General features: G+C 58.4%; 55 protein-coding genes (1 of these 55 cut by a window edge). 33 read left to right on the forward strand and 22 right to left on the reverse strand.

Going from position 1 to position 56,395, the window contains the following annotated elements:
* Positions 1-117 precede the first annotated feature (117 nt).
* Positions 118-576, forward strand: a complete 459-nt coding sequence (locus NTD86_RS09325) for an REP-associated tyrosine transposase (RefSeq protein WP_262201917.1) — start codon at positions 118-120, stop codon at positions 574-576.
* A 103-nt stretch (positions 577-679) separates the two neighbouring features.
* On the opposite strand, the gene NTD86_RS09330 is transcribed toward NTD86_RS09325, so the two are convergent.
* The 8 genes from NTD86_RS09330 to NTD86_RS09365 form a co-directional block, all read right to left on the reverse strand.
* Complete coding sequence (locus NTD86_RS09330; RefSeq protein ID WP_003444581.1) at positions 680-895, reverse strand: molybdopterin-binding protein; 216 nt, start codon at positions 893-895, stop codon at positions 680-682.
* Between the two features lie 33 nt (positions 896-928).
* A complete protein-coding gene (gene ssuB / locus NTD86_RS09335; protein WP_262201918.1) occupies positions 929-1,735 on the reverse strand; it encodes an aliphatic sulfonates ABC transporter ATP-binding protein in 807 nt (268 codons plus the stop codon).
* Positions 1,732-2,538 (reverse strand): aliphatic sulfonate ABC transporter permease SsuC, encoded by an 807-nt coding sequence (ssuC, locus tag NTD86_RS09340; RefSeq protein ID WP_262201919.1) that lies wholly within the window; start codon positions 2,536-2,538, stop codon positions 1,732-1,734. Before ssuC ends, ssuB begins: the two co-directional genes overlap by 4 nt.
* 7 nt (positions 2,539-2,545) lie before the next feature.
* On the reverse strand, positions 2,546-3,694 hold the full coding sequence (ssuD, locus tag NTD86_RS09345; RefSeq protein ID WP_262201920.1) for an FMNH2-dependent alkanesulfonate monooxygenase: 1,149 nt from the start codon (positions 3,692-3,694) through the stop codon (positions 2,546-2,548).
* A gap of 31 nt (positions 3,695-3,725) precedes the next feature.
* A complete protein-coding gene (locus tag NTD86_RS09350) occupies positions 3,726-4,691 on the reverse strand; it encodes a sulfonate ABC transporter substrate-binding protein (protein ID WP_262201921.1) in 966 nt (321 codons plus the stop codon).
* A 105-nt stretch (positions 4,692-4,796) separates the two neighbouring features.
* The gene (ssuE, locus tag NTD86_RS09355) at positions 4,797-5,390 is read right to left on the reverse strand and encodes an NADPH-dependent FMN reductase (RefSeq protein ID WP_262201922.1); all 594 of its coding nucleotides are present in this window, start codon (positions 5,388-5,390) and stop codon (positions 4,797-4,799) included.
* A gap of 228 nt (positions 5,391-5,618) precedes the next feature.
* Positions 5,619-6,257, reverse strand: a complete 639-nt coding sequence (locus NTD86_RS09360; RefSeq protein WP_262201923.1) for a peroxiredoxin — start codon at positions 6,255-6,257, stop codon at positions 5,619-5,621.
* Positions 6,258-6,567: 310 nt separating this feature from the next.
* A complete protein-coding gene (locus NTD86_RS09365) occupies positions 6,568-7,917 on the reverse strand; it encodes an OprD family porin (protein WP_262201924.1) in 1,350 nt (449 codons plus the stop codon).
* A gap of 497 nt (positions 7,918-8,414) precedes the next feature.
* Here NTD86_RS09365 and tauA point away from each other — a divergent pair, with 497 nt between their 5' ends.
* The 4 genes from tauA to tauD are packed head-to-tail and all read left to right on the forward strand — an operon-like array spanning position 8,415 to position 11,936.
* Positions 8,415-9,395, forward strand: a complete 981-nt coding sequence (gene tauA / locus NTD86_RS09370) for a taurine ABC transporter substrate-binding protein (protein WP_262201925.1) — start codon at positions 8,415-8,417, stop codon at positions 9,393-9,395.
* 27 nt (positions 9,396-9,422) lie between these two features.
* Positions 9,423-10,217, forward strand: a complete 795-nt coding sequence (gene tauB, locus NTD86_RS09375; protein ID WP_262201926.1) for a taurine ABC transporter ATP-binding subunit — start codon at positions 9,423-9,425, stop codon at positions 10,215-10,217.
* Positions 10,214-11,047, forward strand: a complete 834-nt coding sequence (gene tauC / locus NTD86_RS09380) for a taurine ABC transporter permease TauC (protein ID WP_262201927.1) — start codon at positions 10,214-10,216, stop codon at positions 11,045-11,047. Before tauB ends, tauC begins: the two co-directional genes overlap by 4 nt.
* Positions 11,048-11,102: 55 nt before the next feature.
* Positions 11,103-11,936 carry a taurine dioxygenase gene (gene tauD, locus NTD86_RS09385; RefSeq protein ID WP_262201929.1) on the forward strand — a complete coding sequence of 278 codons (834 nt, stop codon included), beginning with the start codon at positions 11,103-11,105 and terminating at the stop codon, positions 11,934-11,936.
* A gap of 44 nt (positions 11,937-11,980) precedes the next feature.
* On the opposite strand, the gene NTD86_RS09390 is transcribed toward tauD, so the two are convergent.
* From NTD86_RS09390 to NTD86_RS09400, 3 genes are all read right to left on the reverse strand, one after another.
* Positions 11,981-14,884: an RHS repeat-associated core domain-containing protein gene (locus NTD86_RS09390; protein ID WP_262201930.1), complete on the reverse strand. Its 2,904-nt coding sequence runs from the start codon at positions 14,882-14,884 to the stop codon at positions 11,981-11,983.
* A 114-nt stretch (positions 14,885-14,998) separates the two neighbouring features.
* Positions 14,999-15,664 (reverse strand): TetR/AcrR family transcriptional regulator, encoded by a 666-nt coding sequence (locus tag NTD86_RS09395; protein ID WP_262201931.1) that lies wholly within the window; start codon positions 15,662-15,664, stop codon positions 14,999-15,001.
* Between the two features lie 114 nt (positions 15,665-15,778).
* Positions 15,779-17,155: a glutamine synthetase family protein gene (locus NTD86_RS09400; protein WP_262201932.1), complete on the reverse strand. Its 1,377-nt coding sequence runs from the start codon at positions 17,153-17,155 to the stop codon at positions 15,779-15,781.
* A gap of 278 nt (positions 17,156-17,433) precedes the next feature.
* On the opposite strand from NTD86_RS09400, the gene NTD86_RS09405 reads away from it, so the two are divergent.
* From NTD86_RS09405 to NTD86_RS09440, 8 genes are all read left to right on the forward strand, one after another.
* On the forward strand, positions 17,434-18,210 hold the full coding sequence (locus NTD86_RS09405) for a gamma-glutamyl-gamma-aminobutyrate hydrolase family protein (RefSeq protein WP_262201933.1): 777 nt from the start codon (positions 17,434-17,436) through the stop codon (positions 18,208-18,210).
* A gap of 37 nt (positions 18,211-18,247) precedes the next feature.
* Positions 18,248-19,606, forward strand: a complete 1,359-nt coding sequence (locus NTD86_RS09410; RefSeq protein WP_262201934.1) for a glutamine synthetase family protein — start codon at positions 18,248-18,250, stop codon at positions 19,604-19,606.
* Positions 19,607-19,664: 58 nt separating this feature from the next.
* Positions 19,665-21,029 (forward strand): aspartate aminotransferase family protein, encoded by a 1,365-nt coding sequence (locus tag NTD86_RS09415; protein ID WP_262201935.1) that lies wholly within the window; start codon positions 19,665-19,667, stop codon positions 21,027-21,029.
* Positions 21,030-21,213: 184 nt separating this feature from the next.
* Entirely contained in the window at positions 21,214-22,326 is a 1,113-nt protein-coding gene (locus NTD86_RS09420) for a polyamine ABC transporter substrate-binding protein (RefSeq protein ID WP_262201936.1), read from the forward strand.
* A 238-nt stretch (positions 22,327-22,564) separates the two neighbouring features.
* Entirely contained in the window at positions 22,565-23,659 is a 1,095-nt protein-coding gene (locus tag NTD86_RS09425; protein ID WP_315974735.1) for a polyamine ABC transporter substrate-binding protein, read from the forward strand.
* A 69-nt stretch (positions 23,660-23,728) separates the two neighbouring features.
* Complete coding sequence (locus NTD86_RS09430; protein ID WP_262201937.1) at positions 23,729-24,871, forward strand: ABC transporter ATP-binding protein; 1,143 nt, start codon at positions 23,729-23,731, stop codon at positions 24,869-24,871.
* Positions 24,868-25,788 carry an ABC transporter permease subunit gene (locus tag NTD86_RS09435; protein ID WP_262201938.1) on the forward strand — a complete coding sequence of 307 codons (921 nt, stop codon included), beginning with the start codon at positions 24,868-24,870 and terminating at the stop codon, positions 25,786-25,788. Before NTD86_RS09430 ends, NTD86_RS09435 begins: the two co-directional genes overlap by 4 nt.
* On the forward strand, positions 25,785-26,675 hold the full coding sequence (locus NTD86_RS09440; RefSeq protein ID WP_262201940.1) for an ABC transporter permease subunit: 891 nt from the start codon (positions 25,785-25,787) through the stop codon (positions 26,673-26,675). The genes NTD86_RS09435 and NTD86_RS09440 overlap by 4 nt, the downstream gene beginning before the upstream one ends.
* Before the next feature lie 80 nt (positions 26,676-26,755).
* Here NTD86_RS09440 and NTD86_RS09445 read toward each other — a convergent pair whose 3' ends face one another.
* Positions 26,756-27,133, reverse strand: a complete 378-nt coding sequence (locus NTD86_RS09445; protein WP_262201941.1) for a hypothetical protein — start codon at positions 27,131-27,133, stop codon at positions 26,756-26,758.
* A gap of 151 nt (positions 27,134-27,284) precedes the next feature.
* On the opposite strand from NTD86_RS09445, the gene phoB reads away from it, so the two are divergent.
* The 6 genes from phoB to epsC all read left to right on the forward strand — a co-directional run bounded on the left by phoB (position 27,285) and on the right by epsC (position 35,259).
* Positions 27,285-27,977, forward strand: coding sequence for a phosphate regulon transcriptional regulator PhoB (phoB, locus tag NTD86_RS09450; protein ID WP_048371134.1), 693 nt, complete (start codon positions 27,285-27,287; stop codon positions 27,975-27,977).
* Positions 27,978-28,074: 97 nt separating this feature from the next.
* Positions 28,075-29,397 carry a phosphate regulon sensor histidine kinase PhoR gene (phoR, locus tag NTD86_RS09455; RefSeq protein WP_262201942.1) on the forward strand — a complete coding sequence of 441 codons (1,323 nt, stop codon included), beginning with the start codon at positions 28,075-28,077 and terminating at the stop codon, positions 29,395-29,397.
* A gap of 124 nt (positions 29,398-29,521) precedes the next feature.
* Positions 29,522-30,862 (forward strand): hemolysin family protein, encoded by a 1,341-nt coding sequence (locus NTD86_RS09460; protein ID WP_262201943.1) that lies wholly within the window; start codon positions 29,522-29,524, stop codon positions 30,860-30,862.
* Between the two features lie 231 nt (positions 30,863-31,093).
* On the forward strand, positions 31,094-32,752 hold the full coding sequence (locus tag NTD86_RS09465; protein ID WP_262201944.1) for a Na/Pi cotransporter family protein: 1,659 nt from the start codon (positions 31,094-31,096) through the stop codon (positions 32,750-32,752).
* A gap of 109 nt (positions 32,753-32,861) precedes the next feature.
* On the forward strand, positions 32,862-34,244 hold the full coding sequence (locus tag NTD86_RS09470) for a M16 family metallopeptidase (RefSeq protein WP_262201945.1): 1,383 nt from the start codon (positions 32,862-32,864) through the stop codon (positions 34,242-34,244).
* 88 nt (positions 34,245-34,332) lie between these two features.
* Entirely contained in the window at positions 34,333-35,259 is a 927-nt protein-coding gene (gene epsC, locus NTD86_RS09475; RefSeq protein ID WP_262201946.1) for a serine O-acetyltransferase EpsC, read from the forward strand.
* 367 nt (positions 35,260-35,626) lie between these two features.
* Here epsC and trpA read toward each other — a convergent pair whose 3' ends face one another.
* Both trpA and trpB read right to left on the reverse strand, forming a co-directional pair.
* Positions 35,627-36,439 (reverse strand): tryptophan synthase subunit alpha, encoded by an 813-nt coding sequence (gene trpA / locus NTD86_RS09480; protein WP_262201947.1) that lies wholly within the window; start codon positions 36,437-36,439, stop codon positions 35,627-35,629.
* Complete coding sequence (trpB, locus tag NTD86_RS09485; RefSeq protein WP_262201948.1) at positions 36,439-37,674, reverse strand: tryptophan synthase subunit beta; 1,236 nt, start codon at positions 37,672-37,674, stop codon at positions 36,439-36,441. The genes trpA and trpB overlap by 1 nt, the downstream gene beginning before the upstream one ends.
* Positions 37,675-37,787: 113 nt before the next feature.
* Here trpB and NTD86_RS09490 point away from each other — a divergent pair, with 113 nt between their 5' ends.
* The gene (locus NTD86_RS09490) at positions 37,788-38,678 is read left to right on the forward strand and encodes a LysR family transcriptional regulator (RefSeq protein WP_262201949.1); all 891 of its coding nucleotides are present in this window, start codon (positions 37,788-37,790) and stop codon (positions 38,676-38,678) included.
* Here NTD86_RS09490 and NTD86_RS09495 read toward each other — a convergent pair.
* Positions 38,675-38,998: a YqjD family protein gene (locus NTD86_RS09495; protein ID WP_262201950.1), complete on the reverse strand. Its 324-nt coding sequence runs from the start codon at positions 38,996-38,998 to the stop codon at positions 38,675-38,677. The two genes, NTD86_RS09490 and NTD86_RS09495, sit on opposite strands and share 4 nt — an antisense overlap.
* A 155-nt stretch (positions 38,999-39,153) precedes the next feature.
* Here NTD86_RS09495 and NTD86_RS09500 point away from each other — a divergent pair, with 155 nt between their 5' ends.
* Together NTD86_RS09500 and NTD86_RS09505 are read left to right on the forward strand one after the other, a co-directional pair.
* Positions 39,154-39,369: a dodecin gene (locus tag NTD86_RS09500; protein WP_262201952.1), complete on the forward strand. Its 216-nt coding sequence runs from the start codon at positions 39,154-39,156 to the stop codon at positions 39,367-39,369.
* 119 nt (positions 39,370-39,488) lie between these two features.
* Positions 39,489-39,716 carry a DUF1161 domain-containing protein gene (locus NTD86_RS09505; RefSeq protein ID WP_262201953.1) on the forward strand — a complete coding sequence of 76 codons (228 nt, stop codon included), beginning with the start codon at positions 39,489-39,491 and terminating at the stop codon, positions 39,714-39,716.
* Between the two features lie 92 nt (positions 39,717-39,808).
* Here NTD86_RS09505 and NTD86_RS09510 read toward each other — a convergent pair whose 3' ends face one another.
* Positions 39,809-40,813 carry an LLM class flavin-dependent oxidoreductase gene (locus tag NTD86_RS09510; protein WP_262201955.1) on the reverse strand — a complete coding sequence of 335 codons (1,005 nt, stop codon included), beginning with the start codon at positions 40,811-40,813 and terminating at the stop codon, positions 39,809-39,811.
* Positions 40,814-41,028: 215 nt separating this feature from the next.
* On the opposite strand from NTD86_RS09510, the gene NTD86_RS09515 reads away from it, so the two are divergent.
* Together NTD86_RS09515 and NTD86_RS09520 are read left to right on the forward strand one after the other, a co-directional pair.
* Positions 41,029-41,460 (forward strand): OsmC family protein, encoded by a 432-nt coding sequence (locus NTD86_RS09515; protein WP_262201956.1) that lies wholly within the window; start codon positions 41,029-41,031, stop codon positions 41,458-41,460.
* Positions 41,461-41,603: 143 nt separating this feature from the next.
* On the forward strand, positions 41,604-41,837 hold the full coding sequence (locus NTD86_RS09520; RefSeq protein ID WP_262201957.1) for a DUF1161 domain-containing protein: 234 nt from the start codon (positions 41,604-41,606) through the stop codon (positions 41,835-41,837).
* A gap of 3 nt (positions 41,838-41,840) precedes the next feature.
* Here the strand turns inward: NTD86_RS09520 and NTD86_RS09525 are convergent, their stop codons facing one another.
* On the reverse strand, positions 41,841-42,257 hold the full coding sequence (locus NTD86_RS09525) for a hypothetical protein (protein WP_262202019.1): 417 nt from the start codon (positions 42,255-42,257) through the stop codon (positions 41,841-41,843).
* A gap of 141 nt (positions 42,258-42,398) precedes the next feature.
* Between NTD86_RS09525 and NTD86_RS09530 the strand changes: the two genes are divergently transcribed.
* A complete protein-coding gene (locus NTD86_RS09530) occupies positions 42,399-43,460 on the forward strand; it encodes an aminopeptidase (protein ID WP_262201958.1) in 1,062 nt (353 codons plus the stop codon).
* Here the strand turns inward: NTD86_RS09530 and NTD86_RS09535 are convergent.
* Positions 43,444-44,082, reverse strand: coding sequence for a dual specificity protein phosphatase family protein (locus NTD86_RS09535; RefSeq protein WP_262201959.1), 639 nt, complete (start codon positions 44,080-44,082; stop codon positions 43,444-43,446). The two genes, NTD86_RS09530 and NTD86_RS09535, sit on opposite strands and share 17 nt — an antisense overlap.
* 104 nt (positions 44,083-44,186) lie before the next feature.
* Complete coding sequence (locus tag NTD86_RS09540; protein WP_262201960.1) at positions 44,187-44,672, reverse strand: transporter substrate-binding domain-containing protein; 486 nt, start codon at positions 44,670-44,672, stop codon at positions 44,187-44,189.
* 138 nt (positions 44,673-44,810) lie between these two features.
* Here NTD86_RS09540 and NTD86_RS09545 point away from each other — a divergent pair, with 138 nt between their 5' ends.
* A complete protein-coding gene (locus NTD86_RS09545) occupies positions 44,811-45,236 on the forward strand; it encodes a DUF4399 domain-containing protein (RefSeq protein WP_262201961.1) in 426 nt (141 codons plus the stop codon).
* Positions 45,237-45,339: 103 nt separating this feature from the next.
* Here NTD86_RS09545 and serA read toward each other — a convergent pair whose 3' ends face one another.
* The gene (gene serA / locus NTD86_RS09550; protein ID WP_262201962.1) at positions 45,340-46,569 is read right to left on the reverse strand and encodes a phosphoglycerate dehydrogenase; all 1,230 of its coding nucleotides are present in this window, start codon (positions 46,567-46,569) and stop codon (positions 45,340-45,342) included.
* 206 nt (positions 46,570-46,775) lie between these two features.
* Here serA and NTD86_RS09555 point away from each other — a divergent pair, with 206 nt between their 5' ends.
* From NTD86_RS09555 to NTD86_RS09585, 7 genes are all read left to right on the forward strand, one after another.
* On the forward strand, positions 46,776-48,170 hold the full coding sequence (locus tag NTD86_RS09555; RefSeq protein WP_262202020.1) for an FAD-binding oxidoreductase: 1,395 nt from the start codon (positions 46,776-46,778) through the stop codon (positions 48,168-48,170).
* Between the two features lie 111 nt (positions 48,171-48,281).
* Positions 48,282-48,947, forward strand: a complete 666-nt coding sequence (locus NTD86_RS09560) for a fumarylacetoacetate hydrolase family protein (RefSeq protein WP_262201963.1) — start codon at positions 48,282-48,284, stop codon at positions 48,945-48,947.
* A gap of 177 nt (positions 48,948-49,124) precedes the next feature.
* A complete protein-coding gene (locus NTD86_RS09565; protein ID WP_262201964.1) occupies positions 49,125-50,168 on the forward strand; it encodes a DUF2914 domain-containing protein in 1,044 nt (347 codons plus the stop codon).
* Between the two features lie 79 nt (positions 50,169-50,247).
* A complete protein-coding gene (locus NTD86_RS09570) occupies positions 50,248-51,378 on the forward strand; it encodes an ABC transporter permease (protein WP_262202022.1) in 1,131 nt (376 codons plus the stop codon).
* Positions 51,375-52,178 carry an ABC transporter ATP-binding protein gene (locus tag NTD86_RS09575; protein WP_410016968.1) on the forward strand — a complete coding sequence of 268 codons (804 nt, stop codon included), beginning with the start codon at positions 51,375-51,377 and terminating at the stop codon, positions 52,176-52,178. Before NTD86_RS09570 ends, NTD86_RS09575 begins: the two co-directional genes overlap by 4 nt.
* A gap of 1 nt (position 52,179) precedes the next feature.
* Positions 52,180-53,118, forward strand: coding sequence for an MlaD family protein (locus NTD86_RS09580; protein ID WP_262201965.1), 939 nt, complete (start codon positions 52,180-52,182; stop codon positions 53,116-53,118).
* Positions 53,115-53,747, forward strand: coding sequence for an ABC-type transport auxiliary lipoprotein family protein (locus tag NTD86_RS09585; RefSeq protein ID WP_262201966.1), 633 nt, complete (start codon positions 53,115-53,117; stop codon positions 53,745-53,747). The genes NTD86_RS09580 and NTD86_RS09585 overlap by 4 nt, the downstream gene beginning before the upstream one ends.
* Positions 53,748-53,825: 78 nt before the next feature.
* Here NTD86_RS09585 and NTD86_RS09590 read toward each other — a convergent pair whose 3' ends face one another.
* Positions 53,826-55,226 carry an aminoacyl-tRNA deacylase and HDOD domain-containing protein gene (locus NTD86_RS09590; protein ID WP_262201967.1) on the reverse strand — a complete coding sequence of 467 codons (1,401 nt, stop codon included), beginning with the start codon at positions 55,224-55,226 and terminating at the stop codon, positions 53,826-53,828.
* A gap of 81 nt (positions 55,227-55,307) precedes the next feature.
* On the reverse strand, positions 55,308-56,395 hold the 3' portion of the coding sequence (gene recG / locus NTD86_RS09595; RefSeq protein ID WP_262201968.1) for an ATP-dependent DNA helicase RecG. It continues 988 nt past the right edge of the window; 1,088 of the gene's 2,076 nt are visible here — the last part of the coding sequence; the start codon falls outside the window, past its right edge — the gene reads right to left on this strand; its stop codon occupies positions 55,308-55,310.

The raw sequence follows: 56,395 nt of genomic DNA on the forward strand, positions 1-56,395 counted from the left end.
CCCCCCCCCACCCCCGCTCCTACACAAGGGAGACATATTCAGAACCACTGGCGGGGTCCGGTATTGCCGAGACGGCACTAACCTTTTTCTTTTGATGCATATTCACAAGGAAAGGGAATGGCGGATTCGGCTCATGGATGTCGGTTACGAAAAGGAAGATATTCCGAAAGTGGCCGTATTTATCTGGTCACTGCAGTGGTGAAGAATCGTGAGCCGTTCTTCAGTGATTTTCTTGTTGCCCGCTTACTGGTCAATGAACTAAAGCGAACCCATCAAGAGCGTTACGTCACATCACTGGCATGGGTCGTGATGCCGGATCACTTTCATTGGCTGATTGAGCTCAAACACGCCAGTCTTTCAACGGTGATGCAACGGACAAAATCACGTGCGGCCATGAGCATTGGCGTTGCACAAGGAAGCACGCTCAAGCTTTGGCAAAAGGGCTATCACGACCGAGCAATCCGTTATGACGAAGATGTAGTTCATGCTGCCCGTTACATCGTTGCCAACCCACTGCGGGCAGGCTTGGTCAAGCGATTGGGTGACTACCCTCACTGGGATGCCACCTGGCTATAAACACACCACCACACTGTAGGAGCGAGCTTGCCTCGCGATCTTTTCACCCAATAAAAAACCCCGAAGGGCTCGCGCCTTTCGGGGTTGTGGGTCTTGGCATGAGTTACAACTTGGCGATGGACACTTCGGTGGATTTCACGAATGCGATCACTTCGCTGCCTACCACCAGTTCCAGCTCTTTGACCGAGCGGGTGGTGATCACGGAGGTGACGATGCCGGACGCGGTTTGTACGTCGATTTCGGACAGGACGTCGCCCAGTACGATTTCTTTGATGTGGCCTTTGAATTGGTTACGAACGTTGATGGCTTTGATAGTCATGGTGTCGATTCCTGTCTTGAGGGAAAAGTAGGTTTAAAGTGCCCAACGCAGTTGCGTGGGCAGCGGTGCAACAGGGTCTGGCTCAGGAGGCGAACCAGGTAAAGCTAGCACTCGGTGAAGCACTTCGGTTTCCAGTGCCGCCAGTCGGTGTGAACCCCTCACGCGAGGGCGCGGCAGTTCGACGGTGAGGTCCAGCCCCACTTCGCCGTCTTCGATCAGGATCACCCGATCGGCAATCGCCACCGATTCGCTGACGTCATGGGTCACCAGCAATACGGTAAATCCATGCTGACGCCACAGGCGTTCGATCAGTTGTTGCATCTCGATGCGGGTCAGCGCATCCAGGGCACCCAACGGCTCATCCAGCAATAGCAAACGCGGTTGGTGGATCAAGGCACGCGCCAGGGCCACACGCTGCTTTTGCCCACCCGACAAGGCCGCTGGCCAGTCATTGGCACGCTCGGCCAGACCCACTTCTTCCAGCGCTTTGAGGGCTTTTGGCCGCCAGTCGCCCTTGAGGCCCAGGCCCACGTTGTCGATGACTTTTTTCCAGGGCAACAAACGCGCTTCCTGGAACATCAGCCGGGTGTCTTCACGTACGTCTTGCAGCGGTGCGCTACCGGCCAGCAGCTCGCCACCCGTGGGCAGATCCAGCCCGGCCAACAGGCGCATCAGGGTGCTTTTGCCACATCCGCTGCGGCCCACAACGGCGACAAACTGGCCCGCCGGGATATGCAGATTGATGTCGCGCAGCACCAGACGATCACCAAAGGCTTTTTGCAGGCCCTTGATTACCAGCGGAATGCCCTGACGCAAATGCGGAGGTTGTTGAGCCGTCATGCCGCACCGCCTTTAGCCACTTGATAAGCCGGATGCCAGCGCAACCAGACACGTTCCAGACCCCGGGCGGCGCTGTCTGCCAGCTTGCCGAGGATCGCGTACATCACAATGGCCAGCACCACCACGTCGGTTTGCAGAAACTCCCGGGCGTTCATTGCCAGGTAGCCAATGCCTGAGCTGGCAGAGATGGTTTCAGCCACGATCAGCGTCAACCACATAAAGCCCAGGGCAAAGCGCACGCCCACCAGAATCGAAGGCAACGCACCCGGCAGGATCACTTGCCAGAACAGGGCGAACCCGGACAAACCGTAGCTGCGCGCCATTTCCACCAATGCCGGATCGACGTTGCGGATACCGTGGTACGTGTTGAGGTAGATCGGGAACAACGTCCCCAGTGCCACCAGGAAAATCTTGGCCGATTCGTCGATGCCGAACCACAGGATCACCAGCGGGATCAGCGCCAGATGCGGCACGTTGCGGATCATTTGCACCGAGCTGTCGAGCAGGCGTTCGCCCCACTTCGACAGCCCAGTGATAAAGCCCAGCGCCAGGCCGATGCTGCCGCCGATGGCAAAGCCCACACCGGCACGCCAGCCGCTGATAGCCAAGTGTTTCCAGATCTCCCCACTGCGCACCAGTTCTACGCCCGCTTCGATCACGGCCAGCGGTGAGGGCAGGATCCGCGTCGACAGCCAGCCTGCCGACACCGACAACTGCCACACCGCCAGCAGCAACACCGGCAATGCCCAAGGGGCAAACGTGTGAGCGATTTTATGAAGGCCTGTAGCCTTTGCCGTACTCATGCCCGCCTCAGCTCTGCGACGCGGCTTTAGGGAGAATGTCGTTGGCTACCATTTCACCGAACGGGCTGACATAGCCTGCGCTTTTCGGCAGTTCCGGGCGCTCGACATCCAGGTGCGGGAACAACAGTTCTGCCACGCGGTACGACTCTTCCAAGTGTGGATAACCCGAGAAGATAAAGGTGTCGATGCCCAGGTCGGCGTATTCCTTGACCCGCGCTGCAACCGTCGGGCCGTCACCGACCAGCGCCGTGCCCGCGCCGCCGCGAACCAGGCCCACGCCTGCCCACAGGTTAGGGCTGACTTCGAGGTTGTCGCGGCTGCCACCGTGCAGGGCGGCCATGCGTTGCTGGCCCACCGAGTCAAAGCGCGACAGCGATGCCTGGGCACGGGCGATGGTGTCGTCGTCCAGGTGCGAGATCAGTTTGTCGGCGGCTTTCCATGCTTCTTCGTTGGTTTCACGCACGATCACGTGCAGGCGAATACCGAAGCGCACGGTACGGCCGAGTTTGGCGGCCTTGTCGCGCACTTGGCGGATTTTTTCCGCAACGGCGGCCGGTGGCTCGCCCCAGGTCAGGATCATTTCAACCTGTTCGGCGGCCAGGTCTTGCGCCGCTTCAGACGAGCCACCGAAGTACAACGGCGGACGCGGTTGCTGGATGGGCGGATAGAGCAACTTGGCGCCTTTGACCTTGATGTGCTCGCCATCGTAATCAACGGTTTCGCCTTCCAGCACACGGCGCCAGATACGGGTGAATTCCACCGAGGCCTGGTAGCGCTCTTCATGGCTCAGGAACAGGCCGTCACCGGCCAGTTCGTCCGGGTCACCACCGGTCACCAGGTTGAACAGTGCGCGGCCGCCAGACAGGCGGTCCAGGGTCGCCGCCTGGCGGGCCGCCACGGTCGGCGACACGATGCCAGGGCGCAGAGCCACCAGGAATTTCAGGCGCTGAGTCACCGGGATCAGCGAGGCTGCCACCAGCCAGGAGTCTTCGCAGGAACGCCCCGTGGGAATCAACACCCCACCAAAGCCCAGGCGGTCAGCGGCTTGCGCCACTTGTTGCAGGTAACCGTAATCAACCGCGCGAGCGCCTTCGGAGGTGCCAAGGTAATGGCCGTCACCGTGGGTAGGCAGGAACCAGAAAATGTTGAGGCTCATGGAGTGGTCTCCTAAGTGGGTACAGCAAGCGTTAAGGGGCTTTGGCCGCGGTGGCGGGTGGCGTCCAGATCACATCTTTAATCGTCAGCGGCTTTGGAATGAGCTTGAGCTGGTAGAAGCTGTCGGCAATCTTCTGCTGGGCATTGACCACGTCCGTGTTCAGGAACTGGGCGCCGTAGCCTTGGCGTTTCACCGAAGTCTCGGTGATGTCTGCCGGCAAGCCGAGCAACGGAGCGACCTGCTGGGTCACTTCTTCCGGGTGAGCCTTGGCCCACTCACCGACGTTGCGCACTTCATCGACCAAGGTTTCGATCACTTTGGGGTGCTTTTCAGCAAACGGCTTGGTGGCCAGGTAGAACTGGTGGTTGTCCGCAATACCGGTCGCATCGCGCAGCGTACGGGCGTGCAACTGTTGTTCGGCAGCAGCCTGGTAAGGGTCCCAGATCACCCAGGCATCGACACTGCCACGCTCGAAGGCCGCACGGGCATCGGCAGGTGGCAGGAAAACCGTCTGGATATCGGAGTACTTCAAGCCGGCATCTTCAAGGGCACGCACCAGCAGGTAGTGCACGTTGGAGCCTTTGTTGAGGGCGACTTTTTTGCCTTTGAGGTCTTTGACCGAGGTAATGGTCGAGTCTTTGGGCACCAGAATCGCTTCGCTGGTCGGCGCTGGCGGCTCGTAGGCGACGTAGAGCAGATCTGCACCGGCGGCCTGAGCAAATACCGGTGGGGTTTCGCCGGTCACACCGAAGTCAATCGAGCCAACGTTCAGGCCTTCCAGCAGTTGCGGGCCGCCGGGGAACTCAGTCCATTGCACGTCCACGCCCTGCTCGGCCAGACGCTTTTCCAGCGTGCCTTTGGCTTTGAGCAGCACCAGGGTGCCGTACTTCTGATAGCCAATACGCACCGTATCGGCCTGGGCTTGCAGGGCAACACCTAAAGACACGGCTGCGGCCAGCAGGGTGGCCAAACCACGACGCAAAATCACAGGGCGCATGACGCTCTCCTTTATGTTCTTGTTCTGTAGGAGCGAGCTTGCCTCGCGATCTTTTAAAAGATCCAAAGATCGCGAGGCGGCTCGCGCCTGCAGCGTGTTTTAAATTCAGATGCTCCAGCGAGCCGTGCGCAGGCGCTCGTTGAGGATGTTGGGGTCCAGCGGTTTCGGGCGGCGGGCCAGGGCGCAGTAGAAGTGCTCCAGTGACTCGTTCAAGCGTTGCTCCAGAACCGGTACCAGCTGCGCCTGGGCGCTGCCTTCGCCGTAGGCGATCTGGCTGTCTTCGGCAAAGATGCCGTGCAGCATTTCCTGGGCCTTGAGTGCTGACAGCACGGGCTTGAGCGCGTAGTCCACCGCCAGCATGTGGGCGATGCTGCCACCGGTGGCAATCGGCAGAACCACCTTATGGCTCAGGGCGCGTTCGGGAAGCAGGTCGAGCATGGTTTTAAGCGCGCCACTAAAAGAGGCCTTGTACACCGGGGTCGCAATCACCAGGCCGTCTGCCTGCTCGATTTGCTGCAGCAGGTCGATGATCTTTGGGCTGTCGAAGCGTGCGTGCAGCAAGTCTTCAGCCGGGAAATCACGCACCTGATAGCTCACCACTTCAACGCCTTTCTGGTTGAGCCAGTGTTTGGCGCGGTCGAGCAACACCCCGGATCGGGAGCGTTGGCTTGGGCTACCTCCGATTGTCACAACCAGCATTTAGAGATTTCCTTGAATGAAATTTTTCAATTTGCCGTCAGCGTTTTCGCTTAGATGGAACTGACATTAACAGGTGTTTTTTATATCCATAAATCATATTTGTTCATTTGTTTATTCCTTAAATGAATATGGTTTTCGAGACAAAAAAAAGGCCGTCGAAACGGCCAAAACCCTGTGACATTGAAGAGGAACACCTGTAGCCACGTAAGCGGCTACAGGTTGCAAACGTTACTTGTTTGGCTGAGGTGTCAGGCGCAGGTAGGGCTTGACCGCGCGATAACCTTTAGGGAAGCGTTTTTTGATTTCGTCTTCGTCCTTGAGCGACGGCACGATCACCACTTCGTCGCCGTCCTGCCAGTTGGCGGGCGTGGCCACTTTGTAGTTGTCGGTCAGTTGCAGCGAATCAACCACCCGCAGGATTTCGTTGAAGTTACGTCCCGTGCTGGCCGGGTAGGTAATGGTCAGGCGAATCTTTTTGTTCGGGTCAATCACGAACAGCGAACGCACGGTCAGGGTGTCGTTGGCGTTGGGGTGGATCAGATCGTAGAGGTCGCTGACCTTGCGATCGGCGTCTGCCAGGATCGGGAAGTTAACGACTGTGTTTTGTGTTTCGTTGATGTCGCCGATCCACTTGTGGTGCGAGTCCACGGGGTCGACCGACAGTGCGATGGCTTTGACGCCGCGCTTGGCAAATTCGTCCTTGAGCTTGGCTGTGAAGCCCAGTTCGGTCGTGCACACGGGAGTGAAGTCTGCCGGATGCGAAAACAGAATGCCCCAGCTGTCGCCCAGCCAGTCATGGAACTTGATGGTGCCAGCGCTGGAATCCTGTTCGAAATCGGGGGCGATATCGCCGAGTCTTAGGCTCATGGTGCAGCTCCTTTTTATCGTGAATGGCGGGGCGTGATGGAGCTACTTTGCCTACGTCAGAAGCGAATTAAAAAGAATAAATATCGATTTGATTAGAACCAGAAAGAATAATAAAAACTGTTTCATTGGACGCCACCAGGCACCAGGTCCACTCTGGATTCAGGTTTAGGCAAGGGGAGCGGCAAGGAGCCGCGACTACTTAATGTGTTACGAATCAGCCGTCTGGCACTTCGGTAAACACCCTGCCCGGCATTGCGCCGGGCAGGACTTTTCTTACTTTTACGTCTTACTTTTTTTCGCTAAATACAGCTTACAGCAACGGGATCGAGTAGCTGACGATCACACGGTTTTCGTCCTGGTTGCGCTGGCCAGCAATGGTGTTGCGCCACATGGCGTTTTTCCACATGAAGCCCAGGTTTTTCAGAGCGCCTTCCTGAACAACGTAGGCAACAGTGATGTCACGCTCCCACTCGGTGGCGCCATCGTTGGTTTGTACTTTGCTGGCGTTGTAGGTGTCGATGTTGTTACCGCGCAGGTACACAGCACCGGCGGTCAGGCCAGGTACGCCAACTTTGGCGAAGTCATAGGAGTAGCGCGCTTGCCAGGTACGTTCGCCGGCACGGCCGAACTTCTGGATTTGCGAGTCAGTGATGGTGTAGTTGGACGAGCCATCACCCTGGTTCAGCCAAGGGAAGTCGCTGCTGCCGTTGCTGACCTGGTAACCGCCACCAAAGGTGTGACCTTCAACCGAGTACAGGAACAAGGCGCTGTACAGGTTGTTGTCGACTTTGCCTTTGCCGCCAGCCAGGCTCTGGTAGTTACCGCTGCTGTAGTAAGCAGGGTCGTAGCCGTTTCGGCCGTCGTCTTTGCTGTTGAAGTAGCGCAGGTCAGATTTCAACACGCCCGGGCCGATCGCCCAGTTGTGGACCAGGCCCAGGAAGTTCTGTTTGTAGAACTTGTCCAGGTTGCCGTAGTAGTACTGAACCAACAGATCCTTGTTGATCTTGTAGTCGCCACCGGCGTAGACGAACTTGTTGCTGTTGGCTGTACGAGCGTTCGCGCCGCCAATCGACATTTGTTCGTTGTTGCTGGAGTTACGGCCTTTAACGTGCTCGATCTGACCGGCGATCAGGGTCAGGTCCTTGATCTCGTTGGAGGTGACCTGGCCACCTTCAAAGGTCTGTGGCAGCAGACGACCATCGTTATAGGAGATGACCGGCAGTTTCGGCATCAGGGTGCCGTAACGCAGTTCGGTCTGGGAGAACTTGGCTTTGGCAGTCACGCCCAGGCTTGAGAAGTCATTGACTGCTCTGCCGTTGGACTTGCTCGGGAACACAGTGCCGCCGTACGACGTGGAGCTGGCGCCGTTGGTGCCACCGCCCGAATCCAGACGTACGCCCAGCAGAGCAATGGCGTCCAGACCAAAGCCAACAGTCCCCGCGGTAAAGCCCGAGGTGTAATCCACTTGGAAGCCTTGGCCCCACTCTTCCTGCTTGCTCTGTGCACCTGCAGCTTTGGTGCCTGCGTCACGGTTGTCAGTGTTGATGTAAAAGTTACGCAGCTTCAGCGTCGCTTTGCTGTCTTCGATGAACCCTTCAGCGCTCGCTTGTTGCGCCAGCAAGCCGAGGGCTACAGCCACGGCAACGGTGGACTTCTTCATGGTGCTGCTCCTTTGAATTCTAATTTTTGTAGTTCTTTAGCCCGAAATCTGACGTCTCGGTGCTACAGATGCGCGATTAGCGCCAGACAGTGACTGCCAAGTCAATCGTAACTTTTCGTGTTTACGACCTTTGTCTAGTCATCTGCGTTTTTTACCTAGATTAAAGACTTTTTCATAAACCAAAAAAGAATTATTTCAAAATTCTTCATAACCTATTGGTATATGAAAGGAAACTTCTTACGTTCTAGCGGGCGGATGCTATCGACCTTTAGTCGCATTTATAAATAGATTTTTATGAAATTTTTAAGAACGGTTTATGTAGCGGCACAGAAACGATTTTCCGTGACCGCAAAATCCCACTAAAGCTCGTGCGCGCGCACGTATAGAAGGATCAATAACTTTATAAGCTAATGCCTAAAAGTTATTTATTTACTCATTCTTAGATCATTTAACCTCGCACCCAGCCAATAAACGGCCGTCAGCCGAGGAATTCCCCGATGAAACTGAAGACCCCTCTCCGCCTTTTGGCAGCACTCTCTCTGGCCGGTGCCAGTTTCTTTGCCCAAGCCGCGAACGATGTGACCGTGGCCTACCAAACCACCGTTGACCCGGCCAAAGTGGCCCAGGCCGACGGCGCTTATGAAAAAGCCACAGACGCCAAAATCAACTGGCGCAAGTTTGATAACGGTGCCGACATCATTGCTGCCATCGCCTCGGGCGACGTGCAGATCGGCTACCTGGGTTCGAGCCCGCTGACCGCTGCGGTCACCCGCGGCGTGCCGGTCGAAACCTTCTTGATCGCTACCCAGATCGGCGGGGCTGAAGCCCTGGTCGCCCGCAATGGCTCGGGCATCAACACCCCACAAGACCTGGTAGGCAAAAAAGTCGCCTTGCCGTTTGTCTCGACCGGCCACTACAGCCTGCTGGCCGCGTTGAAACACTGGAACATCGACCCGTCGAAAGTGACCATCCTGAACCTCGCGCCACCCGCCATTATCGCGGCCTGGAAGCGCGGTGACATCGACGCGACCTACGTGTGGGACCCAGCACTGGGTGTGGCCAAAGACAGCGGCAAAGTGCTGATCACCTCGGGCGAACTGGGCAAGCTGGGCGCTCCGACCTTTGATGCCTGGATTGTGCGCAAGGACTACGCGGCCAAGCACCCGGAAATCGTCAAGGAATTCGCCAAAGTCACTCTGGATGCCTACGCCGACTACAACAAAGACCCTAAAGCCTGGGTTGCCAACCCAAGCAACGTCGCCAAGGTTGAGAAGCTCTCCGGCGCCAAGGCTGCTGACATTCCTGGCCTGCTGGAAGGCAACGTCTACCCGGTGACTGCCGAGCAAAAACAACTGCTGGGGGCTCCGACCACCAAGGCTCTGACTGACACCGCCGCCTTCCTGAAAGAACAGGGCAAAGTCGACGCCGTTCTGCCGGACTACGCACCGTCAGTCACCGACAGTTTTGTCACTCAATAACGTACGCCACCTGAGGAATCGACCGTCATGGCCTTGTTATCACTGGAGCGCATCAGCGCACAGTACCCAGGCGCAGCTGAGCCGGTGCTGTCGGATATTTCCGTCAATCTCGGACCTCAGCAACTGTTGGTCGCACTTGGTCCTTCGGGCAGCGGGAAAACCTCGCTGCTCAACCTGATTGCCGGTTTTGTTGAACCCAGCGGCGGACGCATCACCCTGGATGGCGCCCCGGTCAAAGGCCCTAGCGCCGAACGTGGCGTGGTGTTCCAAGACGACGTATTGCTGCCCTGGCAAGACGTGCTGGCCAACGTCGGTTTCGGCCTTGAGCTGGCCGGCATTGAGCGCAGCAAGCGTGAAGCACGGGCCCGCGAAATGCTGGCACTGGTGGATCTGTCGGGTTTTGAAAAGCGCCGCGTCTGGGAGCTTTCGGGCGGTCAACGGCAACGCGTGGGCCTGGCCCGCGCCTTGGCGGCCGACCCGCGGGTGTTGCTGATGGATGAACCCTTCGGCGCCCTGGATGCATTCACCCGTGAACAGATGCAAGAGCTGTTGCTGCAAGTGTGCAAACGTACGGACAAACCGGTGTTCCTGATTACTCACGACATCGAAGAAGCCGTGTTTCTGGCCACCGACCTGATTCTGTTGGCCCCCAATCCAGGCCGTATCGTTGAGCGCCTGACCCTGGATTTCGGTCGGCGGTACAACGCTGGCGAGTCGGCGCGCTCGATCAAATCCGACCCTCGCTTTATTGAAACCCGTGAGCACGTGCTTGAACGTGTATTTTCACAACGCGGAGCCGCCCAGCGGCAGGAGCGCGCATGAGCAGTTATGAAGCAGCCGCAGCCCCTGTTGCTGCACCCCACGCACCGCGCCCGGTCAAGCGCAGTTTGAGTACACGCTGGATCAGCGTCATTACCCTGATCGTATTGCTGGCCGCCTGGTGGGGCGTAACCGCTGCGGGCTTGATCGAGCCGCTGTTTTTGCCGCCACCGTCTGCCGTGCTGGAGAAAGGCTGGTTGTTGGCGACCAAAGGCTACATGGACTCCACGCTGTGGCAGCACTTGAGCGCCAGCCTGAGCCGCATTGGCCTGGGTCTGGGTTTTGCGATTCTGACAGCGGTGCCGGTCGGCATTGCCATCGGTCATAACCGCATTGCACGTGGCATTTTCGACCCGCTGATCGAGTTCTACCGCCCGATCCCGCCACTGGCTTACTTGCCGCTGATCGTGATCTGGTGCGGCATCGGCGAACTGTCGAAAGTCCTGCTGATTTACTTGGCCATTTTTGCCCCGATTGCGATTGCAACCGCAACCGGCGTACGGACCGTCGACCCGGCCAAGATCCGTGCGGCACAGTCGCTTGGGGCGAGCCGCTGGCAACTGATTCGCCACGTCATTCTGCCCAGCGCCCTGCCCGATATCCTGACCGGTATCCGTATTGGCCTCGGAGTGGGCTGGTCGACGTTGGTGGCCGCAGAACTGATCGCTGCCACCAGCGGCCTGGGTTTCATGGTGCAGTCTGCCGCCCAGTTTTTAGTCACGGACGTGGTGGTGCTGGGCATTCTGGTCATTGCCATCATCGCCTTTGCCATGGAAATGGGCCTGCGCGCCCTGCAACGCAAACTGGTGCCGTGGCACGGCCAGGTTCACTAATTACACCGAATATCACACGACGCCGACCCATCGGCGCGCTGCTAGCGAGACGACCATGAGCCTGACCGTTACCCCAATTAGCTCTGCCCTGGGTGCCCAGATTGAAGGCATTGACCTGACTCAACCACTGAGTGTGGAACAGCGCGATGCCATCGAGCAGGCACTGCTTGAGCACCAGGTGATTTTCTTCAAGAACCAGGTCATCACCCCTGAACAACAGGCGCGTTTTGCCGCCAACTTTGGTGACCTGCACATCCACCCGATTTACCCCAACGTGCCCGAGCAGCCTGAAGTGCTGATCCTGGACACCGCCGTGACTGACGTGCGTGACAACGCGGTGTGGCACACCGACGTGACCTTCCTGCCGACCCCGGCGCTGGGCGCGGTGTTGAGTGCCAAGCAGTTGCCGGCCTTTGGGGGCGATACTTTGTGGGCCAGCGGCATCGCGGCATTTGAGGGCTTGTCCAAACCTCTGCAAGTGCTGCTCGACGGCCTGACCGCCACTCACGATTTCACCAAATCGTTCCCGCTGGAGCGTTTTGGCTCAACGCCCGAAGACCTCGCGCGCTGGGAGCAGACCCGCAAAAACAACCCGCCGCTGTCGCACCCGGTGGTGCGTACTCACCCGGTCAGCGGGCGTAAAGCGCTGTTCGTCAACGAAGGCTTTACCACCAAGATCAATGAGCTGTCAGAGCTGGAAAGCGAGGCAATCCTGAAACTGCTGTTTGCCCACGCAACTCGCCCTGAGTACACCATCCGCTGGCGCTGGCAGGAAAACGACGTGGCCTTCTGGGACAACCGCGTGACCCAGCATTACGCCGTGGACGACTACCGCCCGAACCGCCGCGTAATGCACCGCGCGACCATTTTGGGTGATGCACCGTTCTGACCTGAAATGCCTGGCCCGCACGCACTGCCGTGCGGGCACATCTGTCAGCGGCCTCTGCGCCCGCCAGGGTCGGTCATGAAAGGCAACGCACTTCGCCTTTGCGCCGTCACCGGCACTTCACGCAAGGTGAAATGCGTAGCACTGGGCGCATAAGCCCTCACCAACAGGTTTGACAGCCCCGGGTTCTCTACCTTGAACGCCGTCTGAAGCGGGTAAATACGCTCGGCTTCATTCACAGGCGAAGCGAGTTCCAGTGCACTGCTGCCGATGACCGTCAACATGACCGGGTTGAACGTGCCGTGCCGAGTATCGTAGTCGCCGCTGGCAAAACGCTTGGCGACACTGGGCATGTCACTGACCGACAGAAACTGCTCTGTACGCAGCACATCCCCCTGTCTGGCATGGGCTGCCAATGCCTTCAAGCCCACATCGGTGACACGATGCCCGCGATAACCGGTGGATTGGCCACTGGGGTAAGACCGGACGTGACTATCCAGCAGACTTACTGCTTCTGACCGGCTGACGCTCAACGCCGCATCGAGGCCAGCTCGCTGGGGTTCAGATAGATGGTCGTCCTGGTGTTGCATTGAGGTGAACGTATCGACGACGTTGGCGCCCGTCCAATCGCCTGGCTCAGGATTGAAGAACGGGTTGGTCATTGCCCGAGCGGTCTCATTAAAGTAGTTGGCCGACGCAATATAGGCGTCGGTCAAACCGCGGAATATATCGGCCGGATAGGGCGCGTCAATGCTCACCGACTCGTTGTAATCGTGCATCTCGCCGTAGCTGTATCCTGCAGCGCGCACGGCCCGGATGGTGTCATCCATTGGCGTGTCCAGAGCCTGTCCAAAGTGGTACTGATGGTCAAAGTAATGCAGGGGGGAGGGATAGATATGCGGGTGGTTCTCTCGCAAAAACGTGTCGAGGGCCTGGATACGCAGGGGCCGGGTATCGGGATTGCCGCCATTGAAGCCCCACAGATCTTTAAACGTTATGGGGTTGTTGCCTACCATCGCGTACAGGTTCATGCCGCCCACATCACCGCCAGGGTCCGGGCTTACCCAACGCTGAAGCCACGGTGCGTAATATCTGAACCCAAAGTAGTACAGCCCGCTCGCGTCCAGCTCCTTACCTGAGTAACGGGTAATCTTGTACTTGCCCTGCAAGGCACTTTTTGCGGCCCACCAGGCCGTACCGCCATAGGGGTAGTAACTTTCCTGACTGATCAACTCGGCCTTGCCATTGAGTTCCAGCATGCTGCTGCCCAGATGGTCCGACAGGCTGAAACGAATGTCGTTATCGGGCATGCCGTGCGGGCGCCCCTGCTCCCACTGCAAGACCTTGATATCGCTATTGCCCACGGGCGTCTTGATGACATTGAGCTGCTCACCGGTGGCGGTATCGCGGCGAATTTCCAGGCCGGGTAAGTACAGCACCTCGTAAGTATGGGTCTGCCCATGGCTGCGGGTGGTCCGCACTTTTCGCGTGCGCTGCCCCATGCCGTCATACCCGTACATTTCATCGTCATTAAGGCCGTTCTCCCGAGTCACCAGCGCGACGGCTGACACTTCATTGCTCACACCCCATTGCAATGCCTGCCCTCGAACCCGCTCCAACTGATTGCCGTTTAAATCGAAATCACGGCCCAAGCCAGGTTGTACAGGGGCTGCGTCGGAGTCGCGCACCACGGCATGGTTACTGTTGCTGGCTATCAGCATCGTGCGGGTGTACCCATGCCCTGCGCTTACCTGGTGTTTTAACTGCGCCAGATTGCCGCCCTCATCGTGGGTATAGGTTTGGGTGTAGGTGCGCCACACACTGCTGTCTGTGGCGCCGAACAGAACGAGCCCTGGCAGCGCCGAGGTCGGCATGTTGGCCGCGTTTTCCCGCCCCGTGGCACTGATGAGTTGGTACAGCGAGTCGTAGCGATAGAGGCTGACAGGGTTCACTTGCGTGTTACTGGACCACTGTATGGGCTGGGCCTCATCGCCGACCCGCGTCACATTGCCCACTCGGTCGTAGTCGTAGTTCAAGTCCTGCAACGGTGTATTGCTCTGACCCAGGCGATACGTGGCCAAGCGCTTCAAGCGGCCATCGAAAGGGGAATACTGCATCGTGGTCATGACATTGTTGCCTGCCCGCTCAGACTCCAGTTGCCCCCGCGCGTTGAATACTCGCTGGTCAACCAGCACCTGCTCTGTATCGCCCTTGAGCGTCAGAGAGCTTTGATGCAATTGGCCATCGACGGCGTACTGATTGCGTTGCAAGTTGCCCTTAGCGTCTGTTTGCTCGATGAGGTCGGCGAACGCATTGTAGTGCCAGCGGGTGGAGTAGCGCGGCGAGTCCCCCTTGAGCACGGGCTCGGTCAGTGAGGTGTAAAACATTCGCTGCTCGCTCATCAGCTGCCCCAGCAACGAATACTGCTCATACAGCAGCACCCCTGAAGGGTCTTCGTGGCGAATGAGTCGCCCACAGCAGTTGGCCAGCCCGGCGGGCGCATCGTTGCCCGCATAGGTCAACCGTTCGACATGACGAGCCGACGCCTCATGCGCCGCCTGTTTGAAAACATCCGTCGGCCTGAGAAGCGCGTCGAAATAATAGCGTTGCTGCGCGCCACGAGAGTCCCAACGCGTCATCACTTGCCCGCCCGCCCCCCTGAGTAGCCAACGCCTGCCCGCATCGACACTCTGCGTGCTTAAGGTCCGGCCGGTCAGGGTGTAATGGGTACGTTGGTTGGGGGATGCTTGCGCCTGATCGAGATGCAAGGCATAGAGCCGCGGGTCCCATTGCTCTTGCAAAAAACCCGTCGCCCCAAAGAGGCTGTGCCAAGTGCGAGTCTGCGCCTGGGTAGCGGAAGACGTACGGTGATAAGCCACACTGCGGACCTCCAGACCTCGCGGATCCATTGCCACAAGCGTAGGCGTGTGCTGGTGTAAAAAGCTGGGCATGACAATATCCTTGAAGAAAAGATAGCCATGCGAACGTACAAAACCGGCTGGGTAAGCGGGTGGTAAATAATGCTGTGGTTTTGGGTGTGCGAATGAATGGAGAAGCCCTTTACCCTAGCCTTCTCGCTGAGGGTGAGGGCATTGTCGTTTTGGCAAAAACGGCGGCAGGTACAACCCCAGATATGCATCCACGACGCGCAAGCCTTCTTCAGCCATGCGCGGGGTGATGCTGTCGTGCAGCTGGATCGACCGCGCGTATACGCGGTCACCCAATTCCATCGCCAAGGCAAACACGTCCACGTCCTGCGGCAGGACCGGCAATTCAAAATGCCGGGCAAACAACGCGTGCAGCAGTTGCCCCAATTCAAGGTCGTGCTGACGATCAGCCTGCGTCACTTCGGTGAGACCGTGCTGAGCCAGGATGAGCTGCCGGGCCGCCGCATCTTCGCTGTAGAGGGTCATCATGCGCTGCTCAACAACCCGTGACAGGTCACGCCAGGTCAGCAAGGCGTCATGATCGATGGGCGCTTGCAGGCAGGCACGAAAAGCACCGTGCACATCCTCGGTGAGTGCTTGCAGCAAGGCGGGCACGCTGGCGAAGAAGTGATACACCGAAGAAGGCGGGATATCGGCACGCTCGGCCACGCTGTAGATCGACAGGCTGGCCACGCCTTGTGTCGCCAGCAAGGTGCGGGCGGCGGCAAGGATCGAGTCGATTCGGCCCTGGCTGCGTGCGCGAGGTTTGCGAGGGGTGGCACGTGGGGTGGCGAGGCGCGTCATGGGTGTCTCCTGCGGGGCTGCAGGCATTGTACGAGCCGGGTCTGCAGATTGCACAGGCATAAAAAAACGCCACGGGCGGTAAAGCCCGCGGCGTTTTCTGAGTACCGCAATCGCTTATACGGTATGCAGGTACCAGTTGTACTCGAGGTCGGAGATGGAGTGTTCAAACTCCTCCAGCTCGCTCTCTTTACAGGCCACAAAAATATCGATGTATTTTGGATCGATGTATTTGGCCATGACCTCGCTGTCGTCCAACTCACGCAGTGCATCACGCAGGTTGTTCGGCAGGCTTTGTTCGTTTTGCTCGTAGCTGTTGCCTTCTACCGGAGCATTTGGCTCGATTTTGTTGGTCAGACCGTGGTGTACACCGGCCAGCACAGACGCCATCAGCAAATACGGGTTGGCATCGGCACCGGCTACGCGGTGTTCGATACGCACGGCATCGGACGAACCCGTCGGAACGCGCAGGGCGACCGTACGGTTGTCCAGACCCCAGCACGGCGAGTTCGGCACGTAGAACTGAGCACCGAAACGACGGTAGGAGTTGACGTTAGGGCATAGGAACGCCATCTGCGCCGGTAGGGTCTCGAGCACACCGCCGATCGCGTGACGCAATGCGGCGTTCTGCTCGGGATCCTCGCTGGCAAAAATATTTTTGCCATCTTTGTCCAGAATCGAAATATGGACGTGCAGCCCGTTGCCCGCCTGGCCTGGGTAAGGCTTGGCCATGAAGGTGGTGTCCATCTCATGGTCGTAGGCGATGTTCTTGATCAGACGCTTGAGCAGTACCGCGTAGTCGCAGGCCTTGATGGGGTCGGCAACGTGGTGCAGGTTCACTTCGAACTGCGCCGGGGCACTTTCCTTGACGATGGCGTCGGCGGGAATGCCTTGCTCTTTGGCACCTTCCAGAATGTCCTGGAGGCAGTCGACGTATTCGTCGAGGTCGTCGATCAGGTAAACCTGAGTCGAATGCGGACGCTTGCCGGAAATCGGTGAGCGTGGTGGTTGTGGACGGCCGTTTACGTTCTCCTGGTCGATCAGGTAGAACTCCAGTTCAAACGCCGCACAAACGGTCAAACCCAGCTCGTCAAACTTTGTAACAACTTGGCGCAACACTTCGCGCGGATCGGCGAAGAAAGGCTCGCCTTCAAGTTCGTGCATGGTCATCAGCAGTTGCGCGGTTGGGCGCTTTTGCCAAGGTTCATTGCACAGGGTGTCAGGGATTGGATAACAGATTCGGTCTGCGTCACCGATGTCCAGACCCAGACCGGTGCTTTCCACCGTTGAGCCATTGATGTCCAGGGCAAATAAGGAGGCAGGCAGGTTAATGCCCTTCTCGTAAACCTTGTGGAGGCTGGTGCGTTCGATGCGCTTACCGCGCACCACACCATTCATATCCGCAATTAGAAGGTCTACGTACAGAACCTCAGGATGATCCTTAAGGAACGCGTTCGCTTCGTTAAGCTGAACGGCACGCGGGGGTACCGACATGATGCAACACCTTTGTTGTTAAAAATATCAATCATTGAGCGCTACGGGTTTCAGTCAACCCGAACGGCATACCGAAGTCAAGCAACCTCTTTTTTGCCCCAAAAAAGCGCTCGAAGGGCATTTTTGACGCATTTTAGGGCGATTTTCGCCCTTATATCGCGCCACTACCCGCTGGCTTGAGCGGGCCGTGTTGTATTTTTTACGGGGGTGTTGTGTAAAAAAATGAACGAGGCTAAGCTCGATTCAAACCCATAACAGCAATAATACCGGGGTGTTACATGTCACGCCTGCCAATAATCGGCGTCACAGCCTGCACCAAACAGATCGGTTTGCACCCTTATCACATCACTGGCGATAAGTACGTGCGAGCAGTCGCGGTCGCAGCCAAAGGCTTGCCTCTGATCCTGCCGTCACTGGCCGAATTGATCAAACCGTCCGATATTCTGGACGGCCTCGACGGTCTGTTATTTACCGGTTCCCCCTCCAATATCGAGCCCCATTTGTATCACGGCCCTGCCAGCGCGCCCGGCACGCTGCATGACCCTGAACGTGATCGCACCACCCTCCCGCTGATCCGCGCCGCACTGGCCGCAGGGGTTCCGGTGCTCGGCATTTGCCGGGGTTTTCAAGAGCTAAATGTAGCCTTGGGCGGCTCACTTCACCAGAAATTGCACGAAGTCGAAGGTTTTATCGAGCACCGTGAGGACCCCAGCGCACCGCTCGAGGTGCAATACGGGCCCAGCCATGCCATGCACGTTCAACCGGGCGGTGTGCTGGCAGGTTTGGGGCTGCCGAGCGACTTCGACGTCAACTCGATTCACACCCAGGGCATTGACCAATTGGCCCCAGGGTTGCGCATTGAAGCCACCGCTCCCGACGGGCTGGTAGAAGCGGTATCAGTAAAAGACGGCAAGGCTTTTGCTTTAGCAGTTCAATGGCACCCTGAATGGCAGGTAAGCTCTAATCCGATTTACCTCGCAATCTTCAAGGCATTCGGAGATGCCTGCAGACGGCGCGCGCACCAACGCGACGCCGGCGCGTCAGTAAACGCCTGACTTATTTCAAGTCAGGAAACTCAGCCCAGAGGCATTTATGAGTAACAACCTCGACCAGCTCACCGATTGGTTGAAAGACCACAAGATCACAGAAGTCGAATGCATGATCGCCGACCTTACCGGCATTGCCCGCGGTAAGATCTCGCCGACCAACAAATTCATTGCCGAAAAAGGCATGCGCCTGCCCGAGAGCGTATTGCTGCAGACCGTTACGGGCGACTACGTCGAAGACGACATCTATTACGAACTCCTCGATCCGGCCGACATCGACATGGTCTGCCGTCCCGATCAGAACGCCGTATATGTTGTGCCTTGGGCCATTGAGCCAACCGCTCAAGTGATTCACGACACTTACGACAAGCAGGGCAACCCGATTGAGTTGTCACCGCGCAACGTGCTTAAAAAGGTCCTCAAACTCTATGCCGACCACGGCTGGCAGCCGATCGTGGCGCCTGAAATGGAGTTTTACCTGACCAAGCGCAGCGAAGACCCGGACTACCCGTTGCAGCCGCCGGTAGGCCGCTCCGGTCGCCCGGAAACCGGCCGTCAGTCCTTCTCTATTGAAGCGGCCAACGAATTCGACCCGCTGTTCGAGGACGTGTACGACTGGTGCGAACTGCAAGAACTGGATCTGGACACCCTGATCCACGAAGACGGCACCGCACAGATGGAAATCAACTTCCGTCATGGCGATGCCCTGTCGCTGGCCGACCAGATCCTGATTTTCAAACGCACCATGCGTGAAGCCGCGCTCAAGCACAACGTGGCCGCCACTTTTATGGCCAAGCCCATGACCGGCGAGCCGGGCAGCGCGATGCATTTGCACCAGAGCATCATCGATATCGCCACCGGCAAGAACATCTTCTCGAACGACGACGGCACCATGAGCCAGTTGTTCCTCAACCACATCGGCGGCCTGCAGAAGTTCATCCCTGAATTGCTGCCACTGTTTGCACCGAATGTGAACTCCTTCCGCCGCTTCCTGCCTGATACCTCAGCGCCGGTAAACGTTGAATGGGGCGAAGAGAACCGCACCGTCGGCCTGCGTGTACCGGATGCCGGCCCGCAAAACCGCCGCGTCGAAAACCGCTTGCCGGGCGCCGATGCCAACCCGTACCTGGCCATTGCTGCCAGCTTGCTGTGTGGCTACATCGGCATGGTCGAAGGCATCAACCCAAGCGCGCCTGTAGTCGGGCGCGGCTATGAACGCCGCAACCTGCGCTTGCCGTTGACCATCGAAGACGCCCTGGAGCGGATGGAAAACAGCAAGACTGTCGAGAAGTACCTCGGCAGCAAGTTCATCACCGGTTACGTCGCCGTTAAACGCGCCGAACATGAGAACTTCAAGCGCGTCATCAGTTCGTGGGAGCGGGAATTCCTGCTGTTCGCCGTCTGACACGCCGGGGGTCGCATCTGGAAGGTGCGGCCTCCCAACTGAATAAAAGGAGAGCTGTATGACAAGCAAGAACCCGCAAACGCAAGCCTGGCAACAACTGAGCAACGATCACCACCTGGCCCCTTTCAGTGACTTCAAGCAATTGAAAGAAGTCGGCCCGCGCATCATCACTCACGCCAAGGGCGTGTACCTCTGGGACAGTGAAGGTCACAAGATTCTCGACGGCATGGCCGGCCTGTGGTGTGTTGCCATTGGCTATGGCCGTGACGAGCTGGCCGATGCCGCCAGCAAGCAAATGCGCGAACTGCCTTACTACAACCTGTTCTTCATGACCGCTCACCCGCCGGTACTTGAGCTGTCAAAAGTCATCGCCGAGATCGCGCCAGAAGGCATGAACCACGTGTTCTTCACAGGCTCCGGCTCCGAAGGCAACGACACCATGCTGCGCATGGTTCGCCACTACTGGGCGATCAAAGGCCAGCCGAACAAGAAAACCATCATCAGCCGTAAAAACGGCTACCACGGTTCGACCGTGGCCGGCGCCAGCCTGGGCGGCATGACCTACATGCACGAACAAGGCGACTTGCCGATCCCGGGCATTGCCCACATCCCGCAACCTTACTGGTTCGGTGAAGGCGGCGACATGTCCCCGGAAGAGTTCGGTATCTGGGCAGCCAACCAACTGGAAGAAAAAATCCTTGAGCTGGGCGTCGACAACGTCGGTGCCTTTATTGCCGAGCCTATTCAGGGTGCAGGCGGCGTGATTGTGCCGCCAGAAACCTACTGGCCGCGCATCAAGGAAATCCTCGCCAAATACGACATTCTGTTCGTGGCCGACGAAGTGATCTGCGGCTTTGGTCGCACCGCCGAGTGGTTCGGCAGTGATTTCTACGACCTCAAGCCCGACATGATGACCATCGCCAAGGGCCTGACCTCAGGCTACATCCCGATGGGCGGTCTGATCGTGCGCGACGAAGTGGTCGCTGTGCTCAACGAAGGCGGCGATTTCAACCACGGCTTCACCTACTCCGGTCACCCGGTGGCGGCCGCCGTTGCGCTGGAAAACATCCGCATCCTGCGCGAAGAAAAAATCATCGAGAAGGCTAACGCCGAAACGGCACCGTATTTGCAAAAGCGTTTACGCGAACTCAACGATCACCCGTTGGTGGGCGAAGTGCGCGGTGTTGGCCTGTTGGGCGCCATTGAACTGGTGCAGGACAAAGCCACTCGCAAACGTTATGAGGGCCGGGGTGTCGGCATGATCTGCCGCCAGTTCTGCTTTGATAACGGCCTGATCATGCGCGCCGTTGGCGACACCATGATCATCGCGCCACCGCTGGTTATCAGCAAAGATGAAATCGATGAATTGGTGGCCAAGGCCCGCAAGTGCCTGGATCTAACCTTGGAAGCATTGCAGGGTTAACTGCTAGGCTCTCGGCGCAAGAAAAACGCGGCGCTTGTGTAGGCAATTACGCTTAGAGCCTTAAGAATCAAGGCTCTTCCCTTGAAAGCCTGCCCTGGAACTTGCCAGACTAGCCGCCGGCTTTGGTTGCCCTGTCATCAGGTCGCTGAATCGGTGGTTTAAAAGAACAATTGGAGCATTACAGATGAAGGCATCAGGTTTTAAAAAAGCTGGCAAGACCCTTCTCGCCCTTTCCTTGATGGGTGTGATGGCCGGGGCAGCACAAGCAGCAGACAAAGTGCTGCACGTTTACAACTGGTCCGATTACATCGCACCCGATACCGTCAAAAAGTTTGAAGACAAAACCGGTATCAAAGTGGTTTACGACGTGTTCGACAGCAACGAGACCCTGGAGGCGAAGCTGCTGGCGGGCAAGTCTGGCTACGACATCGTCGTGCCGTCCAACAACTTCCTGGCCAAGCAGATCAAAGCCGGTGTTTACCAGGAGCTGGACAAGTCCAAGCTGCCTAACTGGAAAAACCTCGACCCTGCCCTGCTCAAAGCCGTTGGCGATGCCAGTGACCCGGGCAACAAATATGCGTTCCCGTACATGTGGGGCACCATCGGTATCGGCTATAACCCTGAGAAGGTCAAAGCCGCGCTGGGCGTCGACAAAATCGACTCCTGGGACATCATCTTCAAGCCAGAGAACATTGAAAAACTCAAAAGCTGTGGCGTGAGCGTGCTCGACTCGCCGACCGAAATGCTGCCTGTTGCGCTGCATTACCTGGGCCTGCCGACCAACACCCAGAAAAAGGATGATTTGCAGAAAGCCGAAGACCTGTTCCTCAAGGTGCGTCCTTCGATCGCTTACTTCCACTCCTCCAAGTACATCTCTGACCTGGCTAACGGCAACATCTGTGTCGCCGTGGGCTACTCGGGCGACCTGGAGCAATCCATCTCCCGCGCCAAAGAAGCCGGTGACAAGGTCAAACTCAAATACGTGATCCCTAAAGAAGGTGCTGGCAGCTTCTACGACATGGTCGCCATCCCTAAAGATGCCGAAAACGTTGATGCCGCTTACGCCTGGATGAACTTCCTGATGGAACCGGAAGTGATGGCCGAGATCACTAACAGTGTTCGTTTCCCGAACGGTAACAAGGCTGCAACACCGTTGGTGAATAAAGACATCTCGGGTGACCCAAGCATCTATCCGTCGGATGAAGTCAAAGAGCATCTGTACGCGATCAGTGACCTGCCGCCTGCAACCTTGCGCCTGCTGACTCGCAGCTGGACCAAGATCAAGTCCGGTAAGTAACACGGCAATCCTGTAGGAGCGAGCTTGCCTCGCGATCTTTTAAACGATCAAAAGATCGCGAGACACGCCCGCTCCTACAGGCAGATTTCATGTGAAATCAGCGTGTTATCGCAATAAATCGCATAAAACTTTGCTGTGCAGGTTTATCAAGGGTAAGTTGCGCGCCGGTTTTGTCTTTGGTAGCTCAGCTGCCGCAAGACACGGGCAACTCAGGCCCAACTATTTAGAGGACCACCACGTGTCTATTTCCTTGTTTCGCAAGACCTTGATGGTCGGAGCCGGTTTAGCGCTTGCAGTCAGCGTACAAGCGGCCCCCACCGTGCACATTTATAACTGGTCGGACTACATCGCACCCGATACGCTGGCCGACTTTGAAAAAACCACCGGCATCAGACCGTTGTATGACGTCTTCGATTCCAACGAAACCCTGGAAGGCAAGCTGCTGGCTGGCCACACAGGTTATGACGTGGTCGTTCCGTCTAACCACTTCCTGGGCATACAGATCAAAGCGGGCGCTTTCCAGAAGCTCGACAAATCGCAATTGACCAACTATTCCAACCTCGATCCTGCCTTGCTCAAGCGCGTTGAGCAGAACGATCCGGGCAACCAATACGCCGTACCGTACCTGTGGGGCACCAACGGCATTGGTTACAACGTCGATAAAGTCAAAGAAGTCCTGGGCGTCGACAAAATCGACTCATGGGACGTGGTCTTCAAGCCAGAGAACATCCAGAAGCTGCAAAAGTGCGGCGTATCGTTCCTGGATTCGGCCAATGAAATGATGCCGACGGTGCTTAACTATCTGGGCCTGAACGCCAACAGCACCGATCCAAAAGACTATAAGAAAGCCGAAGACGTGCTGTTGAAGGTGCGTCCATACGTCACCTACTTCCACTCGTCCAAATACATCTCTGACCTCGCCAACGGCAACATCTGCGTAGCGATCGGTTTCTCCGGTGATGTGTTCCAGGCCAAGACCCGTGCCGACGATGCCAAAAAAGGCGTCAACATCGCCTATGTTGTTCCCAAGGAAGGCGGCGCGCTGTGGTTTGACATGCTGGCGATTCCAAAGGACTCCAGCAACGTCAAGGAAGCTCACGCGTTCATCAACTACCTGCTCCAACCCGAAGTAATCGCCAAAATCAGTGACTACGTTGGCTACGCCAACCCCAATCCTGCGGCTGACAAAGTGATGGATGAGTCCATCCGTACCGACACTGCGGTTTACCCAACCCAGGCGGTACTGGACAAAACTTACGTTTCGACCGAGCTACCCCCGAACATTCAGCGTTTGATGACGCGTTCGTGGACTAAGGTCAAAACGGGCAAATAGCTCGTAAGACCACCTATCCAAGGCCCTAGCCTCTTGTTAGGGCTGCTAAATTTGTTGGGAGTTTCGTAAATGGCTGTTGCCTCCGGCGCCTATAAGAAAGCCCTCGAGGGCGATCAGACCCCTAAACAGGTTCTGGTCAAAATCGACCGGGTCACGAAAAAATTCGACGAGACAGTTGCAGTGGACGATGTGTCCCTGGAAATCAACAAAGGCGAGATCTTCGCCTTGCTCGGCGGATCGGGATCGGGCAAATCTACCTTGCTGCGCATGCTCGCCGGTTTCGAGCGCCCAACTGAGGGTCGTATTTTCCTCGATGGCGTCGACATCACCGACCTGCCGCCCTACGAGCGGCCGATCAACATGATGTTCCAGTCGTATGCCTTGTTCCCGCACATGACCGTGGCGCAAAACATCGCCTTCGGCCTCAAGCAGGACAAAATGCCGAGCGCCGAAATTGATGCGCGCGTCGGGGAAATGCTCAAACTGGTGCACATGACCCAGTACGCCAAGCGCAAGCCGCACCAATTGTCGGGCGGTCAGCGCCAGCGTGTGGCACTGGCCCGTTCCCTGGCCAAGCGTCCAAAATTGCTGCTGCTCGACGAGCCCATGGGCGCGCTGGACAAAAAACTGCGTTCGCAGATGCAACTGGAGCTGGTGGAAATCATCGAGCGCGTCGGCGTGACCTGCGTCATGGTGACCCACGACCAGGAAGAGGCCATGACCATGGCCCAGCGCATCGCGATCATGCACCTGGGTTGGATCGCGCAGATCGGCAGCCCGATCGACATCTACGAAACCCCGGTCAGCCGCCTGGTGTGCGAGTTCATCGGTAACGTCAACCTGTTCGAAGGCGAAGTGGTCGACGACGCCGAAGGCTACGCCCGCATCAACAGCCCGGAGCTGGAGAACGACATTTACGTCGGGCATGGGGTGAGCACTTCGGTAGAAGACAAACACATCACCTACGCGATCCGCCCTGAAAAGATGCTGATCACCACCGAAAAGCCGACCTATGAGCACAACTGGTCGCGCGGCAAGGTGCATGACATCGCCTACCTGGGCGGGCACTCGGTGTTCTACGTCGAATTGCCGAGCGGCAAGCTGGTGCAATCGTTCGTGGCCAACGCTGAACGCCAGGGCGCCCGCCCTACCTGGGACGATCAAGTCTATGTCTGGTGGGAAGACGACAGCGGCGTGGTACTGCGCTCATGAACATGCGAAAGCTCAAACGCCGACTGCAACGAATAACCCCCGGTGGCCGTCATATGGTCATCGGGATTCCATTCCTGTGGCTGTTTCTGTTCTTCATGCTGCCGTTCTTCATCGTCCTGAAGATCAGCTTTGCTGAAGCCGACGTTGCGATCCCGCCATACACCGAGATCTTCAGCTACGTTGACCAGAAGCTTGAGATCCTGCTGAACCTGGGCAACTACGCCATGCTGGGCGACGATGAGCTGTACATCGCCGCCTACCTGGGCTCGCTGAAGATGGCCTTCATCAGCACTGTGTTGTGCCTGCTGATCGGTTATCCGATGGCCTACGCCATCGCCAATGCGCGCAAAGAGATGCAGACCGTTCTGGTACTGCTGATCATGATGCCGACCTGGACCGCGATCCTGATCCGTGTTTACGCGTGGATGGGCATTCTCAGCAACAACGGCCTGCTCAACGGCTTTTTGATGTCCATGGGCTGGATCGATCAACCGCTGCAGATCCTCAACACCAACACCGCGGTGTACATCGGTATCGTGTACTCGTACCTGCCCTTCATGATCCTGCCGCTGTACGCCAACCTCGTGAAACACGACAAAAGTTTGCTGGAAGCCGCGTCTGACTTGGGCTCGAGCACCTTCAACAGCTTCTGGAAAATCACCGTTCCGCTGTCCAAAAACGGCATCATCGCCGGCTGCATGCTGGTGTTTATCCCGGTGGTGGGTGAGTTCGTGATTCCGGAACTGCTAGGCGGCCCGGAAACCCTGATGATCGGTAAAGTGTTGTGGCAAGAGTTCTTCAACAACCGTGACTGGCCGGTAGCGTCTGCACTGGCGGTGGTCATGCTGGCGATCCTGATCGTGCCGATCATCCTGTTCAACCGCAGCCAGGCTAAAGAGCTGGAGGGCAAGATATGAAGCGCATCCGTTTCTCTAGCTTTATGTTGGTGGTAGGGCTGTTGTTCATCTACCTGCCGATGCTGATCCTGGTGATCTACTCCTTCAACGCTTCCAAACTGGTGACGGTGTGGGGCGGCTGGTCGCTGAAGTGGTACATGGGCCTGACCGACAACACGCAACTGATGGGCGCAGTGATGCGCTCGCTGGAAATCGCCTGCTACACCGCCATTGCAGCGGTCGCACTGGGCACCCTGGCGGCGTTCGTGCTCACCCGTATCAGCCACTTCAAGGGCCGCACATTGTTCGGCGGCCTGGTGACGGCGCCACTGGTAATGCCTGAGGTGATCACCGGTCTGTCGCTGTTGCTGCTGTTCGTGGCCATGGCGCAGATGATTGGCTGGCCGCAAGAGCGCGGCATCGTCACCATCTGGATCGCCCATACCACGTTCTGTGCGGCCTATGTGGCGGTGGTGGTGTCGGCGCGTCTGCGTGAGCTGGACCTGTCCATCGAAGAAGCGGCCATGGACCTGGGTGCCAAGCCGTGGAAGGTGTTCTTCCTGATCACCATCCCGATGATCGCCCCGTCCCTGGCGGCGGGCGCCATGATGTCCTTTGCCCTGTCGCTGGACGACCTGGTACTGGCCAGCTTCGTGTCCGGCCCGGGCTCCACGACCTTGCCGATGGAAGTGTTCTCGGCCGTGCGTCTGGGGGTTAAACCCGAGATCAACGCCGTGGCCAGCCTGATCCTGCTGGCGGTGTCGTTGGTGACCTTCCTGGTGTGGTTCTTCAGCCGCCGCGCCGAAGAGCACCGCAAAAAAGCCATCCAGCAAGCCATCGACGAAGCCGCTGCCGAGTCCTGGAAACAACCCGATGTACGCCGTCCAAAGTCGCCTACTGCGGTGTAAGACAGCCCACTAAAAAACCTCGCCTCCCGTAACTGGGAGGCGAGGTTTTTTTATGGGCGCTTCTGACCAAACGACAGGCTCTATGGCTTGGCCACGTGCCACACACCGCCTTTGCCGTCGCCGGTCTTGTCACCGGCCTTTGTGTCGCCTTTGAAGGTGTACAGCGGCTTGTCCTTATAGGCCCACTGCATCGAGCCATCATCGCGCTTGATCATCTGCCAGTCGCCCATGTCCTTGTGCTCGCCCTGCACCTTCAGTGGCGGCCAGTTCACGGCACAGGTGTCATTGCACATCGATTTACCGTCCGCATCCTTGTCGTACGTGTAGAGCGTCAAGCCGACGTGATCAACGAGGAAGCCGTCCTTGACCATCGCCGGGTCCTGCGCAAAGGCCAGACCCGGCAGTGCCAGCGCAGTAGCGACCAACAATGCCTTCAGGGAAGTAGTGCGGTAAGTCATCGGAATCGTCCTTTATGTGGTTGTACGATTTGAGAACAAAGCGTAGTCCACTAATCCGTACAGCGCTTTTACCCCCAAAGTTGTCACACGACTGCAATAATTCCGTTATCTAATGCGCCACAAGACAGTTAAATGACACGAGGATTACGGCATGGTTGGCAGGAGCATTTTGATCGTAGATGACGAGGCACCGATCCGCGAAATGATCGCAGTGGCCTTGGAAATGGCGGGCTACGACTGCCTGGAAGCTGACAATGCCCAGGACGCTCATGCCATCATCGTGGACCGCAAACCTGACTTGATCCTGCTGGACTGGATGCTCCCTGGCGGCACATCGGGCATCGAACTGGCCCGTCGCCTCAAGCGCGAAGAGCTGACCAACGATATTCCGATCATCATGCTCACCGCCAAGGGCGAAGAGGACAACAAGATCCAGGGCCTGGAAGTCGGCGCTGACGACTACATCACCAAACCGTTTTCTCCCCGTGAGCTGGTTGCTCGCCTCAAGGCCGTGCTACGCCGTGCGGGCCCGGCCGATAACGAATCACCCATCGAAATCGGCGGCCTGCTGCTCGATCCCATCAGCCACCGCGTGACCATCGACGGCACCCCTGCCGACATGGGCCCTACCGAATACCGCCTGCTGCAATTCTTCATGACCCACCAGGAGCGCGCCTACACCCGTGGCCAATTGCTCGACCAAGTGTGGGGCGGCAACGTGTACGTAGAAGAACGCACCGTCGACGTCCACATCCGTCGCTTGCGCAAAGCCCTCGGCGAAGCGTATGAAAATCTGGTACAAACCGTGCGCGGCACTGGTTATCGATTTTCTACAAAGGCTTAAAAAGCAGCAGCAAGCTATCAGCTTCAAGCTTGGAGCCGCCCGGCTTCAGCTTGCTGCTTGACGCGTGCAACGTGCAGCTCACCACGGGACGTGTGACTTGAACCAAAACTGGCATGGCACTCTGATTCGCCATCTATTGCTTCTGATTACCGGTTGCCTGTTGATCGGGCTGATCAGTGGTTATTACGGCTGGAGTCTGGTCGTCGGTCTTGGCCTCTATCTGGGCTGGACGCTCAAGCAGCTGCTGCGCCTGCATGACTGGCTGCGCAATCACCAACCCGACGAAGCGCCGCCCGACGGCTACGGTCTGTGGGGTGATGTGTTTGACAACATCTACCACCTGCAACGCCGCGACCAGCGGGTACGCGGGCGCTTGCAAGCGGTGATTGACCGCGTGCAGGAGTCGACCGCAGCCCTCAAGGACGCCGTGATCATGCTCGACAGCCACGGCGACCTCGAATGGTGGAACCGCGCCGCCGAAACCCTGCTGGGCCTCAAGACCCCGCAAGACAGCGGGCAACCGGTCACCAACCTGGTGCGTCATCCACGCTTCAAGGAATATTTCGACAAAGGCAACTACGCCGAACCGCTGGAAATTCCTTCGCCGGTTAACGATCACCTGCGCATCCAGCTCTACATCACCCGCTACGGCAACAATGAGCACCTGATGCTGGTGCGTGACGTCACGCGTCTCCATCATCTGGAACAAATGCGCAAAGACTTCATCGCCAACGTGTCGCACGAACTGCGTACACCCCTGACGGTGATCTGTGGCTACCTGGAAACCCTGCTCGATAACGTCGAAGACGTGAACCCGCGCTGGAAACGCCCGCTGTCACAAATGCAGCAACAAGGTGAGCGCATGCAGACACTGCTCAACGACCTGCTGTTGTTGGCCAAGCTCGAAGCCACGGATTACCCCTCGGATAACCAGCCGGTGCCCATCGACACCTTGCTGCGCTCGATCAAGGGCGACGCGCAGGCGTTGTCCGGGCAACGCAACCAGACCATCACTCTGGACATCGAAACCGACATCGGTCTCAAGGGCAGCGAAGCCGAGCTGCGTAGCGCGTTTTCCAACCTGGTGTTCAACGCCGTCAAATACACCCCGGACGGTGGCTCTATTCGGATTCGCTGGTGGGCAGACCACCTCGGCGCGCACCTGAGCGTGCAGGATTCCGGTGTAGGCATCGACAACAAACACCTGCCACGCCTGACCGAGCGCTTTTACCGTGTGGACTCCAGCCGCAACGCCAGCACCGGCGGTACGGGCCTGGGCCTGGCCATCGTCAAGCATGTACTGTTGCGCCATCACGGGCATCTGGACATCAGCAGCGTACTGGGACACGGCAGCACTTTTACCTGCCAATTCGCCCCGGTACAGGTCATCAAACCCAGGATTCAGGCGTCCGCCAGCTGACACATGTGGCAAAAGCCCACTAGGCAAGCACCGCATCAGCCGCTACATTGCTTGGCCGGGGCCTGTTTTTTCAGGCCCTGAAACCCTCAACTCGTTGAAATATCGGAACCCGTAAAACTCCATCATGGACCCTTCCCCTGGTTTGACCCTCGCTACACTCTTCGCCGACTTCGGCATGATTCTTTTTGCTCTGATCCTGGTGTTGCTCAACGGCTTTTTCGTTGCGGCCGAATTTGCCATGGTCAAACTGCGTTCGACCCGCGTCGAAGCCATCGCAGACGTGAACGGCTGGCGCGGCCAGATCCTGCGCACCGTGCACAATCAACTCGACGCCTACCTGTCCGCCTGCCAGCTGGGTATCACCCTGGCCTCGCTGGGTCTGGGTTGGGTCGGCGAGCCAGCTTTCGCCCACTTGCTGGAGCCGCTGCTTGGCGCCCTCGGTGTCCAATCGCCGGAAGTGGCCAAAGGCGTATCGTTCTTTACCGCCTTCTTCATCATTTCTTACCTGCACATCGTGGTCGGAGAGCTGGCACCTAAATCCTGGGCCATCCGCAAGCCCGAGACCCTGTCGCTGTGGACCGCCGTGCCGCTGTACCTGTTCTACTGGACCATGTACCCGGCGATTTACCTGCTCAACGCCAGCGCCAACGCTATTTTGCGCATTGCCGGCCAAGGCGAACCCGGCGCTCATCACGATCACGCTTACAGCCGTGAAGAACTCAAGCTGATCCTGCACTCCAGCCGTGGCCAGGACCCCAGCGACCAAGGCATGCGTGTACTGGCCTCGGCCGTTGAAATGGGCGAGCTGGAAGTGGTCGACTGGGCCAATTCGCGCGAAGACCTGGTGACCCTGGACTACAAGGCCCCGCTCAAGGAAATCCTGGCACTGTTCCGTCGCCACAAATTCAGCCGCTACCCGGTCTACGACGCCGACACCAACACCTTTGTCGGCCTCTTGCACATCAAAGACCTGCTGCTCGAACTGGCCGACCTCGATCACCTGCCCGAAACCTTCAATCTTGAAGAACTGATCCGCCCGCTGGAACGCGTATCGCGCCACATGCCGCTGGCCCAGTTGCTGGAGCAGTTCCGCAAGGGCGGCGCACATTTTGCGCTGGTGGAAGAAGCCGACGGCAAAGTGGTGGGTTACCTGACCATGGAGGACGTGCTCGAAGTGCTGGTGGGCGACATTCAGGACGAACACCGCAAGGCCGAACGCGGCATCCTTTCCTACCAGCCGGGCAAACTGCTGGTGCGCGGCGACACGCCTTTGTTCAAGATCGAGCGCCTGCTGGGCGTCGACCTGGACCACGTTGAGCCAGAAACCATCGCGGGCCTGATCTACGACACGCTTAACCGCGTGCCCGAGGAAGAAGAACAACTGGAAGTGGAAGGCCTGCGCATCATCGTCAAAAAGATGAAAGGTCCGAAAATCGTTCTGGCCAAAGTGCTGAAGCTCAACTAACCCGGCCCTCCAGTAGGAGCGGGCTTGCCTCGCGATCTTTTGAGCGTTTAAAAGATCGCGAGGCAAGCTCGCTCCTACGGTGAAAATGCAAATGTTTCACAAATGTTTCAACGCTGCGCCAGCTGTGCGATGCTGGCGTTCTGCTCAATTGCCGACTACAGCTTAAGAAACATCTGTAAGAACGGCCCGCAGCTATCTGATCCTTCAAAGTATCCAACACAGGGAGCCAGCATGCTGACCCTGCTCAATCTACTCTCCGCCGTGACCCTGCTGATCTGGGGCACGCACATCGTGCGAACCGGCATCTTGCGGGTCTACGGCACCCAATTGCGCCATGTCATTGGGCAGAACGTGTCCAGGCCGATCCTGGCCTTTATTGCCGGGATCGTGGTCACCGCCATGGTGCAAAGCAGCAACGCCACGGCCCTGCTGGTGACCTCCTTTGTCGGCCAGGGCCTGATGGCGCTCACACCCGCACTGGCGACCATGCTCGGCGCCGACGTCGGGACCGCGCTGATGGCCAGGGTGTTGACCTTCGACCTGTCGTGGCTGTCACCGCTGCTGATCTTTCTCGGTGTGATTTTCTTCCTGTCGCGCAAGCAAACCCGTGCGGGGCAACTGGGCCGGGTCGCCATTGGCCTGGGCTTGATCATTCTGGCGCTGCAACTGATCGTCGAGGCCGCCTCGCCCATCACCCATGCCCAAGGCGTCAAGGTGATTTTCGCCTCGCTGACCGGCGACCTGTTGCTCGATGCGCTGGTCGGCGCGGTGTTCGCGATGGTCTCGTACTCCAGCCTCGCCGCCGTGCTGCTGACTGCGACCCTGGCCGGGGCCAGCGTCATCAGCCTGCCGGTGGCCGTTGGCCTGGTGATCGGCGCCAACATCGGCAGCGGTGTGCTGGCATTCCTCAGCACCAGCATGCAAAACACCGCCGGGCGCCAAGTGGCGCTGGGTAGCCTGCTCTACAAATTGATCGGTCTGCTGCTGATCATGCCCGTGCTCACACCGCTGGTGCACTGGATGGACAGCCTCAACTTCCGGGCCCAGGAACTGGTCATCGGCTTTCACTTGCTCTACAACACCACGCGCTGTTTCTTGATGCTGCCAACCATCGGCATCATGGCGCGTGTATGTGCCCGGTTATTGCCCGAGCGTGAGCTGGCCAACGGCAGCGTGACACCCCGCCACCTCGACATGACGGCACTCGATACGCCTGCCCTTGCACTGACCAACGCCGTGCGCGAGACCCTGCGCATTGGCGACCTGATCGACACCATGTTGGTCAATATGCTCGACGTTCTGCGCGGCAAACAAACGTCGATGACCCAAGAAATGCGCACCCTCAGCGACGAGGTCGAAGTGCTCTATAGCGCGGTCAAGCTGTACCTGGCACAAATGCCTCGCGAAGACCTGGGTGAACACGACAGTCGGCGCTGGGCCGAGATCATCGAACTGGCGATCAACCTCAAACTGGCCAGCGACCTGATCGAACGCATGCTGCGCAAAGTCCAACAACAGAAAACGTCGCAACGCCGTTCGTTCTCGGCCTCGGGGCTGGAAGAACTGGTCGACCTGCAAACCCAGCTCATCGAAAACCTGCGCCTGGGCCTCACCGTGTTCCTGAACTCCGACCCCCAAAGTGCTCGCCAACTGCTGCGCGAAAAACGCCGCTTTCGCGCACAAGAGCGGCGTCTGGCCCACGCCCACGTGAGCCGCCTGCAACGCAAAATCACCCAAAGCATCGAAACCAGCTCCGTACACCTGGAGCTGATCGCCGACATGCAGCGCCTAAACTCGCTGTTTTGCGGCAGCGCCTACGTGGTGCTGGAAAATACCGATACGGGTGCCCTGGAGGCCGATGACAACACCGACACCCTGCAATCATCCTGAACGTTGCACGACCGTGTGTTGTCAGTCTGTTAGCAGCGTCTAACCTGCTAAAGCAGGTGCAAGACGCCACTTGCCCTCTCAAAACGGATTCAGAGATCCAGGGATTTTTATGCGTTGCCTGCTGTTTATCTGCGCGCTGCTGGGAGCAGCTCAGAGTTTTGCCCTCGACCGCTACAGCGTTGAGGGCTATCAATTGCCCAACGGCTTGCAAGTGATCCTCAAGCCCGGCTACGAACGTGACCATGTGGCCATTCGCCTGGTGGTCGGCGTGGGCATGGATGACTTCACCTGCGCCGATCAACAACTGCCGCACCTGCTCGAACACCTGCTGTTCAGCGGCATCGACGACACTGGCGAAGGCGGGCTGGAAGCGCGCATGCAAGCGCTGGGCGGTGAGTGGAATGCCTACACGAGCAATGCCGACACCACCTTCGTGATCGAAGCTCCGGCAAAAAATCAGCGCAAGATTCTCGACCTGCTACTGAGCCTGCTGACCCGCACGCAACTGACCGAACAACGCATCAGCGAGGCCAAGCAAGTGGTTGAGCGCGAAGACGGCGGCCATTACTCGCACCTGCAGCGCTGGCTGGACCGCCAGGACCTGGGGCACAGCGCCAGCAACCAATTGGCCGTGGAGCTGGGGCTTAAATGCGCCGAGCGTGCCGAGGTGCAAAACCTCACAGGCAAAGAACTCGAAGCCGTGCGCAACACCTGGTACGCCCCCAACAACATGACGCTGATCATGGTCGGCGACCTGGATCGCCTGCTTCCGGCATACCTGGAGCGCACCTACGGCGCCCTCGACCCGGTGGAGCCCAGCGAGCATCTACCGCTGCCGGGCATTGAAGGTAAGGCGCAGAGCGAGCGCACTTTGGTGCGTAGCGTGGTCGGTGATACTGCCACGTTGCACTGGCTATTGCCGGAGCCGGTGATCGAAGACCAGAACGATGAAACCTGGGACCTGTTGCGCGATTACCTGGAATGGTCGCTGTACAGCGAACTGCGGCTCAAGAACGGGTTGTCCTACGGGCCTTGGGCCGAGCGCGAAGTCTTCGGCGGTGTCAGCTTTCTGAGCCTCAATGCCGACCTCGCCCGCGATGACGTCGCCCAGGCGCGTCAGGTCATGGGCGAGCTCAAAGACCGGTTGCTCAAGGACGGCCTGGACCCTGAAACCTTTGCCCGCCTCAAGAACGCAGCCGTAGCGCGTCAGGCCTGGGGCGTTCAAGGCAACAGCGCCCTGGCCGACTACTACTGGAGCGCCTTGGGCGATTACGACGACGGTCGCTTTGCGGACCCCTCCAAACGTTTGCAAGCCGTGACGCTGGAGCACGCCAATCACGCAGTACGCGCCGTGTTTGCCGAGCCGGGCTACGTGCGTATCGAGAAACCCCTGTTCAGTTACAACGGGCTGAGTGTGGCCCTGGCCGCGGTGTTCGGCGTGTTAGTCCTCCTGATCGTGGGCTGGCAACTCTGGCGTCACGGTAAGCGTTGATTGGCTAAGCCTGTAACAGTTTGATACCGTAAAAATCATTGCCTATTCGCGGCTGATCAATCAGCCGCCCGCGTGCGGAGAATTCAGCGTGAGTGAACGTTCCAACCCTTGGCAGTTACAAACCATCGTCAGCCAATTGCGCACGGCACGTAACCAGTGGCGTTCGCAAAACGGCCGTGTGAGTGGTGAACTGGGCGGCCGCGAGCTGCCTTCACGTGCCGCGATGGCCGAGATTCTTGAAGCCCTGTGCGGGGCGTTGTTCCCGATGCGCCTGGGCCCGGTCGATCTTCGCGAAGAGAGCGAAGACTTTTACGTCGGCCACACCCTCGATGTAGCGTTGAATGCCCTGCTGGCCCAGGCACGGCTGGAGCTGCGTTACGCCGCGCGCCAGGCCGGGCTGCCGGATGACGGCGTGGACGAGACCGCGACTGTGTTGATCCAGGATTTTGCCCTGGCCTTGCCGCGCCTGCGCAGCATCCTGGACAGCGACGTGCTGGCCGCCTACCACGGCGACCCGGCGGCGCGCAGTGTTGATGAAGTCTTGCTGTGCTATCCGGGCATTCTGGCAGTGATCCATCATCGCCTGGCCCACCACATGTACCGTGCGGGTTTGCCGTTGCTGGCACGTATCAGTGCGGAAATCGCCCACTCCTCGACTGGCATCGACATCCATCCGGGCGCGCAGATCGGCCGCAGCTTCTTTATCGACCATGGCACAGGCGTGGTGATTGGAGAAACTGCGATCATCGGCGAACGCGTACGTATCTACCAGGCTGTGACCCTGGGCGCCAAGCGCTTCCCGGCGGACGAGTCGGGCCAACTGCAGAAAGGCCACCCGCGCCATCCGATTGTGGAAGATGACGTGGTGATCTATGCCGGAGCGACCATTCTGGGGCGCATTACCATCGGCAAGGGCTCGACGATTGGCGGCAACGTCTGGCTGACGCGAAGCGTGCCGGCAGGCAGCAACCTGACCCAGGCCAATTTGCAGCATGACGACGGCTCGCAGAAATAAGACCGCGTGATGCCCTGGCCCTCACCCTAGCCCTCTACCGGAGGGAGAGGGAACCGATTGGGGGCTCAGGTCGATGTACGGCCACACGACGCGCCTTGTTACCTAGGGCACCCGTGCACTCGAAAGCCAAATCTTTGTTCGTCATCGTCAGCAATTGCGGGTGGTGTGGCGGGAGAATCAGGTGTGGTGTTGCGCACGAAATCTTGGTCGCTTGATGGACCGCACGTTAGGCACAAAAGGACTCAACAAACTGGATGCCGATCAGCATCAGGAAACGACACACATCACCTGTAGGAGCGAGCTTGCCTCGCGATCTTTTGATCTTTAGCAGATCGCGAGACGAGCTCGCTCCTACAGGTTTTTAGCGTTAAACCGCGCGAGCGGTCCGCACACCTTCGGCCAGGGCGGCGCACAAGCTCAGCACGCCATCGACCGCTTGCTCCGGGGTAGCGGCATTTTCGATTTTGTCGATCAAGGCCGAGCCCACCACAACACCATCCGCCAAGCGGGCAATCGCCGCCGCTTGCTCAGGCGTGCGAATCCCGAAGCCCACGCTGATCGGCAAGTCGGTATGACGGCGCAGACGCGCAATCGCTTCGCTCACCTGGTCGGTGGTCGCAGAACCGGCGCCAGTCACGCCCGCCACCGAAACGTAGTACACAAAGCCCGAGCTGCCGTTAAGCACTTTAGGCAACCGCGCATCGTCGGTGGTCGGGGTGGTCAGGCGGATGAAATCCAGGCCCGCCGCCTGCGCTGGGTCGCACAGTTCCGAATTGTGCTCGGGCGGCATGTCGACCACGATCATGCCGTCTACGCCCGCCGCCTTCGCGTCAGCGATGAATTTAGGCACACCGTAATGGTGGATCGGGTTGAAGTAGCCCATCAGCACCAGCGGCGTGTCGCTGTTGCCTTCGCGGAACTCGCGCACCATTTGCAGGGTTTTCGCCAGGTTCTGCTTGGCACCCAGCGCACGGATGTTGGCCAACTGGATCGCCGGACCGTCGGCCATGGGATCGGTGAAGGGCATGCCCAGTTCGATCACGTCAGCGCCCGCAGCGGGCAGGCCTTTGAGGATGGCCAGCGAGGTGGCGTAATCCGGGTCACCGGCGGTGATAAAGGTCACCAGCGCGGCACGATTCTGTTTTTTGAGTTCGGCAAAACGCGTTTGCAGGCGGCTCATCAGTGTTTCTCCTGCTGGGACTGCTCTTGCTGAGAGCGTTCAACGTGGTGCATGACGGTTTGCATGTCTTTGTCGCCTCGGCCAGACAAGTTGACCACCATCAGGTGATCGGCGGGCAGGGTCGGTGCGCGCTTGAAGACTTCGGCCAGCGCGTGGGCGCTTTCCAGGGCCGGGATGATGCCTTCGAGGCGGCAGCAGGTGTGGAATGCTTTGAGTGCTTCGTCATCGGTGACCGAGGTGTATTGCACACGGCCAATGTCGTGCAACCACGCGTGTTCCGGGCCGATACCAGGGTAGTCGAGGCCCGCCGAGATCGAGTGGGCGTCGATGATCTGGCCATCGTCATCTTGCAGCAGGAAGGTGCGGTTACCGTGCAACACACCCGGCTCGCCGCCGTTGAGGCTGGCCGCGTGCTTGCCGGTTTCGATGCCGTAACCGGCCGCTTCTACACCGATGATTTCAACGCTGGTGTCGTCCAGGAACGGATGGAACAGGCCCATCGCGTTGGAACCGCCGCCAATGCACGCCACCAGGCTGTCCGGCAGGCGGCCTTCCTGGGCTTGCATCTGCTCGCGGGTTTCCTTGCCGATCACGGCCTGGAAGTCGCGGACCATCGCAGGATAAGGGTGCGGGCCAGCCACGGTGCCGATCAGGTAGAAAGTACTGTCGACGTTGGTCACCCAGTCACGCAGCGCTTCGTTCATGGCGTCTTTCAAGGTGCCAGTGCCGGCCACGACCGGGATCACTTCGGCGCCCAGCAGTTTCATGCGGAACACGTTGGCCTGTTGGCGCTCGATGTCGGTGGTGCCCATGTAGATCACGCATTGCAGACCAAAACGCGCAGCCACGGTGGCGGTGGCCACGCCGTGCATGCCCGCGCCGGTCTCGGCGATGATGCGTTTTTTGCCCATGCGCCGCGCCAGCAAAATCTGGCCAATGCAGTTGTTGATCTTGTGCGCGCCGGTGTGGTTCAGCTCTTCGCGCTTGAGGTAGATCTTGGCGCCGCCGCAATGCTCGGTCAGGCGTTCAGCAAAGTACAGTGGGCTTGGGCGGCCCACGTAGTCGCGCTGGAAGTAGGCCAGCTCTTTGATGAACTCAGGGTCTTTTTTTGCCAGTTCGTATTCGCGATCCAGGTCGAGGATCAGTGGCATCAGGGTTTCAGCGACGTAGCGGCCGCCGAAGGAGCCGAACAGGCCATTGTCGTCCGGGCCGTTACGCAAAGTGGATTGGGTCATGTGACGCTCCAGATAAAGAGGTGCGAAGGTCGATGGACCTGACTTTACGCGCGACAAGCCCGGATGAAAACCGATAAGATCGCCACAACCTGTCAGGAAAACTCACAGATACCATGAGCCGAGATCTTCCGCCCCTTAACGCCCTGCGCGCGTTCGAAGCCACTGCCCGCCTCAACAGCGTCAGCCAGGCGGCTGAGCAGCTTAACGTCACCCACGGTGCCGTTAGTCGGCAAATAAAAGTGCTTGAAGAGCACTTGGGCGTAAGTCTGTTCGTCAAGGAAGGTCGCGGCCTCAAACTCACAGACGCCGGTGTTCGGCTGCGTGACGCCAGCAGCGAGGCGTTTGACCGCCTGCGCAACGTGTGCACTGAACTCACGCAAAGCCATAGCGACGCGCCTTTTGTACTCGGCTGTTCTGGCAGTTTGCTGGCGCGCTGGTTTATCCCGCGGCTGGGCCGTTTAAAAGCCGATTTGCCGGATTTGCGTTTGCACCTGTCGGCCGGTGAAGGCGATCTGGACCCACGTCGCTCGGGCTTGGACGCATGGCTGGTGTTTGCCGAGCCGCCATGGCCAACCGACATGCAGGTGTACGAATTGGCCAGCGAACGTATCGGCCCGGTGCTGAGCCCAAGGTACGTCCATTACCCGCAGTTGTGTCAGGCACCTGCCAGCGCCCTGCTGGGCGAACCCCTACTGCACACCACTTCGCGACCACAGGCATGGCCGAGCTGGGCGCAGCAAAGCGCGATCAATGTCGGGGATCTGAAGTACGGGCAAGGGTTTGAGCATTTGTACTACTTGCTCGAGGCCGCCGTGGCAGGCCTGGGTGTGGCGATTGCTCCCGAGCCGTTGGTGGCTGAGGACTTGCGGGCGGGACGCCTGACTGCGCCTTGGGGCTTCAAGCAAACCCCGGCGCAGTTGGCGTTATGGGTGCCCAAGCGCGTCGCAGATGGACGCGCTCGGCAACTGGCGCAATGGCTCAAGGCTGAGCTTGCGCAGGATTAGTTACGCTTGCAGAGCAGAAATGCCGCCAGCAAGCCCAACGCGCCCAGTGCAACGCCGGCCGTGGCATACGGATGCTCTTGGGCATATTCGCGGGTAGCGATGGCGGTTTCACGGGTTTTGTCTTTCACCTCTTCATACGCATCGCTGAGCAGGTGACGCGAATGTTTCAGTGCGTTTTCAGCATTGCTTTTGAGGGCACCAAGGGTCTTCTTGGACTCGTCAGAAGCGTCGTGCTTGAAGCTCTCCAGCGCCTTGAGCAGGCTCTCGATCTCGGCTTCCATGCTTTGCAATGAGGCTTTACGTGAAGTATTGCTAGCCATTAGGGCTCTCCTGCATTGATGAGTGAGGGTGCGTGTTAAGTCCGACTACAGTGATATCAAAAAGTGCAAAAAACCTGAACTTTTCCTTCTCAACTGCCCACGAAGTATCAGCAGACTCGCTGCTAGGCTTTGATTGACGTCAAAAGGAGAACGTTATGTCTGACCATCACACCTACAAGAAAATCGAACTGGTAGGCTCGTCCCCGAGCAGCATAGAAGACGCCATCAGTAATGCACTGGCCGAAGCCAACAAAACCATCAAACACTTGGAATGGTTTGAGGTGCTAGAGACCCGCGGGCACATCAAGGACGGCAAGGTGGCGCACTATCAAGTAACGCTCAAGGTCGGTTTCCGGATTGCCAGCATCTGATCCAGGTCAGACTTTTGGTCCAACAAACTGGCCGATTGCCACAAAGTCCGCTAAACCGTCTGGGTGCGACATGAGCCTTCGTGTCGTACCCATTTTGTTTTGATCTGGGGAACTGACCGATGAAAAAGATTTTAGTGGCTGTAGGTTTATTGAGTCTGGCGGGCACTGCTTTCGCAGCGGGCAAGCCTTGTGAAGAACTGAAAAGCGAAATTGCTGCGAAGATTGATGCCAATGGCGTCCCGCATTACACGCTGGAAATCGTCGACAAGGGCACGGGGCCTCAGGACAAGAAAGTCGTGGGCTCGTGTGAAGGCGGTACCAAAGATATCGTTTACAAGCGCGGCTAACACCTTGTAATACACCTGTAGGAGCGAGCTTGTCTCGCGATCTTTTGATCGTTTAAAAGATCGCGAGGTAAGCTCGCTTCTACAGAAGCGGCTTAGGCCTCTTTCATTACTTGCGACAGCAGTTCGTAGGAACGAATGCGGTCTGCATGCTCATACAGGTCACAGGTAAAGATCAGCTCGTCCGCCTGAGTCTGCTCAACCAGCACTTGCAGTTTGGCCTTGATCTTCTCGGGGCTGCCGATCATCGCCAAGCCCAAAAAGCTCATCACTGCGTCTTTCTCATGGGGCAGCCACAGCCCATCCATGCTCTTCACGGGTGCGCGTTGAACCAGGCTCTGCCCGCGCATCAAGGCCAAGATCCGCTGCAGCACGGAAGTGGACAGGTAATCAGCCTGCTCATCGGTATCAGCCGCGACCAGTGGTACACCCAGCATCACATACGGCTTGTCGAGCACCGCTGATGGCTTGAAGTGATTGCGATATACCCGAATGGCTTCGTGCATCAAACGCGGTGCGAAATGTGATGCAAAGGCGTAGGGCAAGCCACGTTCACCAGCCAGTTGCGCACTGAACAGGCTCGATCCGAGCAGCCACACGGGCACGTTGGTGCCAGTGCCAGGCATGGCAATCACGCGCTGATCCGGGGTGCGCGGGCCCAGGTAACGCACCAGTTCGGCGACGTCTTGGGGGAAGTCATCGGCGCTACCGGAACGCTCACGGCGCAGGGCCCGGGCGGTCATTTGATCGGAGCCTGGCGCACGCCCAAGACCCAGGTCGATACGGCCGGGGTACAGGCTTTCGAGCGTGCCGAACTGTTCGGCAATCACCAGCGGCGCATGGTTGGGCAGCATCACGCCGCCCGAGCCGATGCGAATGGTCGAGGTGCCACCGGCCAGATAACCGATCAGGACCGAGGTCGCCGAGCTGGCAATGCCGTCCATGTTGTGGTGCTCAGCGACCCAAAACCGGTTGTAGCCAAACTTTTCTACGTGTTGGGCCAAATCCAGCGAGTTGTGCAACGACTGGGCGGCGCTGCCGTTTTCGCGAACAGGTACCAAGTCGAGGGTCGAGAATTTGACATCAGACAATCGTTTCATCAGCCGGCTACTCCAAGTGAGGTGCAGGTTCAGACACTCGCTAAAACCTGCCAGTGCTTATTGCAATATGGGCATATACCCGAGTTTCAATGGCATTGATGATATGAGCCACAAAAAAATGCGATTTGTCCGACAGGATGAACTTTGTGGAGCCGACTACCCTCACAACTCCAGTCAAGGCGTGAAACCTTCACGCCGTTCTTCAGGAGGCACGTATGAGTATTAAAAAGACTGCATCGGCTCATTGGGCTGGCGACCTTAAAACCGGTATCGGCTCCATCTCCACTGAAACTGGCGTACTGCGCGAAGCGCCGTACGGCTTCAAGGCACGTTTTGAGGGTGGCAAGGGCACCAACCCTGAAGAACTGATCGGCGCCGCCCATGCCGGATGTTTCTCGATGGCGCTGTCGATGATTCTGGGAGATGCCGGGCTCAAGGCCGACAGCATCGACACCAAGGCTGAAGTGACACTGGATCAAGTGGACGGCGGCTTTGCAATCACGGCGGTGCACTTGGTCCTCAAGGCCAAAGTGCCGGGTGCGACCCAGCAGCAGTTCGATGAGCTGACCAAGAAGGCCAAAGAAGGTTGCCCGGTCTCCAAGGTACTGAACGCCAAGATCACCCTGGACGCGACCCTGCTGGGCTGACCAGTGGACTAAACGTACGCCCCGCCTGCAGGCGAGCGGGGCGGCGTTGACCCGGACAGTACGCAGACGACGCCGAATGTGATCGAATAGCCGCCGATTGCGTCAGACCATCACTGTGCGTTTTGCTTGAAGGGAGTCTCACCATGAAACGTTTTGCGTTAGCAGTAATCAGTTGCACGTTGGCCACGTCGGTATTCGCGGCACCCAAGCCCTGCGAAGAATTAAAAGCTGAAATCGAAGCCAAGATTCAGGCCAACAACGTGTCGTCCTACACGCTTGAAATCGTTACCAATGAAGAAGTACACGACCAGAACATGGTTGTCGGCTCGTGCGAAAACGGCACCAAAAAGATCATCTACCAGAAAAACGATAACTGAGTCTTAGGGCAGGCAGTTAACCAGCCGCTCCTCGGCCAGCACCTTGCCTTCGGCGTTGTACAACCGAGCGTAAGCGTTGAAGCCCAGCGAGCGCGCCTGCAGCCGGTAGCGCTGGCCGGGCTGGAAATCTGCATAGTTGACCGTTATATAGCAAAGCCGCTCTTGCGGATCGCTGAACATGCCCATCCCGCCGATAAACACCTCGTAATCAAAACGCACCATCAATTCGTGGCTGCCTGGCGTCACCTGAAAAAAACGGCCGTCATTAAGGCGCTGGTTATCCAGACGCTCAGCCATGATCAGCTTGCCGGTTTGGGTGTCCAGGTCGATCCAGGCCATGTTCGGGTCGTGCGGCGGCAATGGCGTGCTGGCACAAGCGCTGAGCAAGCAGGCCGTGAGCAAGAGCAAAAACGTGCGCATGGTGGTTTCCATCAAGGTGTGAGGCGTAAGCATAGCGCCAGACCGCCAGTGAGAGCTGCCGAATCCTGCGAACTTTTATTCAGGGGGTTGTGAAAAAGGTCAAAAGATCGCAGCCTTCGCCAGCGCCTACAGGATCGCTCTATGCCGCTGATAACCCGCTGTCTGCTCACCCTTGTGTTGTTGGCGCTGCTCAACGGCTGCTACTACACGCAACTGGTCACCGGCCAAATGCATGTGTTGCAGGCCCGCGAACCAGTGGCCAAGGTGGTGGACGACCCTGAGCGCGATCCCGTTTTGCGCGAGCATCTGGCCAAGTCCCAGGCGGCCCGAACCTTCGCCAGCGAACACTTGAAGCTGCCCGACAACCAAAGCTATCGCCGGTACGCCGATCTCAAGCGCCCGTTCGTGGTGTGGAATGTGTTTGCGACCCCAGAATTCTCTCTCGATCCGGTCACCTATTGCTTCCCGGTTGCCGGGTGCGTGGCCTACCGGGGTTATTACTCGCAGGGCGCAGCCCGGGGTGACGCCGCGCTCAAGCGCCAGCAAGGCATGGACGTGTTTGTCAGCGGCGTTGAGGCCTACTCCACCCTGGGCTGGTTTGATGACCCGATCCTCAACAGCATGCTGAACTGGGGTGATGAGCGACTGGCCACACTGATTTTTCACGAACTGGCGCACCAGCGTTTCTATGTGAAGGACGATACGGAGTTCAACGAATCATTTGCCAGTTTCGTCGAGCAGGAAGGCACGCGCCAATGGCGCGCCTACCAAGGGCTGCCGCCCGCCAATGAAGCGGGTTTGCAGCAACGCGATCAGTTTATTGGCTTGATACTGCAGACGCGCCAGCGCTTGCAACAGCTATACCTGCAGCCTTTGTCTGCCACCGAGATGCGCCAGCGCAAGGCGGCGGAGTTTGAGCGGATGCGCAGCCAGTACCGTGAGCTGCGTGACCAGCATTGGGGGGCAAACAACCGCTACGACGCGTGGATAAATGCCCCCATGAACAATGCCAAGCTGCTGCCCTTCGGGCTGTATGACCAATGGGTGCCGGCCTTTGCGGCGTTGTTCAAACACACCGGCGGCGATTGGGCGAAGTTTTATAGCGAGGTTGAAACGCTTGGCAAACTTCCACCGTTGCAGCGCAAGGCCGCACTGCGCCAGTGGGCCGGACCTCTAACGACCACACTTAAACCTTGGGGCTGAGCCAGTTCTTGACCACGCAAGAGGCGAACGGGCTGGTGCTGCACGCGCCACTGGCCAAGGCTAAACGCAGTTTCGGGATGTCGGCTTGCATCATGTAGTCGACGCCATCCTTGAAGTGCGTGTTTTCACCAAAGCCACCTTGGGTCATTTCTTTCAGGGCGTCTTCTTTGCTCCAGTCCTGCACGACTACGCGGTACATCGCCGCCATCAAGCCCGTGCGGTCGACACCATGCTTGCAATGCATCAGCACCGGCCCATGGGCCTGAGCCGTTTGAATGGCGCGCAAGGCAGCCAGCACATCGGTGTCATCGACGTGATTGGTGCGGTACGGCAATTGGACTTGCTCAACGCCTGGTTTTTTCAACCAAGCGCTGTCGGGCTCGGACAAGAAGTTGATCACGGTGCCGATGTGCAGTTTGTCCAGCAGCGGCTGGGCCTGGTCATCCGGCAAGGCGCTGCGATACAGCGTAGGGGACATCTGATACAGGTTGTATTGCGCATCCACAGGCTGCGCCCACTGGGGTGGCCGGGCCACGGCAAAATCTTCAGCCATGGCCTGAGGCAGCGTAAACGCCGCCCATAATGTCAGGCACAGGGCAGGGAAAAACCGGGCTTTGGGCATGTCGGCGCAACCACTTCGATCAAAGGTTCAGGAGGTGGCGCTAGAGTGAGTTAAGCCTGATCAAAACTGTGTGAGCCAATTGTCAAAAAATCGTGATGCAGCCCTTACTGCGGGGGCGTTTCAGCCTCCAGCCACTTTTCTGACAAGGCGGCCAGACGGCCATCGGCCTTGATGCGTTGCAAGGCTTTGTCCAGGCTGCCCTGAAACGCCGGGTTGTCTTTCTGGAAGGGAATCGCCAGCTCTGGCGATGTTAAATATGGCTCGCTGAAATCGAACCGATCTTGAAGTTCTGGAGTCAAAGCGATGTGATTGATCGCTACGTCGTACTTGCCGCTTTCAACACCTGACAGCAGGTCAGCACTGTCAGTGACCAAGAGGGAGGAATGGACCTCCAGCTCCTGAGCCAACATCTCACCCAGCTCGACGTCAAAACCGGTTAAACGGCCGTCCTGTTTGAAGCTGAAAGGTGGCAGGTTGCCTTCAAGGGCAATACGCAACTCCCCCCGATCGTTGACATCGTCCATCAGTTCGGCGTGAGCAAAAGGGCTCGCCAATGGCAATAAAAGCATCAGACCTGGCAGAAAACGCATGGTCACTCCTTTGAATTTAATGAAAGCGATTCGCACTTGGCGCTCGCTTTGCTTTATGTTGATCAACTGCGGCGTTGGACAGCAGATCAGCTCAAAGTTGTGCATGCCCGAAGATTTTTTCAAAAACCGGAGAAACAAATGAAAGCTCTACTGTCTCGTGTTGCGTTGACTTCTGTGTTGATGGGCGCTTCGGTTCTGGCGTTTGCCGCCACCCCGGCCCCGGAAGGCGCAACAGTCACCATTCTTTCGCCGGCCGATGGCGCTACGGTGGATAAAACCTTCACCGTGAAATTCGGCATTGAAGGCATCGACCTCAAGCCCGCTGGCGATCCGGCTCCGCACTCTGGCCACCACCACCTGCTGGTGGATGTAGACCAACCGATTGCTCCAGGCCAAGTCATCCCGACCGATGATCATCACCTGCATTTCGGCAAGGCGCAGACCGAGACTCAACTCACCCTGACGCCAGGCAAGCACACCTTGCAGCTGGAGCTGGGTGACACCGGCCACCAGGCGTTCGAACCGGTGATCGTCTCCAAGAAAATCACTGTGAATGTGAAATAAAAAAAGGGAGCCCTGAAAGGGGCTCCCTTTTTTATTCGCACCAAACTGCAAGTAGGAGCAGAAGCCAAACGGCTCTAGCCCTTACTTGCCGCTTGTAACTGCCTTAGAACAACACGCGGCAGCGAATAGTGCCGTTGATGGTCTGCAGCTTGGCTTGCGCCAGGTCGGAGTACTCGGCGTCGACGTCGATTACTACATAACCCACTTTTTCGTTGGTTTGCAGGAACTGACCGGAGATGTTGATCCCGTTTTCGGCGAAGACCTTGTTGATCTCGCTCATCACACCCGGAATGTTCTCGTGGATGTGCAGCAAACGGTGCTTGCCAGGGTGAGCCGGCAAGGCCACTTCCGGGAAGTTCACAGACGATACGGACGTACCGTTGTCGCTGTACTTGACCAGTTTCTCTGCCACTTCCAGACCGATGTTGGCTTGGGCTTCAGCGGTCGAGCCACCGATGTGCGGGGTCAGGATCACGTTGTCCAGGCCACGCAGCGGGCTTTCGAACACGTCGTCGTTGGAACGCGGCTCAACCGGGAACACGTCGATAGCAGCGCCGATCAGGTGCTTGTCCTTGATCGCGTCAGCCAGGGCATCCAGCTCAACCACGGTGCCACGTGCGGCGTTGATCAGAATGCCGCCCTTTTTGATGGCGCGGATTTCTTTCTCGCCGATCATCCACTGGGTGGCTGGCGTTTCAGGGACGTGCAGGGTCACGATGTCGGACATGCCCAGCAGTTCGTGCAGATTGCCCACCTGAGTGGCGTTGCCCAATGGCAGCTTGGTGACGGTGTCATAGAAGAACACCTGCATGCCCAGACCTTCAGCCAGTACCGACAGCTGAGTACCAATCGAACCGTAACCAACGATACCCAGCTTTTTGCCACGGATTTCGAAGGAATTGGCCGCGCTCTTGATCCAGCCACCACGGTGGCAGGAAGCGTTCTTCTCAGGGATGCCGCGCAGCAGCAGGATCGCTTCAGCCAGCACCAACTCGGCCACCGAACGGGTGTTGGAGTAAGGGGCGTTGAATACAGCGATACCGCGTTCGCGAGCAGCGTTGAGATCGACTTGGTTGGTGCCAATGCAGAAACAACCAACAGCAACCAGTTTCTTGGCGCAGTCGAACACTTCTTCGGTCAGCTGGGTACGAGAACGGATGCCGATAAAGTGGGCATCAGCGATCTTTTCCTTCAGCTGGGCTTCAGGCAAGGAACTGGTGATGTACTCAATACTGGTGTAGCCAGCAGACTTCAGTACTTCAACAGCGGATTGGTGGACGCCTTCTAAAAGAAGGAACTTGATCTTGCTCTTATCGAGAGAAGTCTTGCTCATCTGCGTAAACCTGTGTCCCAGAGAAAAAATGGCAGGGAATGGACAGCCTGAGCTGACCTGGCCGGCGTGAAGACCGGCACCGTGAATCGTCCTACGGCTCGATTCTACGGGGGGGTCGTATGCTAGCATAAGCGCCCCGCTAAACACCCATTCCTGCGACGTGAAGCGTACTCAGGATGACCATGAATTGTTCGAGAGTTCTGTTGATGACCCATCCTGCCGTGATTGAAGAGCTGAAGACCCTGGTAGAGCCTGGCAAGGTTTTGACCGATGCTGACTCCCTTAATGCTTACGGCAAGGACTGGACCAAGCATTTCGCGCCCGCGCCCACCGCCATTGTGTTTCCGAAAACCATCGAGCAGGTGCAGGCCATCGTACGTTGGGCCAACACTCACAAGGTCGCGCTGGTGCCGTCGGGCGGGCGCACCGGGCTGTCGGCGGCGGCGGTTGCGGCGAACGGCGAAGTGGTGGTGTCATTCGATTACATGAACCAGGTGCTGGACCTCAACCTGACCGACCGCACAGCGGTCTGCCAGCCGGGCGTGGTCACCGAACACCTGCAAAACCTGGCGCAAGACAACGGCCTGTACTACCCGGTGGATTTCGCCTCGGCCGGTTCCAGCCAGATTGGCGGCAACATCGGCACCAATGCCGGCGGGATCAAGGTGATTCGCTACGGCATGACCCGCAACTGGGTCGCGGGCATGAAGGTCGTGACCGGCAAGGGTGACGTACTGGAACTGAACAAAGACCTGATCAAGAACGCCACCGGCTATGACATGCGCCAGCTGTTTATCGGCGCCGAAGGCACCCTAGGTTTTGTCGTGGAAGCCACCATGCGCCTGGACCGGGCACCAAAAAACCTGACCGCCATGGTGTTGGGTACGCCGGACTTCGACTCGATCATGCCGGTGCTGCACGCCTTCCAGAACAAGCTTGATCTGACTGCATTTGAGTTCTTCTCTGACAAGGCACTGGCCAAAGTCATGGCCCGTGGCGACGTGCCTTCGCCATTCGACACCGATTGCCCGTTCTATGCCCTGCTGGAGTTTGAAGCGACCACAGAAGAAGTGGCCAGCGCCGCCCTGGAAACCTTCGAGCACTGCGTGGAGCAAGGCTGGGTGCTGGACGGCGTGATGAGCCAGAGCGAAACCCAGTTGCACAACCTGTGGAAGCTGCGCGAGTACATTTCCGAGACCATTTCGCACTGGACGCCGTACAAAAACGACATCTCGGTGACCGTCTCGAAAGTGCCGGCCTTCCTGAAAGAAATTGACGCCATCGTCGGCGAGTACTACCCGGATTTCGAGATTGTCTGGTTCGGCCACATTGGCGATGGCAACCTGCACTTGAACATTCTCAAGCCCGAGAACCTGAGCAAAGACGAGTTCTTTGCCAAGTGCGCGACCGTCAACAAGTGGGTATTCGAGACCGTCGAGAAGTACAACGGCTCGATCTCGGCCGAACACGGCGTGGGCATGACCAAGCGTGACTACTTGACCTACAGCCGCTCGCCGGTTGAGATCGAGTACATGAAAGCCCTCAAGGCCGTATTCGACCCGAACGGCATCATGAACCCAGGCAAGATTTTTGCGGTTTAATTAACCCCCAAAACCTGTAGGAGCGGGCTTGCCTCGCGAGCTTTTAACGATCAACAGATCGCGAGGCAAGCTCGCTCCTACACAGTCAGCAACCCCCAGCGGAGTCGATCCATGAGCTATCAGCACCAATACGTCGACGGTACCCGGATTCACTTTCCTATCGGCAAAGTGGTGTGCATCGGACGTAACTACGCCGAGCACGCTAAAGAGCTGGATAACCCGATCCCGACTGAGCCGCTCTTGTTCATCAAGCCCGGCAGTTGTGTCGTGGGCACCGAAGGCGGCTTTGCCATTCCGACCGAGCGCGGTTCGGTGCATTACGAAGCCGAAATTTCGGTGCTGATCGGCAAGCCGTTGTCGAACAACCCAAGCGCTGAAGAAGTGCTGGACGCAATCTCAGGCTTCGCCCCGGGCCTGGACCTGACCCTGCGCGACAAGCAATCCGAGCTCAAGAGCAAGGGCCTGCCGTGGGAAGTCGCCAAATCGTTCGACGGCGCCTGCGTGCTCGCACCTTTTGTGCAAAGCGCCGAGTTCAAGGACCTGGCAGACATCGGCATCCGCCTGACCATCAACGGCGAAGTGCGCCAGGACGGTAACAGCGCGCTGATGCTCAACCCGATTGTGCCGATGATCCAGTACATGGCCGCGTGCTTCTCGCTGCAAGCGGGCGACGTGATCATGACCGGCACTCCGGTCGGTGTTGGCCCGTTGAACGTGGGCGATGAGCTGGTGCTGGAACTGACAGGCGTTAGCCGTTTCGAAAGCAGCGTGCGTTAAGCCATAACGCCGCGCCGACTTTCATCGCGAGCCAACCCGCCCCACAAGGTTAGAGCAAAAATCTGTGGGGGCGGGCTTGCTCGCGATGGGGTCACCATTGAGCAATCCCCAGCACGCCAACCCCGCTAAACCGTTATTCTGTCGTGGATTTTTCCTACGCAGAATGTGAACCACCGAATGCCAAACTGGAACCACTACGTACAGCGCGTCCTGGAGTTGATGAAGCGTTATCCAGGGCTGATTGCGCTGTTCGGTTTTTGCTCGGGGGCGGGCAGCTTTATTTTGGTGGACCGCCAGCAAGGCATGGCCCGCTGGGTCGCGGTGATCCTGCTGGTGAGCTGGGTCTGGCTGATGCTCGAAAACACCCTGACCCAATGGTTTGCCCGCGTCTTCAAACGCGAAATCCCCCCGCCTTTACTGCGCTATGCCACGCAGATGATCCATCAGGAAAGCCTGTTTTTCGTCCTGCCGTTTTTTTTCATCACCACCACCTGGAACAGCGGCCAACTGGTGTTTACCGGGCTGTTGGGCGCCGCAGCGCTGGTGACCATCACCGATCCGTTGTATTACAAATGGCTGGCTCCCCGACGCTGGCTGTACCTGGGCCTGCACACACTGGCCCTGTTCGCGGCACTCCTGACCGCGCTGCCGATCATTCTCAATCTGACCACCGCCGAAAGTTACAAGCTGGCGCTGGGCACCGCCGTAGTGCTGTCGATCCCGAGCATGGCGGTCAGCCTGCCGCTGAAAACCTGGCGCGGCTGGCTGGTGCTGCCACTGATCGTCCTCGCGCTGGGTGGCACCGGCTGGCTGCTACGCTCTTGGGTGCCGCCAGCGACGCTATGGATGACTGAAGTGGCGGTCACCACACAAGTACAGAGCCGCACCCCCGGCGAGAGCATCAAGCAGATCAGCGTGAGCCAACTGCGCAGTCAGGGCCTGTATGCCTATACCTCGATCAATGCCCCGCGCGGCCTCAACGAACGCATTTACCACGTGTGGCAGCTCAACGGCCAAGAAGTTGATCGCATCGCCCTGGATATCCACGGTGGCCGCAAGGAAGGTTACCGGGCCTGGACCCACAAACTGAACTTCCCGCCTAACCCGGTCGGGCGCTGGCAGGTGAAAGTGTTGACCGAAGACGGGCAAATGATTGGCGTGCTGCGGTTCAAAGTTACCGACACAGATCAATCCGCGCCCACCGATATACAGGCAAACTGAAACACTTTTACAAGAGTGTGCTATTACATAAGGTCTGCGTTTAAGCGTACTGAGCATGGAGCCTACGACTATTACTGCCATGGCGGGCGATGCCCAACTAGACACGTCAAGTAACCCGGCGCGGCTGATCATCAGTGGCCAATGGACGTTGGCCAACTATGCCCGGCTCAAGAAGCTGACTGAAGAGCTGGCCGGCAAGTACGACGCCAGTACCCAGATTGACCTTGATGACGTGTCCCGCCTCGACACCGCGGGTGCGTCGCTGCTGGTTGAATTGCTGGGGGCCGAGCGCGTCAGCCAACTGGCCGACAGTGCCACCAAACTCCCCGAGGCCGATCGCGCCCTGCTGCAAACCGTGTATTCCTCGATGCGCGACTTCTGCGTACCGGTCAAGGCGGTCGAAATCAATATCGGCCTGCTGCTGCTGAGCCGGATCGGCAGCGCGGTCTACACCTTGTGGCAAGACTCCCTGCAATTGCTGGGCTTTATCGGGGTGATTCTGCAAACCCTGGCCCGCAACCTGTTGCGCCCCAAGCAATGGCGCATTACGCCGGTGGTGGCGCAAATCGAGCAGATTGGCCTCAATGCCACGCCGATTGTGGCGTTGCTGACCTTTATGGTGGGCGCCGTGGTGGCGTTTTTGGGGGCCACGGTCCTGGCCAACTTTGGCGCCGGGATTTACACCGTCGACCTGGTGGCGTTTTCATTTCTGCGGGAGTTTGGCGTGTTGCTCACCGCCATCCTGCTGGCAGGCCGGACGGCCAGTTCGTTTACTGCGCAAATCGGCTCGATGAAGGCTAACGAAGAGATCGACGCGATCCGCACCCTGGGCCTCGATCCAATGGATTTGCTGGTGTTACCACGGGTGCTGGCGCTTCTGATCGCCCTGCCGATGCTGACCTTCCTGGCCATGATGGCCGGCATTTTGGGTGGCGCGGTGGTGTGCGTGGTGTCGCTGGGCATCTCGCCGGACATGTTTATCTCGATGCTGCATTCCGACATCGGCGTTAAAAACTTTTTGGTGGGCATGGTCAAGGCGCCGTTCTTTGCGTTTTTGATTGCCGCCGTCGGTTGCCTTGAGGGCTTCAAAGTCAGCGGCAGCGCCGAATCGGTAGGCGCACACACCACCTCCAGTGTGGTGCAGTCGATCTTTATCGTGATCCTCCTCGACGCCGTGGCCGCGCTGTTCTTTATGGAGATGGGCTGGTGAGTACGCCAACAAACACGCCCCGCGAGGCGGTGATCGAAGTGCGCGACCTGTGCAATCGGTTTGGCACCCAAACCGTGCACGAACACCTCAACCTGGATGTGTATAAAGGCGAGATTCTTGGCGTGGTGGGCGGCTCCGGCACGGGTAAATCGGTGCTGCTGCGCAGTATTGTCGGCCTGAGGCGCCCCACTGAGGGTGAAGTACGCGTGTTCGGCAAAGACCTGCTGAGCTTGTCCGAAGCCGAACGCTCGCTGATTGAACGGCGCTTTGGCGTGCTGTTCCAGCAAGGCGCGCTGTTTTCCTCGCTGACGGTCACCGAAAACATCGCCATGCCCTTGATCGAGCATGCCGGGCTGAGCCGCCCCGACGCAGAGCACTTGGCGCTGGTCAAGTTGGCACTGGCCGGGTTGCCGCTGTCGGCGGCCGACAAGTACCCGTCGGCGCTGTCTGGCGGGATGATCAAGCGCGCTGCCCTGGCCCGTGCCTTGGCGCTGGACCCGGACATCCTGTTCCTCGACGAGCCCACTGCCGGGCTTGATCCGATTGGCGCCGCGGCGTTCGACCAACTGATCCTGACCCTGCGTGATGCGCTGGGCCTGAGTGTGTTCCTGGTCACCCACGACCTCGACACGCTCTACACCATTACGGACCGGGTCGCGGTGTTGTCGCAAAAACGGGTGTTGGTCGCCGCGCCCATCGCTGAAGTCGAAAACTTCGACGACCCGTGGATTCATGAGTATTTCCATGGCCCTCGTGGCCGCGCCGCGTATGAAGCGGCAACCCAGCGTAAGGAGCAATGACATGGAAACCCGCGCCCATCATGTATTGATTGGCTTGTTCAGCGTGCTGGTTGTCGCAGGAGCCATGCTGTTTGGCCTGTGGCTGGCCAAATCGAGCATGGACGACACCTTCACCGATTACGAAGTGGTGTTCAACGAGGCAGTCAGCGGCTTGTCCAAAGGCAGCTCGGTGCAATACAACGGGATCAAGGTCGGTGACGTGATCGAACTGCGCCTGGACGATAAAGACCCGCGTCGCGTGCTGGCACGGGTTCGTCTGGCCGCCGGTACGCCGGTCAAAGTCGATACCAAGGCCAAGCTTGCACTGACCGGCGTGACCGGCACCTCGATCATCCAGCTCAGCGGTGGCGACCCGAACAGCCCGATGCTCAAAGGCAAGGACGGCAAATTGCCGGTGATTGTGGCCGCACCCTCGCCAATTGCCCGGCTGTTGACCGATGGCAACGACATGCTGGCCAACATCAATATCCTGCTGCACAACGCCAACCGGTTGTTCTCCCACGAGAACGTCGACAGCGTGGCCAAAACCCTGTCGAACTTTGAGCAGACCACCAGCGCCATTGCCGATCAGCGCAATGACATTGCCCAGACCCTCAAGCAGCTGTCACAAGTGGGCAAGCAAGCCTCGGCCACCCTTGAGCAAACCACCGCGCTGATGCGCAACGCCAATGGCTTGCTCAATAGCCAGGGCAAGCAAGTGTTCAACAGCGCAGAGCAGGCCATGCAGTCGCTGGAGCAGAGCACCGCGACCATCAACACGCTGATCAACAACAACGAAGCCTCGCTTAACAGCGGGCTGCAGGGGCTTAATCAGCTGGGCCCGGCGGTCAATGAGTTACGCGAGACGCTCAACACGCTGCGGGGCATTTCGCGGCGTCTGGAAGCCAACCCGAGCGGTTACTTGCTGGGCCGCGAGCAGAACAAGGAATTCACGCCATGATCCGACCTTATCGCCTGGCAGGCACATTCTTGCTGGCTGCCAGCCTGAGCCTGCTCAGTGCTTGCTCGATTTTCCCCAAGCCTGAGGTGGTGGATGTGTATCGGCTGCCCGGGGCGCAAGCACCGATTGCCGCCAGCCAAGGAGCGCCGGTGAAATGGTCATTGCGTCTGAACAAGCCGATGGCCAGCAACACCCTCAACAGCCAGAACATTGCCGTGGTGCCTGAGGGCAACCTGATCAGTAACTACAAAGGGGCGCGCTGGAGCGATCCGGCGCCGACCCTGGTGCGCAATCGCCTGTTGGATGCCTTCTTGCAGGACGGCCGGGTCCAGGCGCTGAGCACCGATGACAACAATTTGCAGTCCGACTACGAGTTAGGCGGCGAGTTGCTGGCGTTCCAGACGCATTACAACGGCAAGAGCCCGGAAGTTCTGGTGCAATACAACGCCCGCCTGGTGCGCAGCAGCGACCAGCGGATCATCAGCACCAAGCGTTTTGAAACCCGCCAGCCGCTGAGTAATCCGTTGGTGCCGCAGGTTGTCGCAGGCTTTGGCCAGGCGACAGACACGCTGATGCCACAAATGGTGCAGTGGGCGATCCAGCAAGGGCAAGCACACTCGCAACCTTGACATACCTGTGCAGGAGCGAGCTTGCCTCGTGATGGTTTGATCTTAAAAGACCGCGAGGTACGCTCGCTTTTACAGGATTTAGGCCTGGCTGAATTTATTGGCCAACTCGCGCAGCAGTACTTCGGCCTCCAGCACTTTGTTCACCGCGTCTTCGGCTTTTTCGCGGGTCACGTTCAAACGCTCGAACAGCGCATCAGGCAGCGGCGCATAAGCGCCGTGGCCAATCCCGCGATTGCGCAGCAAACCCAACGCCATGCACACCAGATTCGGGTATTCGGCATCGGCATCGGTGTAGTTCGGGTCATGTTGAAAGCGCAGCGCGGCGGTCAGCTCATCCGGCATACCCCAATGACGCATTAGCCAGGCGCCCATTTGCTCGCGGCTGATGCCCAGCAGGTGCTGTTCGATCACGCTGTGGCTGACGTGCGGGTTGACCTCGAGGTGGCGGCAAATAAGTGAGAAGTGCGGCGGAAACACATGGGCCAGCAACAGGTAGCCAAAGTTGTGCAGCAGCCCGGCCAGGTACGCCAACCCCGTCTCCGGGCGTTTGTCACGCGGCATGCTACGGGTCAGGCCTTCAATGACTGCGGCCGTGTAGATCGACTGCTGCCAGTACGGCGTGCTGGATTGCGGATGGTCCTTGGGCAGGCTCAGGGTTTTGCCCAGCGACAGGCTCAAGGCCAGGTTGATCACCAGATCGACCCCGAGCACACGCACGATGGCATCTTCAACCGAACGGATTTTGCTCGGCGCCGCGTAGTACGACGACGATGCCCAGCTCATGACTTGTGCCGCCAAGGCCGGGTCAGTTTCCACGACACTGGTGATTTCATCGATGCTGACTTCAGGATCAACCCGCAGACGCATGATTTTGCGTACGCTCTCGGCCAACGGCGGTATTTCGATGGTGGCTTCAAGGCGCTGCTGAATACGCCGCGCCGTAAAGGCCTGCACTGCCTGGCTGATGGCTGCGCTGTCGTCGTCCGGGCGGTTAAGGTTGAGACTGATGGCGCTCAATGGCTCGGCAAACCGCCCAGAGTTGGCGATCCCCAGCAAACGCTGGAAGTCTTCGCAGGTGACTTCCAGCAACAGGCCCGGCTCACCCGAACTGATCAGCAGCAGCGGCTGTTTCAGCAGTTGCTCTTCGTACAGGCACGATGAACGCGTCAGAGACGGCAGGCCCGGCAACAGGCTCAGGCCATGACGGTCGAGGATTTCGCGCAGCCGGCTCTGGGCAACGGCAGTCATGCGGCGCCCGATCAGGTCCGCCAAGCGGTTGAGGTCAAGCAATTGGCTCTGCGCGAACATCACCATCAAGGCGCCAGCCGTGTCATCAAGCAGCACGGCCTGGACCTTGCTGTCCGGGCTTAGCCCCGGGTGGTCAAGCACTTCGCGATAGGCAATAGCCCGCTCGTTGAGCAGTTGCTGAACAACAGGTGGCGTACTCGGCACGGCGAGGGCAACAGCGACTTTACTCATGGTCTGCATCCGATGTGTGCAACTCAAATTTGAAAACCCGGTACTGGATCGGCAGCGACTGAATTTACTGAACGGTCTTTTTTACACTTGACCGTATTGCTGACCATGACGTAACCAGCGATCCAGCAAGGGGCTAACGTGGCTTGGCCAGCGTTCCAGCAACGCCAGGGCGGCGTCGCGCACAGCGGGAAGCAGGTCGGCATCGCGCATCAAGTCGGCCACCTTGAATTGCAGCAGGCCAGTTTGCCGGGTGCCGAGCATTTCGCCTGGGCCGCGCAGTTCAAGGTCTTTTTCAGCGATCACAAAGCCATCGTTGGTCTCGCGCATGATGCCCAGGCGCTGACGACCGATTTGCGACAGCGGCGGATGATACAGCAGCACACAATGGCTGGCCGCGCTGCCCCGGCCCACACGCCCGCGCAACTGGTGCAGTTGGGATAAGCCGAGGCGCTCGGGGTTTTCGATGATCATCAGGCTGGCGTTGGGAACGTCCACGCCCACTTCAATCACAGTGGTTGCGACCAGCAATTGCAGTTCGCCAGCCTTGAATTGCGCCATGACCTCGGCTTTTTCAGCGGCTTTCATACGGCCATGGATCAGCCCGACGCGCAGTTCGCCCAGCGCGCTGGACAGGTCTTCAAAGGTGCTTTCGGCGGCCTGACAGGTCATCTCTTCGGATTCTTCAATCAGGGTGCAGACCCAATACGCCTGCCGCCCTTCGGCGCAGGCGGCGCGTACCCGTTCAATGACTTCCATGCGGCGGGTGTCGACCACCAGCACGGTGTTGACGGGCGTGCGCCCAGGCGGCAGCTCGTCGAGGATCGAAGTGTCGAGGTCGGCATAGGCACTCATGGCCAGGGTGCGGGGTATCGGGGTGGCCGTCATGATCAACTGGTGCGGGCACATGACACCGCCCACGCCTTTATTGCGCAAGGCCAGCCGTTGTTGCACGCCGAAGCGGTGCTGTTCGTCGATGATCACCAACGCCAGGTTCTTGAACTGCACCTGCTCCTGAAACAGCGCATGGGTGCCGACCACCATCGGTGCGCCATTGGCGATTTGCTCAAGCGATGCCGCCCGCGCCTTGCCCTTGAGTTTGCCGGCCAGCCAGGCGACTTCGATGCCCAGCGGCTCCAGCCAGCGTTTAAAGCTGATGAAATGCTGCTCGG

Origin of the sequence: Pseudomonas sp. 7P_10.2_Bac1, assembly GCF_025465935.1 — a bacterium.
In the GTDB taxonomy this organism is placed as follows: domain Bacteria; phylum Pseudomonadota; class Gammaproteobacteria; order Pseudomonadales; family Pseudomonadaceae; genus Aquipseudomonas.

Bases quoted from the DNA above. Each gene is read 5' to 3' on its own strand.
- NTD86_RS09325 (WP_262201917.1), top strand. From the start codon at position 118: ATGGCGGATTCGGCTCATGGATGTCGGTTACGAAAAGGAAGATATTCC.
- NTD86_RS09330 (WP_003444581.1), bottom strand. From the start codon at position 895: ATGACTATCAAAGCCATCAACGTTCGTAACCAATTCAAAGGCCACATC.
- ssuB (WP_262201918.1), bottom strand. From the start codon at position 1,735: ATGACGGCTCAACAACCTCCGCATTTGCGTCAGGGCATTCCGCTGGTA.
- ssuC (WP_262201919.1), bottom strand. From the start codon at position 2,538: ATGAGTACGGCAAAGGCTACAGGCCTTCATAAAATCGCTCACACGTTT.
- ssuD (WP_262201920.1), bottom strand. From the start codon at position 3,694: ATGAGCCTCAACATTTTCTGGTTCCTGCCTACCCACGGTGACGGCCAT.
- NTD86_RS09350 (WP_262201921.1), bottom strand. From the start codon at position 4,691: ATGCGCCCTGTGATTTTGCGTCGTGGTTTGGCCACCCTGCTGGCCGCA.
- ssuE (WP_262201922.1), bottom strand. From the start codon at position 5,390: ATGCTGGTTGTGACAATCGGAGGTAGCCCAAGCCAACGCTCCCGATCC.
- NTD86_RS09360 (WP_262201923.1), bottom strand. From the start codon at position 6,257: ATGAGCCTAAGACTCGGCGATATCGCCCCCGATTTCGAACAGGATTCC.
- NTD86_RS09365 (WP_262201924.1), bottom strand. From the start codon at position 7,917: ATGAAGAAGTCCACCGTTGCCGTGGCTGTAGCCCTCGGCTTGCTGGCG.
- tauA (WP_262201925.1), top strand. From the start codon at position 8,415: ATGAAACTGAAGACCCCTCTCCGCCTTTTGGCAGCACTCTCTCTGGCC.
- tauB (WP_262201926.1), top strand. From the start codon at position 9,423: ATGGCCTTGTTATCACTGGAGCGCATCAGCGCACAGTACCCAGGCGCA.
- tauC (WP_262201927.1), top strand. From the start codon at position 10,214: ATGAGCAGTTATGAAGCAGCCGCAGCCCCTGTTGCTGCACCCCACGCA.
- tauD (WP_262201929.1), top strand. From the start codon at position 11,103: ATGAGCCTGACCGTTACCCCAATTAGCTCTGCCCTGGGTGCCCAGATT.
- NTD86_RS09390 (WP_262201930.1), bottom strand. From the start codon at position 14,884: ATGCCCAGCTTTTTACACCAGCACACGCCTACGCTTGTGGCAATGGAT.
- NTD86_RS09395 (WP_262201931.1), bottom strand. From the start codon at position 15,664: ATGACGCGCCTCGCCACCCCACGTGCCACCCCTCGCAAACCTCGCGCA.
- NTD86_RS09400 (WP_262201932.1), bottom strand. From the start codon at position 17,155: ATGTCGGTACCCCCGCGTGCCGTTCAGCTTAACGAAGCGAACGCGTTC.
- NTD86_RS09405 (WP_262201933.1), top strand. From the start codon at position 17,434: ATGTCACGCCTGCCAATAATCGGCGTCACAGCCTGCACCAAACAGATC.
- NTD86_RS09410 (WP_262201934.1), top strand. From the start codon at position 18,248: ATGAGTAACAACCTCGACCAGCTCACCGATTGGTTGAAAGACCACAAG.
- NTD86_RS09415 (WP_262201935.1), top strand. From the start codon at position 19,665: ATGACAAGCAAGAACCCGCAAACGCAAGCCTGGCAACAACTGAGCAAC.
- NTD86_RS09420 (WP_262201936.1), top strand. From the start codon at position 21,214: ATGAAGGCATCAGGTTTTAAAAAAGCTGGCAAGACCCTTCTCGCCCTT.
- NTD86_RS09430 (WP_262201937.1), top strand. From the start codon at position 23,729: ATGGCTGTTGCCTCCGGCGCCTATAAGAAAGCCCTCGAGGGCGATCAG.
- NTD86_RS09435 (WP_262201938.1), top strand. From the start codon at position 24,868: ATGAACATGCGAAAGCTCAAACGCCGACTGCAACGAATAACCCCCGGT.
- NTD86_RS09440 (WP_262201940.1), top strand. From the start codon at position 25,785: ATGAAGCGCATCCGTTTCTCTAGCTTTATGTTGGTGGTAGGGCTGTTG.
- NTD86_RS09445 (WP_262201941.1), bottom strand. From the start codon at position 27,133: ATGACTTACCGCACTACTTCCCTGAAGGCATTGTTGGTCGCTACTGCG.
- phoB (WP_048371134.1), top strand. From the start codon at position 27,285: ATGGTTGGCAGGAGCATTTTGATCGTAGATGACGAGGCACCGATCCGC.
- NTD86_RS09460 (WP_262201943.1), top strand. From the start codon at position 29,522: ATGGACCCTTCCCCTGGTTTGACCCTCGCTACACTCTTCGCCGACTTC.
- NTD86_RS09465 (WP_262201944.1), top strand. From the start codon at position 31,094: ATGCTGACCCTGCTCAATCTACTCTCCGCCGTGACCCTGCTGATCTGG.
- NTD86_RS09470 (WP_262201945.1), top strand. From the start codon at position 32,862: ATGCGTTGCCTGCTGTTTATCTGCGCGCTGCTGGGAGCAGCTCAGAGT.
- trpA (WP_262201947.1), bottom strand. From the start codon at position 36,439: ATGAGCCGCCTGCAAACGCGTTTTGCCGAACTCAAAAAACAGAATCGT.
- trpB (WP_262201948.1), bottom strand. From the start codon at position 37,674: ATGACCCAATCCACTTTGCGTAACGGCCCGGACGACAATGGCCTGTTC.
- NTD86_RS09490 (WP_262201949.1), top strand. From the start codon at position 37,788: ATGAGCCGAGATCTTCCGCCCCTTAACGCCCTGCGCGCGTTCGAAGCC.
- NTD86_RS09495 (WP_262201950.1), bottom strand. From the start codon at position 38,998: ATGGCTAGCAATACTTCACGTAAAGCCTCATTGCAAAGCATGGAAGCC.
- NTD86_RS09500 (WP_262201952.1), top strand. From the start codon at position 39,154: ATGTCTGACCATCACACCTACAAGAAAATCGAACTGGTAGGCTCGTCC.
- NTD86_RS09505 (WP_262201953.1), top strand. From the start codon at position 39,489: ATGAAAAAGATTTTAGTGGCTGTAGGTTTATTGAGTCTGGCGGGCACT.
- NTD86_RS09510 (WP_262201955.1), bottom strand. From the start codon at position 40,813: ATGAAACGATTGTCTGATGTCAAATTCTCGACCCTCGACTTGGTACCT.
- NTD86_RS09515 (WP_262201956.1), top strand. From the start codon at position 41,029: ATGAGTATTAAAAAGACTGCATCGGCTCATTGGGCTGGCGACCTTAAA.
- NTD86_RS09520 (WP_262201957.1), top strand. From the start codon at position 41,604: ATGAAACGTTTTGCGTTAGCAGTAATCAGTTGCACGTTGGCCACGTCG.
- NTD86_RS09525 (WP_262202019.1), bottom strand. From the start codon at position 42,257: ATGCGCACGTTTTTGCTCTTGCTCACGGCCTGCTTGCTCAGCGCTTGT.
- NTD86_RS09530 (WP_262201958.1), top strand. From the start codon at position 42,399: ATGCCGCTGATAACCCGCTGTCTGCTCACCCTTGTGTTGTTGGCGCTG.
- NTD86_RS09535 (WP_262201959.1), bottom strand. From the start codon at position 44,082: ATGCCCAAAGCCCGGTTTTTCCCTGCCCTGTGCCTGACATTATGGGCG.
- NTD86_RS09540 (WP_262201960.1), bottom strand. From the start codon at position 44,672: ATGCGTTTTCTGCCAGGTCTGATGCTTTTATTGCCATTGGCGAGCCCT.
- NTD86_RS09545 (WP_262201961.1), top strand. From the start codon at position 44,811: ATGAAAGCTCTACTGTCTCGTGTTGCGTTGACTTCTGTGTTGATGGGC.
- serA (WP_262201962.1), bottom strand. From the start codon at position 46,569: ATGAGCAAGACTTCTCTCGATAAGAGCAAGATCAAGTTCCTTCTTTTA.
- NTD86_RS09555 (WP_262202020.1), top strand. From the start codon at position 46,776: ATGACCCATCCTGCCGTGATTGAAGAGCTGAAGACCCTGGTAGAGCCT.
- NTD86_RS09560 (WP_262201963.1), top strand. From the start codon at position 48,282: ATGAGCTATCAGCACCAATACGTCGACGGTACCCGGATTCACTTTCCT.
- NTD86_RS09565 (WP_262201964.1), top strand. From the start codon at position 49,125: ATGCCAAACTGGAACCACTACGTACAGCGCGTCCTGGAGTTGATGAAG.
- NTD86_RS09570 (WP_262202022.1), top strand. From the start codon at position 50,248: ATGGCGGGCGATGCCCAACTAGACACGTCAAGTAACCCGGCGCGGCTG.
- NTD86_RS09580 (WP_262201965.1), top strand. From the start codon at position 52,180: ATGGAAACCCGCGCCCATCATGTATTGATTGGCTTGTTCAGCGTGCTG.
- NTD86_RS09585 (WP_262201966.1), top strand. From the start codon at position 53,115: ATGATCCGACCTTATCGCCTGGCAGGCACATTCTTGCTGGCTGCCAGC.
- NTD86_RS09590 (WP_262201967.1), bottom strand. From the start codon at position 55,226: ATGAGTAAAGTCGCTGTTGCCCTCGCCGTGCCGAGTACGCCACCTGTT.